49 protein-coding genes and 1 riboswitch (2 of these 50 running past the window's edge) are annotated in these 57,671 nt (G+C 55.8%); of the genes, 22 read left to right on the forward strand and 27 right to left on the reverse strand.

What is annotated here, in order from left to right:
- The 5 genes from BLR09_RS10090 to BLR09_RS10110 form a co-directional block, all read left to right on the forward strand.
- Positions 1-333, forward strand: the final stretch of a protein-coding gene (locus tag BLR09_RS10090; protein WP_093201170.1) for a FecR family protein. It extends 717 nt beyond the left edge of the window; only the last 333 of its 1,050 coding nucleotides appear in the window; its start codon lies off the left edge, out of view; the stop codon is at positions 331-333.
- A 223-nt stretch (positions 334-556) separates the two neighbouring features.
- Positions 557-4,120, forward strand: a complete 3,564-nt coding sequence (locus BLR09_RS10095) for a TonB-dependent receptor (RefSeq protein ID WP_176785509.1) — start codon at positions 557-559, stop codon at positions 4,118-4,120.
- Positions 4,121-4,144: 24 nt separating this feature from the next.
- Complete coding sequence (locus tag BLR09_RS10100; RefSeq protein WP_093201175.1) at positions 4,145-5,887, forward strand: RagB/SusD family nutrient uptake outer membrane protein; 1,743 nt, start codon at positions 4,145-4,147, stop codon at positions 5,885-5,887.
- A gap of 113 nt (positions 5,888-6,000) precedes the next feature.
- Positions 6,001-9,621 (forward strand): alginate lyase family protein, encoded by a 3,621-nt coding sequence (locus tag BLR09_RS10105; protein ID WP_093201177.1) that lies wholly within the window; start codon positions 6,001-6,003, stop codon positions 9,619-9,621.
- A gap of 74 nt (positions 9,622-9,695) precedes the next feature.
- The gene (locus BLR09_RS10110; protein WP_093201180.1) at positions 9,696-11,582 is read left to right on the forward strand and encodes a glycoside hydrolase family 97 protein; all 1,887 of its coding nucleotides are present in this window, start codon (positions 9,696-9,698) and stop codon (positions 11,580-11,582) included.
- A gap of 95 nt (positions 11,583-11,677) precedes the next feature.
- Here the strand turns inward: BLR09_RS10110 and BLR09_RS10115 are convergent, their stop codons facing one another.
- The gene (locus BLR09_RS10115; RefSeq protein WP_093201182.1) at positions 11,678-14,353 is read right to left on the reverse strand and encodes an MGH1-like glycoside hydrolase domain-containing protein; all 2,676 of its coding nucleotides are present in this window, start codon (positions 14,351-14,353) and stop codon (positions 11,678-11,680) included.
- A gap of 182 nt (positions 14,354-14,535) precedes the next feature.
- Here BLR09_RS10115 and BLR09_RS10120 point away from each other — a divergent pair, with 182 nt between their 5' ends.
- The 6 genes from BLR09_RS10120 to BLR09_RS10145 all read left to right on the forward strand — a co-directional run bounded on the left by BLR09_RS10120 (position 14,536) and on the right by BLR09_RS10145 (position 23,429).
- Positions 14,536-14,907 carry a DUF423 domain-containing protein gene (locus BLR09_RS10120; protein ID WP_093201185.1) on the forward strand — a complete coding sequence of 124 codons (372 nt, stop codon included), beginning with the start codon at positions 14,536-14,538 and terminating at the stop codon, positions 14,905-14,907.
- 198 nt (positions 14,908-15,105) lie between these two features.
- The gene (locus BLR09_RS10125) at positions 15,106-16,371 is read left to right on the forward strand and encodes an SGNH/GDSL hydrolase family protein (RefSeq protein ID WP_093201187.1); all 1,266 of its coding nucleotides are present in this window, start codon (positions 15,106-15,108) and stop codon (positions 16,369-16,371) included.
- 115 nt (positions 16,372-16,486) lie between these two features.
- Complete coding sequence (locus BLR09_RS10130; RefSeq protein WP_093201190.1) at positions 16,487-17,062, forward strand: RNA polymerase sigma-70 factor; 576 nt, start codon at positions 16,487-16,489, stop codon at positions 17,060-17,062.
- An 87-nt stretch (positions 17,063-17,149) separates the two neighbouring features.
- Positions 17,150-18,118 (forward strand): FecR family protein, encoded by a 969-nt coding sequence (locus tag BLR09_RS10135; protein ID WP_093201193.1) that lies wholly within the window; start codon positions 17,150-17,152, stop codon positions 18,116-18,118.
- Between the two features lie 154 nt (positions 18,119-18,272).
- Positions 18,273-21,671: a SusC/RagA family TonB-linked outer membrane protein gene (locus BLR09_RS10140; RefSeq protein ID WP_093201195.1), complete on the forward strand. Its 3,399-nt coding sequence runs from the start codon at positions 18,273-18,275 to the stop codon at positions 21,669-21,671.
- A gap of 6 nt (positions 21,672-21,677) precedes the next feature.
- A complete protein-coding gene (locus BLR09_RS10145; RefSeq protein ID WP_093201198.1) occupies positions 21,678-23,429 on the forward strand; it encodes a RagB/SusD family nutrient uptake outer membrane protein in 1,752 nt (583 codons plus the stop codon).
- 167 nt (positions 23,430-23,596) lie between these two features.
- Here BLR09_RS10145 and BLR09_RS10150 read toward each other — a convergent pair whose 3' ends face one another.
- Positions 23,597-24,871: a replication-associated recombination protein A gene (locus tag BLR09_RS10150; protein ID WP_093201201.1), complete on the reverse strand. Its 1,275-nt coding sequence runs from the start codon at positions 24,869-24,871 to the stop codon at positions 23,597-23,599.
- Positions 24,872-25,265: 394 nt separating this feature from the next.
- Here BLR09_RS10150 and BLR09_RS10155 point away from each other — a divergent pair, with 394 nt between their 5' ends.
- From BLR09_RS10155 to BLR09_RS10165, 4 genes are read left to right on the forward strand one after another with little or no spacing between them, the layout of a single operon-like run.
- Entirely contained in the window at positions 25,266-25,922 is a 657-nt protein-coding gene (locus BLR09_RS10155) for a hypothetical protein (protein WP_143011072.1), read from the forward strand.
- Positions 25,919-26,083 (forward strand): hypothetical protein, encoded by a 165-nt coding sequence (locus BLR09_RS25495; RefSeq protein WP_176785510.1) that lies wholly within the window; start codon positions 25,919-25,921, stop codon positions 26,081-26,083. Before BLR09_RS10155 ends, BLR09_RS25495 begins: the two co-directional genes overlap by 4 nt.
- The gene (locus BLR09_RS10160; protein ID WP_093201206.1) at positions 26,073-26,894 is read left to right on the forward strand and encodes a sensor histidine kinase; all 822 of its coding nucleotides are present in this window, start codon (positions 26,073-26,075) and stop codon (positions 26,892-26,894) included. Before BLR09_RS25495 ends, BLR09_RS10160 begins: the two co-directional genes overlap by 11 nt.
- Before the next feature lie 6 nt (positions 26,895-26,900).
- Positions 26,901-27,554, forward strand: a complete 654-nt coding sequence (locus tag BLR09_RS10165; RefSeq protein WP_093201209.1) for a response regulator transcription factor — start codon at positions 26,901-26,903, stop codon at positions 27,552-27,554.
- Here the strand turns inward: BLR09_RS10165 and BLR09_RS10170 are convergent.
- From BLR09_RS10170 to queA, 13 genes are all read right to left on the reverse strand, one after another.
- The gene (locus tag BLR09_RS10170; RefSeq protein WP_093201211.1) at positions 27,551-27,943 is read right to left on the reverse strand and encodes a gamma-glutamylcyclotransferase family protein; all 393 of its coding nucleotides are present in this window, start codon (positions 27,941-27,943) and stop codon (positions 27,551-27,553) included. The two genes, BLR09_RS10165 and BLR09_RS10170, sit on opposite strands and share 4 nt — an antisense overlap.
- Positions 27,944-28,037: 94 nt before the next feature.
- Positions 28,038-28,382, reverse strand: coding sequence for a hypothetical protein (locus tag BLR09_RS10175; RefSeq protein ID WP_093201214.1), 345 nt, complete (start codon positions 28,380-28,382; stop codon positions 28,038-28,040).
- A gap of 341 nt (positions 28,383-28,723) precedes the next feature.
- On the reverse strand, positions 28,724-29,032 hold the full coding sequence (locus BLR09_RS10180; protein ID WP_093201216.1) for an isoamylase early set domain-containing protein: 309 nt from the start codon (positions 29,030-29,032) through the stop codon (positions 28,724-28,726).
- Between the two features lie 185 nt (positions 29,033-29,217).
- Positions 29,218-30,030, reverse strand: coding sequence for an energy transducer TonB (locus BLR09_RS10185; protein WP_093201219.1), 813 nt, complete (start codon positions 30,028-30,030; stop codon positions 29,218-29,220).
- 77 nt (positions 30,031-30,107) lie between these two features.
- On the reverse strand, positions 30,108-31,364 hold the full coding sequence (locus tag BLR09_RS10190) for a tetratricopeptide repeat protein (RefSeq protein ID WP_093201221.1): 1,257 nt from the start codon (positions 31,362-31,364) through the stop codon (positions 30,108-30,110).
- Positions 31,364-31,741, reverse strand: a complete 378-nt coding sequence (locus BLR09_RS10195; RefSeq protein WP_093201224.1) for an energy transducer TonB — start codon at positions 31,739-31,741, stop codon at positions 31,364-31,366. Before BLR09_RS10195 ends, BLR09_RS10190 begins: the two co-directional genes overlap by 1 nt.
- An 83-nt stretch (positions 31,742-31,824) precedes the next feature.
- Complete coding sequence (locus BLR09_RS10200; RefSeq protein ID WP_093201226.1) at positions 31,825-33,051, reverse strand: TonB family protein; 1,227 nt, start codon at positions 33,049-33,051, stop codon at positions 31,825-31,827.
- 33 nt (positions 33,052-33,084) lie between these two features.
- The gene (locus BLR09_RS10205) at positions 33,085-33,456 is read right to left on the reverse strand and encodes a BlaI/MecI/CopY family transcriptional regulator (protein ID WP_093201470.1); all 372 of its coding nucleotides are present in this window, start codon (positions 33,454-33,456) and stop codon (positions 33,085-33,087) included.
- 155 nt (positions 33,457-33,611) lie between these two features.
- Positions 33,612-34,124, reverse strand: a complete 513-nt coding sequence (locus BLR09_RS10210; RefSeq protein ID WP_176785511.1) for a tyrosine-protein phosphatase — start codon at positions 34,122-34,124, stop codon at positions 33,612-33,614.
- Between the two features lie 99 nt (positions 34,125-34,223).
- Positions 34,224-35,180 carry a YitT family protein gene (locus BLR09_RS10215; RefSeq protein WP_093201232.1) on the reverse strand — a complete coding sequence of 319 codons (957 nt, stop codon included), beginning with the start codon at positions 35,178-35,180 and terminating at the stop codon, positions 34,224-34,226.
- 79 nt (positions 35,181-35,259) lie between these two features.
- Positions 35,260-36,240, reverse strand: a complete 981-nt coding sequence (gene meaB, locus BLR09_RS10220; RefSeq protein ID WP_093201234.1) for a methylmalonyl Co-A mutase-associated GTPase MeaB — start codon at positions 36,238-36,240, stop codon at positions 35,260-35,262.
- Positions 36,241-36,243: 3 nt separating this feature from the next.
- Positions 36,244-36,927: a 2-C-methyl-D-erythritol 4-phosphate cytidylyltransferase gene (locus BLR09_RS10225; RefSeq protein ID WP_093201237.1), complete on the reverse strand. Its 684-nt coding sequence runs from the start codon at positions 36,925-36,927 to the stop codon at positions 36,244-36,246.
- Positions 36,928-36,951: 24 nt separating this feature from the next.
- A complete protein-coding gene (queA, locus tag BLR09_RS10230; protein WP_093201239.1) occupies positions 36,952-38,007 on the reverse strand; it encodes a tRNA preQ1(34) S-adenosylmethionine ribosyltransferase-isomerase QueA in 1,056 nt (351 codons plus the stop codon).
- A 210-nt stretch (positions 38,008-38,217) separates the two neighbouring features.
- On the opposite strand from queA, the gene BLR09_RS10235 reads away from it, so the two are divergent.
- The 4 genes from BLR09_RS10235 (at position 38,218) to coaD (ending at position 41,262) form a co-directional block, all read left to right on the forward strand.
- Complete coding sequence (locus tag BLR09_RS10235; protein ID WP_093201473.1) at positions 38,218-39,462, forward strand: ABC transporter permease; 1,245 nt, start codon at positions 38,218-38,220, stop codon at positions 39,460-39,462.
- A gap of 113 nt (positions 39,463-39,575) precedes the next feature.
- Entirely contained in the window at positions 39,576-39,956 is a 381-nt protein-coding gene (locus BLR09_RS10240; RefSeq protein ID WP_093201242.1) for a hypothetical protein, read from the forward strand.
- A 13-nt stretch (positions 39,957-39,969) separates the two neighbouring features.
- Positions 39,970-40,791, forward strand: a complete 822-nt coding sequence (locus tag BLR09_RS10245; RefSeq protein ID WP_176785512.1) for a DUF3822 family protein — start codon at positions 39,970-39,972, stop codon at positions 40,789-40,791.
- Positions 40,792-40,803: 12 nt separating this feature from the next.
- Positions 40,804-41,262 carry a pantetheine-phosphate adenylyltransferase gene (gene coaD, locus BLR09_RS10250; protein ID WP_093201247.1) on the forward strand — a complete coding sequence of 153 codons (459 nt, stop codon included), beginning with the start codon at positions 40,804-40,806 and terminating at the stop codon, positions 41,260-41,262.
- On the opposite strand, the gene BLR09_RS10255 is transcribed toward coaD, so the two are convergent.
- From BLR09_RS10255 to BLR09_RS10300, 10 genes are all read right to left on the reverse strand, one after another.
- Positions 41,259-42,413, reverse strand: a complete 1,155-nt coding sequence (locus BLR09_RS10255) for a cysteine desulfurase family protein (protein ID WP_093201249.1) — start codon at positions 42,411-42,413, stop codon at positions 41,259-41,261. The genes coaD and BLR09_RS10255 overlap by 4 nt on opposite strands.
- 29 nt (positions 42,414-42,442) lie before the next feature.
- Entirely contained in the window at positions 42,443-43,189 is a 747-nt protein-coding gene (locus BLR09_RS10260; RefSeq protein WP_093201252.1) for a DUF4397 domain-containing protein, read from the reverse strand.
- Between the two features lie 35 nt (positions 43,190-43,224).
- Positions 43,225-45,963 carry a TonB-dependent receptor gene (locus tag BLR09_RS10265; protein ID WP_093201255.1) on the reverse strand — a complete coding sequence of 913 codons (2,739 nt, stop codon included), beginning with the start codon at positions 45,961-45,963 and terminating at the stop codon, positions 43,225-43,227.
- A 61-nt stretch (positions 45,964-46,024) separates the two neighbouring features.
- Positions 46,025-46,960: a cytochrome-c peroxidase gene (locus BLR09_RS10270; RefSeq protein ID WP_093201257.1), complete on the reverse strand. Its 936-nt coding sequence runs from the start codon at positions 46,958-46,960 to the stop codon at positions 46,025-46,027.
- Positions 46,957-47,430 (reverse strand): protein-disulfide reductase DsbD domain-containing protein, encoded by a 474-nt coding sequence (locus BLR09_RS10275; RefSeq protein ID WP_093201260.1) that lies wholly within the window; start codon positions 47,428-47,430, stop codon positions 46,957-46,959. Before BLR09_RS10275 ends, BLR09_RS10270 begins: the two co-directional genes overlap by 4 nt.
- A complete protein-coding gene (locus tag BLR09_RS10280; RefSeq protein ID WP_093201262.1) occupies positions 47,427-48,041 on the reverse strand; it encodes a YceI family protein in 615 nt (204 codons plus the stop codon). The genes BLR09_RS10275 and BLR09_RS10280 overlap by 4 nt, the downstream gene beginning before the upstream one ends.
- 79 nt (positions 48,042-48,120) lie before the next feature.
- On the reverse strand, positions 48,121-49,548 hold the full coding sequence (locus BLR09_RS10285) for a peroxiredoxin family protein (RefSeq protein WP_245689901.1): 1,428 nt from the start codon (positions 49,546-49,548) through the stop codon (positions 48,121-48,123).
- 22 nt (positions 49,549-49,570) lie between these two features.
- Positions 49,571-49,674: riboswitch (SAM riboswitch) on the reverse strand.
- Positions 49,675-49,848: 174 nt separating this feature from the next.
- Positions 49,849-51,012: a S41 family peptidase gene (locus BLR09_RS10290; protein WP_093201268.1), complete on the reverse strand. Its 1,164-nt coding sequence runs from the start codon at positions 51,010-51,012 to the stop codon at positions 49,849-49,851.
- Positions 51,012-51,740, reverse strand: coding sequence for an outer membrane beta-barrel protein (locus BLR09_RS10295; protein WP_093201272.1), 729 nt, complete (start codon positions 51,738-51,740; stop codon positions 51,012-51,014). Before BLR09_RS10295 ends, BLR09_RS10290 begins: the two co-directional genes overlap by 1 nt.
- A gap of 196 nt (positions 51,741-51,936) precedes the next feature.
- The gene (locus BLR09_RS10300) at positions 51,937-52,626 is read right to left on the reverse strand and encodes an NUDIX hydrolase (protein ID WP_093201275.1); all 690 of its coding nucleotides are present in this window, start codon (positions 52,624-52,626) and stop codon (positions 51,937-51,939) included.
- A gap of 134 nt (positions 52,627-52,760) precedes the next feature.
- Between BLR09_RS10300 and pyrE the strand changes: the two genes are divergently transcribed.
- Positions 52,761-53,402, forward strand: a complete 642-nt coding sequence (gene pyrE, locus BLR09_RS10305) for an orotate phosphoribosyltransferase (RefSeq protein WP_093201277.1) — start codon at positions 52,761-52,763, stop codon at positions 53,400-53,402.
- A gap of 25 nt (positions 53,403-53,427) precedes the next feature.
- Here pyrE and BLR09_RS10310 read toward each other — a convergent pair whose 3' ends face one another.
- Positions 53,428-54,237 (reverse strand): J domain-containing protein, encoded by an 810-nt coding sequence (locus BLR09_RS10310; protein WP_093201280.1) that lies wholly within the window; start codon positions 54,235-54,237, stop codon positions 53,428-53,430.
- A 44-nt stretch (positions 54,238-54,281) separates the two neighbouring features.
- A complete protein-coding gene (dprA, locus tag BLR09_RS10315) occupies positions 54,282-55,373 on the reverse strand; it encodes a DNA-processing protein DprA (protein ID WP_093201282.1) in 1,092 nt (363 codons plus the stop codon).
- A gap of 205 nt (positions 55,374-55,578) precedes the next feature.
- Here dprA and BLR09_RS10320 point away from each other — a divergent pair, with 205 nt between their 5' ends.
- Together BLR09_RS10320 and BLR09_RS10325 are read left to right on the forward strand one after the other, a co-directional pair.
- Positions 55,579-57,324: a cytochrome c peroxidase gene (locus BLR09_RS10320; protein ID WP_093201285.1), complete on the forward strand. Its 1,746-nt coding sequence runs from the start codon at positions 55,579-55,581 to the stop codon at positions 57,322-57,324.
- A gap of 4 nt (positions 57,325-57,328) precedes the next feature.
- On the forward strand, positions 57,329-57,671 hold the 5' end (the start) of the coding sequence (locus tag BLR09_RS10325; RefSeq protein ID WP_093201475.1) for a radical SAM/SPASM domain-containing protein. It continues 680 nt past the right edge of the window; the window shows 343 of its 1,023 coding nt (coding positions 1-343); it begins with the start codon at positions 57,329-57,331; the stop codon falls past the right edge of the window.

Consider the following 57,671-nt stretch of genomic DNA (forward strand, 5'->3'; position numbering starts at 1 on the left):
ACCCTGTTCCTGACACCGAACCAGCAGGCGACGTTCGACCGGGAAGACGGCGCGCTCGCATCCACGCTCGTAAGCCGTCCGGAGCCGGTAGTTGCGCCGTCCGTACATGCCTTTACGTTCGACCATACGCCTGTAGCGGAAGCGCTCGGAACGCTCGGGAAAGTATACGGCGTAGAGATCGACTATGATGCCCGCGCACTGGAACGTTGCGAGATCAACGCCGAAATGGACCGGGAAAGCCTGTTTGAAAAACTGGACCTGATCTGCAAGGCAATCGATGCGCGGTATGAAGTAACCGGCACCAAAATCATCATCCATGCGAAGGGCTGCTGACCCCCAAACGGACTGCTTATGAAATAACCTTTTTACCTCTTTTCAACAAAAAGCCGGAAACGCGGCCACGTTTCCGGCAGGTTCCATCCCCTTGACAGCTTCAGAACTGAGTCTTCCGGCAAAAGTCGGAGAGCGGGGATTTTTTGTACCAATTGTACATCATGTAAACCTCTCCAAATGTATGATAAGTATTACAAAAACGGGTGAGATATTCCTGAGAATCATGCGTATATCGTTTTACCAGCTGGTTCTGGCGATACTTTGCACAACGCTGGTTTCGGCGCACGAGGGCTCCGGACAGGACTTGCTCGACCGGCGCATCAGCATGACAGCCGACAATGAGCGGGTAGAGAGCGTCGTGCGGCGGATCGGCAAGCTGGCGGATGTCCGTTTTGTGTATAGTCCGCAACTGATTCAGTCGGACCGCAAGGTGACCCTTTCGGTTCAGAACGAAGTCCTGGCGAATGTACTGACCAGCCTGCTGCGCCCGCTTCAACTGACGTACGAAGTAGCCGGATCGCAGATTATCCTTCGCAGCGGCCTGATCCACAGTACGCTGGCGCCGGCTGCCCTGCCTGTTATCCAGTGGTCCATGCCGCAGGATATCACGATCACGGGCGTTGTTACCGATGAACGGAACAACGGCATGCCCGGCGTGAATATTCTCGTCAAAAACACGACCCGCGGCGTTACAACAGACGTCAACGGACGCTATACCATTTCCATTCCGGACCGCAATACCGTGCTGGTTTTTTCCTATGTAGGATTCGAAAAGAAGGAAGTTGCCGTCGGAAACCAGACAACCCTCAACGTTCAGCTCAAACCCGATACCAGAAGCCTCAACGAAGTGGTGGTAGTCGGCTACGGTACCCAGGCAAAAGCAACGCTCACCGGGTCGGTTGCCACGATTCCTTCGAAAACGTTTGAGGACAGAGGCGTAGTAGAAAACCCGCTTTCAGCCTTGCAGGGGCAGGTTCCCGGGGTGATTGTCACCCGCTCGTCGGCCGCACCGGGCCGGGCCAGCTGGAACTTCCAGATCCGCGGGGCTACGTCCACAAATGGTACGCAACCGCTCGTGATCGTCGACGGTACTCCCCTGAGCGACAATGCCGCCCTGAACTCCATCAATCCGAACGACATCGACAATATGTCGTTTCTGAAAGACGCTTCAGCCGCCATCTACGGCGCGCGTGCCGCAGGGGGCGTTGTACTCATTACTACGAAAAGGGCGAAATCCGGAAAGGCGATCATTCAGTACGATGCATCGGTATCGCAAAAGATCGTCGGGTTGCAACCGCACCTCCTGAATGTCAATCAGTTCGGGACGTACATGGATCAGGGGTTGGTGAATGACTTTTACGGCACGCCGCCGACGTCCAACCTCTGGTACCGCCTGGCGCAGCTCATGAAAAACCCGCCGGCCAGTGGGTACATCGACCTGACGACGTACAACGGTCAGCCCGTGCCGCCGGCCTCCAACCCGTTGAATCCCGGTTTCGGCGATGTGAAAGACCTGACCTTTTTCGACAACAGCTGGATCGATATTCTCTGGGGAAAGGCTACTTCGACGCAGCATAACCTCAGCGTATCAGGCCGGGGAGAGAAGTCGGGCTACCGCCTGTCGTTCGGCTACCTCAACGACGGCTCCCTGCTCAAATGGGGCAATAACTCCAACAGCCGGTACAACGTACGCCTCTCGCACGACTATGCTGTGACGGACAAGCTGCAACTGGAGACCAACGTATCCCTCGAAAAAAACGACATCATTCAGCCGACGCTCATCGGCAATGTCATGGGTCAGTACATGCAGCCGGGATTCCCGACGGCGACGGTCGACGGCAGGCCCTATTCCTGGGGAACACAGTTCAGCCCGCAGTGGCAGGCGGCCCTCGGCGGGGACGACAAGGAGTACAATACGCGGGTATTCACCAACCTCCGGGCGACCTATTCCTTCAGCAAAAACCTGAAGCTTGTTGCGCAGGGCGGCTATAACTGGACCGCCACCGATATCAAAACCCAGCAGAAAGCCATCAGCTGGTACAACTACCTCGGCACGATTCAGGCGCCCGATAACCCGACGCGCCAGAACTCCTACTACCAGCGCCGCCTCAACAAAGACGCCTACTTCAACCTCAACGCATACCTCGAGTACAAGAAAAATCTCGCCGAACGACACGATATCGGCGTGACAGTAGGTACCCAGTACGAACGCGACGAATACAACTACTACCTCGCCAAGACGACCTACCTCGCCAACGACAACGTCCCGTCCCTCAACCTGGGTATTGGCGATAACACGACGAAAAGCGTCAACGAAGGACAAAACCATTACGCCATCGGCTCGTATTTCGGGCGGTTTAACTACGCCTATGATCAGAAGTACCTCTTTGAAGTAAATGCCCGGTACGATGGTTCGTCGAAGTTTAACCAGGCAAACCGCTGGAGACTGTTCTACGGTGCTTCCGGAGGCTGGCGGATTTCGCAGGAAGCTTTCATGCAAAATATCCCCTTTATCAACGAACTGAAGCTCCGGGCTTCGTGGGGAGCGGTAGGCAACCAGAGCGGCATCGGGCTGTATGACTACATTCAGTTGCTCAATGTTTCGGCGACGGGTGGTCCGACCAGCTCCGGCTTCCCGATCATCGGTTCCAGCCCGGTTGTATTTGTCGGGCCGACGGGCTCGCTCGTAAGCCTCGACCGTACCTGGGAGCGCGTCGAAACCTCCAACCTCGGTCTGGATTTCGGTATCCTTGACCGTCGCCTGAGCGGAACCGTGGAGTACTTCGTGAAGCACAACCGGAACATGCTCCTCGGGCAGACCAACCCGGCGGTACTCGGCGCGACGGCCCCGTCTTCCAACATCGGCCACCTCAAAACCTGGGGCTGGGAGCTGTCGCTCAACTGGCAGGATAAAATCGGCGGGCTTACTTACCGCATCGGCGGTAGCCTGACCGACAACCAGAACCGCCTGATCGATTACGGCGGCGCCAACGTCATCAATGCCGGCTACAACGGCGCTGTGCAGGGATATGCACTTGGTTCTTACTTCGGATTGAAATATGGCGGGCGGCTTCAGACCGACGAGCAGGTGGCGGCTTACCGCAACCTCGCTAACGGCAATAACATCAGCATGCCGGTTACCACCTACAATGCCGACGGCACGATCAAAGTACCCGGCGTCCGGAAGGGGGATAATAAGTATGTAGATGTGAATGGCGACGGCAAGCTGACGGCTCCGGGCGACCTCGTTTACCTCGGTCGTGATGATCCGCGCTACTCCTTCGCGATGAACTTCGGCCTGGAATGGAAAGGCTTTGATTTCACCGCCATCTTCCAGGGCGTGGGCGAGCGGACTATTTTCCGGGAAGGAAACTGGCGCGTGCCGTTCGGATCCATTTACCAGGCCCAGTCGGACTACTGGGTAGGCAAAACGTGGACGCCCGACAACACCGGCGCGCGCTACCCCATCCTTTCTGCCGGAGGAAACGCAACGACCTACAATAACTACAACTACCAGATTTCAGACTGGTCGGTGGAAAACGGCGCATACGTGCGGCTCAAGAACCTTGTCGTAGGCTATACCCTCCCGGCAACGGTCACGCCGAAGATCGGTATGCAGAAGCTGCGGGTGTATTTCTCCGGAAACGACCTCTGGGAGCTGTCTCATATCCGCGACGGCTGGGACCCGGAAGCGACCCGCAACATCGGTCGCGCCAACGGCGAATCGACCCTGACCCGCTACCCGTTCTACCGCTATGTTTCGTTCGGGATCAACGCCACGTTCTAACCAGTCGTACCAAACTCTTTGAAGATGAAACGGAATCGCATTCTATATACGCTGCTGATGACGGGCGCCCTGCTGGTATCGGGCTGCAACAAGGTGCTGAACCTCGATCCGCTCGACCAGCTGTCAGACGCCTCCTACTGGAAAAACGCGAACGATTACATGCTCGCCGCCAACCAGTATTATACCTACCTCCGGACCTTTGCCGACGTACTGTACGACGTCAGCGGTTCGAACCCCAACTACCATTCGGATTTCAAGGCTGACATTGCTGCCGTTCAGAACGCGTACAGCCGGGGGCTGAATACCGTTCCCACGACCGACAACGCCTATTCCACCGCCTATACCCGTATCCGCATCGTCAACTACCTCCTGACAAAAGCCGCTGCCTACAGCAAGCCGGATGAAATCTCGAAGTATGTCGGGGAGGCGCGGTTTTTCCGCGCGTATCTCTACTTCGATCTGTTGCAGACCTATGGCGGCGTGCCGATCATCAGCAAACTCCTGGACCCGGCTTCGCCCGAACTCAAGGCGCCGCGGAATACCCGGGACGAAGTGGCCGACTTTATCATCGCCGATCTCAACGATGCCATCGCCAAACTGCCGTCCAAAAGTGCACAGGCGGCTACCGAGCTGGGCCGCGTGAACAGGGAAGCCGCGCAGGCCTTCCTCGGGCGGGTGGCTTTGTACGAAGGTACCTGGCAGAAATTCCGCAACAACGCGGCCCGCGCCAATGCCCTGCTGGATATCGCCGTTTCCGCAAACAACGCTGTTATTACTTCCAATCAGTTCAGCCTGTTTGCGCCGGTGGCCCTCGGCGACTCCGCTCAGAAGTACATGTTTATCCTCGAAAACCAGAAGTCCAACCCGGCGAATATTCAGAAGTCGGCAAACAACGAATATGTCCTCGCCAACCGGTATGACCAGACCCTCCGGCAGACCCGCCAGAATATATCCCATACGATGGGCGGGAGCGACCTGACGCAGAATTTTGTCAATCTCTACCTGTGCGCAGACGGCCTGCCGATTGAAAAATCGAAGCTCTTTAAGGGATATGCGACGATGACGTCCGAGTTTGACAACCGGGATAACCGCCTGCGGTACAACATGATGATTGCGGGGAAATACTACTGGAAGGGAAATGCCAACTTCCGCATCGACTGGACCGGCAGCCCGGCCGAACTGGCCAACGCATTTCAGTCGCCCTTCAAACCCTATTCCAACGGCCTGAGCGGCTACCACAGCCAGAAATGGATGGCCGAACGCCAGGTGCCGGATTACGAGGAAGGGTACGATTACCCCGTCATCCGCTATGCCGAAGTGCTCCTCAACTACGCCGAGGCAGTTTTTGAGCGAACCGGCTCAATCTCCGATGCAGACTTGGACAAGTCGCTCAATCTCGTCCGGAAGCGTGTGAATAAGGGGATGCCGGCGCTCAGCAATGCCCTCGTCAGTACCAACGGCCTGGATATGCAAACCGAAATCCGCCGGGAACGCACTATCGAACTGTACCACGAAGGTTTTCGCCTCGACGACCTGAAGCGCTGGCACAACGCTGTCGAAGTACTCGGAAAACCCCTCATCGGTATCCGGTGGACCGGCACCGAATTCCAGACCGCCTGGCCTTCGCAAAGTACAGTCGCCAAGGATGAAAAAGGCAACATCGTCGTCGACGCCAACCGGAATTTCTCCGAGAAAAACTACCTGCTGCCGATACCGACGCAGCAGATCCAGCTGAACCCGGCGCTGGAGCAAAACCCGGGCTGGTAACTACCTGCATCTTCTCTTGACGGTTGGGGGCATTCGGAACGAAAAAGTATCTGAATGCCCCTTTTTCATGGGTTCTACGCCCCTGACCGGGCTCTCTTTTCCTTATCCTCTCGATGAAAAACGCAACCTCCCTGAAACAGACAGCCCTGTGGCTGTCGCGCGGCCTCTGTGCCGTGCTGCTGCTGGCCGGCCTGCCGGCTCGCGGCCAGTCGTTTACCCACCCGGGCCTGCTCCACACGCAGAGCGATTTTGACCGGATGAAAACCAAAGTCACTGCCAATGCCGAGCCGTGGAAATCAGGCTGGGATGTGCTGACGGCCAACTCCCATTCCTCCCTGACGCGGGCTTTTACGAATCCGGTGCCTTCGATTGTTTACCGGGGATACGACGGCGTCCATTCCGAAAACTACGCCTCACTTTTCCGGGATGCGGCGTCGGCGTATGCGACGGCTTTGCGGTGGAAAATTTCCGGAGACGATGCCTACGCCGAAAAATCCATCGCCATTCTGAATGCCTGGTCGGCCGGCATGACCGAAATATCCGGCACCTCCGACAAGTTTCTGCTCGCCGGTATCCAGGGCTATCAGCTTGCCAACGCCGCCGAAATCATGCGCAGCTACAGCGGCTGGGCGTCTGCGGATTTTACCCGCTTTCAAAACTGGATGCTGACGGTATTCTATTCCATGAATCACGACTTTCTGGTCAATCACAACGGGGCCTGTATCAGCCATTACTGGGCCAACTGGGACCTGTGCAACACGGCGTCCATGCTGGCCATCGGGGTTTTGTGTGACAGAAGGGATATCTACAACGAAGCGGTCAGCTATTTCAAGACGGGTGCCGGCGCCGGCTCGATCCAGAACGTTGTTCCCTTTCTGCATGATAGTCTCGGACAATGGCAGGAAAGCGGCCGGGATCAGGGGCATACCGTCCTCGGGGTTGCGCTCGCCGGATCCTTTTGTGAAATGGCCTGGAATCAGGGAGATGATCTGTACGGATACGACGACAACCGCCTCCTGAAAGGCTTCGAATACATCGCTAAATACAACCTCGGCTACGAAGTGCCGTATTCGACCTACAGCAATTGCATCGGAGTCGTACAGACCATTGTTTCGGCAGACGGACGCGGGAATCTTCGCCCGGTCTGGGAAATGGTATACAATCACTACGCCCGCCGGAAAGGCCTTTCCGTTCCACATATCGAGCGGTTTGCCCAGATCGTCAGGCCGGAAGGTGGCGGCGGCAATTTCGGGCCCAACAGCGGCGGATATGATCAGCTGGGCTATGGAACGCTGACCTTTACCCTGGATGCGCCGCCCCGCCCGAACGACCAGACGATTACCTTCCCGGCTATCGCTTCGAAAGACTACAACGCGCCGGATTTCAACCCGGGTGCGACGGCTACTTCCGGACTCGACATCGTCTATTCCGTCGTTGATCCAGCTATTGCTACGGTGAATACCGATGGAACCATTCATGTGCTGAAACCCGGTACGACGACCATCCTGGCGCAGCAAATGGGCGACGCTGCCTATAATCCGGCGCCGATTGTGTCGCAATCCCTGACAGTAAACCCCATTCCGGGTGTTGTTGACGGTACGTGGAGCAATGCAACAGGTACTACAACGAGCACGATTTCTTCGACTGCCGGCAGCGCTGACCTCACCTGGCCGGGGCAGACGTTTGTGGTGGGAGACCTCGTCCGCCTGACCGGTACCGTTCCGGGTGGGTTCACGACGGGAACGGCGTACCACGTCGTCGCCGCAAGCGGCAATACCCTTCAGCTTTCCAACCGCCCGAATGGAACTCCTTTTGTCGCCACAACGACCATCGCCAACGGCACGGGTATCCGGTTCCAGAAATGGTCGGTCGCGGCTAACTGGAGCGGAGGAACGGTACCCGGTGGCGCGCAATCCACCGCGACCTTCGGCGCCACCAACTTCAGCAACATCGGAGGGGTGACGATGGACGGCAACATCACCATCGGCTCCCTTGTTTATGCCTCCAACGGTACTTCGGAACTGCACCTTGCCAGCGGACTGAATGGCGGAACCCTCACCTTTTCCACGCTCAGCGGCGTTCCGTCGATTACCATGATCAACTCCGGTACCCGGAAGCTGTTTCTCGGAAATGCCATTAACAATGCCCGTGTACCCCTGAAAATCGTCGGAACGCAGGGCCTGCGGGTGTATACGCCCGTGTATGGCGGCGGCAACCCGGCCGGGCTGCGTATTCAGGCGGCGATGGACTGGAGCGGACTCAGCGGAGGTTTCACCCTGGCGCAGGGTACGATCGAGCTGCATAATACGACGCCCAATGCCACCGACGCCGACAATGTACTGCTGCCGCTTCAGCGGTTTTCCGTTGGAACAGAAGGGCCGGCCTTCGTCGCCTTTACGGGTACCAACGCCAGCCGCCAGACCATTGGCGCGCTCGACGGCACGGAAGACGCTTACATCGTCGCCAAAACATCGATCAACAACGGCACTGCGACGCTCGTTATCGGCGCGGATAATCAGAACGGTAACTACGAAGGGAAACTGGGTATCGGGCCCGCCTCGCAGGCCGGAGACATGGGGCGGCTCGACATCGAGAAAACGGGTACCGGTACGCAAACCCTCGCCGGGATTATCTACAACGGCAATACCTCCGCCGGCGCCTCCAACCCGAGCCGGGTAACGGTCAACGCCGGCAAGCTCATTCTCAGCGGGAATAACCAGTACCTGGGCGCTACCACGGTCAACGGCGGCGTTTTGGCCATCAATGGCACCGGCGTCAGCCCGGTAACCGTCAGCGCCGGTACCCTCGGTGGCTCCGGTTCGATCGGTGCTGCGCTGAGCATCGGAACGGGGAGCGGAACAGGCGCTTTTATCGCTCCCGGAAATTCTGTCGGCACGCTCACGACGACATCGCCGACTACCCTGAACGCCGACGCCACCTATGCTGTCGAGTACAACAGCGCCTCCGCGGTATTTGACAAGCTGGTTACCAACGGCCTGACCCTTCAAAATGCCAAACTCACGCTGACCAATCTCGGCGGCGACACGGTACTGACTTCCGGAAGCTGGACGATTGTGGATAATACCTCGGCAGATCCCGTTGCCGGTACCTTCCTCGGTCTGGCCGAAGGAAGTACGGTTTCAGACGGTGTTAATACTTTTAAAATCAGCTATATCGGTGGAACAGGTAACGATGTGACACTGAGTATTGCCGGCGGTCCGCTGCCCGTTACCTGGCTGGATTTTCGTGCTTCGGTGACGGGAGACGGGGAGGTACTCCTCTCGTGGGCTACTGCCGACGAACGGAATAACCACCATTTCGAAATCCAGCGCAGCGCCGATGCCCGGCAATTCGAAGCCATCGGTACTGTACCGCAAAGCGCTGCCCGCCGGTATGCGTTCACGGACGTCAGACCGCTGAGCGGTATCAGTTATTACCGCCTCAAACAGGTCGACAACGACGGCGCCTATGAAACCGGGCGGGTTGTTTCGGTAGATACGCGGGGTACGTTTCAGGTAGGCCCGAATCCCTCGTCCGATATGGTTCGCCTGCGCCTACCCGAAGGCAGTGCGCTTGAGCGGGTACAGGTGACCGACCTGTCCGGACGGGTAGTACTGACCGACCACCGCCTGACGCTGTCGCTGCGGGGACTGGCCGCCGGAATGTACCTCCTGAAGGCGGAGCTGGATAACGGGCGCGTCTTTACCCGCCGGATCCTGCACCAGGAGCAATAGTCGTTGCCCCACCTAAATGGAGAGTATGGCGCTGCGGCGCCATACTCTTTCTTCCTACTGAACCGATTCAAGCTATGCGCGTTACTTTTTGGGCGCTGTTTCTGTGCTCTTTTTCTGCTTTTTCACAGGATTTCCGGCTGATATCACCCGACGGGCGCATCGCGCTCGACGTACATCACCGCCAGGTATCGCCGGGCAAGCGGCAGCTTTCGTATGAAATGCGCTACCGGGACCGGCCCGTTGTCCGGCAGTCGGACCTTTCCATTGCCATTGATAATCACGTGTTTGAAGAAGCAATGGCGCATAAGGTAACGTCGCCTCCCGGTACAAAAGGAAAATTCTGGTGCGACAACCTCCTGGTAACCGGGCAGGAGACCCTGTCAAAAGACACGACCTGGAAGCCGGTGTACGGGGAGCGGAGCCTCGTCCGGGACCAGTACAACCAGCTGACCGTCCACCTGAAAAAAGAAGACGACCCGAACTACCGCCTGGAAGTCGTTTTCCGGGCATACAACGCGGGCGTCGCCTTTCACTATTTCTTCCCCGAACATCCGCAGGGTATGTACTACCGCGTGATGGCCGAGAACTCCGAATTTGCCCTTCCCGAAGGAACCAACGCCTGGTTTACCGGCTGGGCCCAGGGAAAATATGCGCGGCTTCCGCTGAAAGACTGGCCCGACGAAAGCGAACGGCCGCTGACGCTCGAACTGCCCGGTGGTTTCTATGCTGCCCTGGGCGAGGCAGGTTTGGCCGATTACGCCATGACCAAATTCCGCCTCCATCCCGAAAAACCGAACACCCTTGTTACATCAATGTATGAAAGCGCCGACCTGACGTCACCCGTCGGCACGCCCTGGCGGGTAGTTATGGTGGGGGAAAGGCCCGGTACGCTCCTTGAAAACAATGATATCTTCCTGAATCTCAACCGGCCGTCGGTTGTATCGGAAACCGGCTGGATCAAACCCGGCAAGATCATCCGGGAGGTAACCCTGACGACCGAAGGCGCCCGTGCCTGCATCGATTTCGCAGCGGCGCATGGGTTGCAGTACATTTTGTTTGACTGGAAATGGTACGGGCCGGCGTTTACGTTTGACTCAGATGCCAGGAAGGTCGTCGCGCCGATGGATCTCCCGGCCATCATCGAATACGGCAACCGGAAAGGTATCGGAGTATGGTTGTATGTCAACCAGCAGGCGCTGCAGGCGCAACTGGATGATATCTTACCGCTTTATAAAAAATGGGGCGTGAAGGGACTCAAGTTCGGATTTGTGCAGGTGGGATCACACCGATGGACGACCTGGCTCGCCGACGCCATGCGAAAAGCCGCTGAAAACGGGCTGATGGTCAATGTCCACGACGAGTACCGGCCCACCGGCCTCAGCCGTACCTATCCCAATGTCCTGACCCAGGAAGGTATCCGCGGAAACGAAGAGTTCCCGGATGCTGCCCACAATACCGTGCTGCCGTTTACGCGGTACCTGTGCGGAGCAGGGGATTACACGATTTGCTACTACGACCGTCGTCTTAAAACCACACACGCCCACCAGCTGGCGATGAACGTGATTTCCTACAGCCCGCTGCAATCGGTATTCTGGTACGACAAACCGGCGCAATATGCCGGCGAGCCGGAAATAGAGTTTTTTGAGAAAGTACCCACGGTCTGGGACGATACCCGGGTCATACACGACCGCATCGGCGAGTACGTCACCCTGGCGCGGAGAAGCGGAGAAGAGTGGTTCGTCGGATCCATCAGCGGAAACGGGGCAAGTACCTTCCGCTTGCCGCTGTCGTTTTTGCCCGACGGAAAAAAATACATACTGACCACGTATGCAGACGATGCCACCGTTTCCACCCGGACAAAAGTAAAAGTGGAAAGACGATCCGTTACTTCCCGTACTGTCCTGGACGTTAGCTTGTTACCTTCCGGCGGGCAGGCGTGGTGGCTGGCTCCCGAAAAATAAACCGGCCCCCCAAAAAATGTCTGTGTCGTCTGTGAAGTCTGTGAGAAAAATCAGCACACAGACTTCACAGACATTAAGCTGTTCAGGGAGAGATATCAGGATACATCCTCTTTCACACGTGCCCGTTGCAGCGTATAACTGTAATCGATGAGTTCGGCGATGAGGCCCGTCCAGCCCGTCTGGTGCGACGCGCCGAGGCCGGAGCCGTCGTTTCCGTTGAAGTACTCAAAAAACTGCAGGTGATTCCGGAAGTTCGGATCGGTGTTGAACTTGTCGTACTGCCGCTGATAGGGGCGGAGGCCCGTCGTTTCATCCGGTACGAAAATGCGGATGAGGCGCCCGGCGACGGATAGGGCCGCTTCCCGGATGGTGACCATTTGTCCGGAGTTGGTTGGGTACTCAATCTCGAAATCGTCTCCGTAGTACTGGTGAAATTTCAGCAGCGAGTCGACAATGAGGAAGTTCATCGGGAACCAGACCGGCCCGCGCCAGTTGGAGTTGCCGCCAAACATGGCGCCGGTACTTTCGGCGGGGGTATAGGCGACGCGGAGTACTTCGTTGCCGACGCGGAATTCGTAGGGGTTCGTTTCGTAGTATTTCGACAGCGACCGTACGCCGAAATCGGACAGAAACTCCGATTCATCGAACATACGCTTCAAAATCATCTTCATCCGGTGTCCGCGAATGATCGACAGCAAGCGCGTTTCTCCTTTACCCGGTTCATACCATCGGGAGATCAGCGAGGCCAGATCGGGACGGTTGGTGAGTACCCATTCCACACGCCGCTTGAAATCCGGGAGTTTTTCGAGCATGTCCGGGTCGATGACTTCGACGGCAAACAGCGGAATCAACCCAACCATCGAGCGGAGTTTGAGCAGCATGCTCGGCCCGTTCGGAATGTGGAGAAGATCGTAGTAAAACTGGTCGTCTTCGTCCCACAGGCTGATTTCTTCACGGCCGAGGGACTTCATCGCACCGGCAATGTGCAGGAAGTGTTCGAAGAATTTCGACGCCATATCCTGATATGCCCGGCGTTCGAGGGAGATTTCGCAGGCGATCCGGAGCATGTTGAGCGTGTACATCGCCATCCAGCCGGTACCGTCAGCCTGCTCGAGGTGGCCGCCGAGGGGCAATTGCGCCGACCGGTCGAATACCCCGATGTTGTCCATGCCGAGGAAGCCGCCGCCGAAGATGTTGTTGCCCTGTTCGTCCTTGATGTTCACCCACCAGGTGAAATTGAGAAGGAGTTTGTGGAAAACCCGTTCGAGAAAGCCGATATCGCCGACTCCCCCGTTCATTTCCTTATCAATTTCGTAAACTTTCCATGTTGCCCACGCGTGAACCGGTGGGTTTACGTCAGAAAACGTCCACTCATATGCCGGAATCTGTCCGTTCGGGTGCATGTAGTATTCGCGGAGGACGACGGCGAGCTGCCGCTTCGCAAAATCCGGGTCCAGCCGGGCGAGGGGTACGCAGTGAAAGGCCAGGTCCCACGCCGCAAACCACGGATACTCCCATTTATCCGGCATGGAAAGGATATTGGCGGTGTACATGTGCCGCCAGGTCCGGTTCCGGCCGAATTTCCGCTCAGGGGCCGGTTTCGGCATGGCCGGGTCTCCGTTGAGCCACTCGTTGACGTTGTAGTAATAGAATTGTTTCGACCAGAGCATACCGGCATACGCCTGGCGCTGTACGCGGCGGAGCTCGGCATCCAAAACGCTTTTCTGAAGATCGTCGTAAAACTCGTCGGCCTCCTTAATCCGTTGCGCGAATACGTCCTCGAAATCTGCAAAAGGCTCGTGGTTCGAATAGTTGGAAAACCGCAGCCGCAGCGTAAAACTGCCGCCTGCGGCGATCTTTCGGGTGTATTTTGCCGCTGCTTTAGTCCCGATGTGGTTGGGATTGACGGTCTGTTTTTTGCCGTTCGAAACGACATAGTCATTGATTCCGTCTTTCGGATACGGCGAGAAATTCGGGCTGCCGTAGAGGCGCTCATAGTTGGTCTCGTTTTCGCAGAAAAGAAGGGAATCGGCGTCTTCGACGTAGAGTTTATACTTACCGAGAATCTTGTGGTTGACTTCGATAAGGGACTTGGAATAGCCCGTCAGCATCGGCCGGACGCTGTAGTTTTCATACCCCCAGATCCAGGTATTCCGGAACCAGATCGTGGGAAGCATGGTAAGCGGCGCCGCCTTGCTGCTCCGGTTATGGGCCGTCAGCTTGATGAGGATATCGTTTTCATCCGCTTTGGCATATTCCATTTCGATATCGAAGTACTCGTCCTTATCGAAAATACCCGTATCCATCAGTTCATATTCCGGCTGGGTCCGGTTGCGGCGGCGGTTTTCGTCGAGCAACTTCGAGTACGGAAATGCCTGCTGCGGATACTTGTACAGCATCTTCATGTAGGAGTGCGTCGGCGTAGAGTCGACGTAGTAATACAACTCCTTGACGTCTTCGCCGTGGTTCGACTCGGGGTTGGTCAACCCGAAGAGCCGTTCCTTCAGAATGCCGTCTTTGTGATTCCAGAACGCAAACGCCAGGCAGATATGCCCTTTGTTATCGGAAATCCCGCCGATACCGTCTTCTCCCCAGCGGTAGGCACGGCTGCGGGCCATATCATGCGTGAAAAAGTTCCAGGCATCTCCGTTGGAGGAGTAATCTTCCCGGACGGTACCCCACTGACGCTCAGCTAGATACGGTCCCCACTTTTTCCATCCCTTGTTATCGGCTCGTTGTTTCAGTCGTACTTTTTCTGCTCCGTCGGTCATAGGTTTCGTTAGGTGATGGTTTTGCCATGGGAACGATATAGAATCCCTCTTCTCTAAAATCTTTTTCGAAGAGCCCGTGATTTTAAAAGACAATGTAACAATCGTGCCCGAAATTTACGGCATCCCGGCGGCTTGTTTGTGCCGGGGCGATTTTTCTCGTCACTCATTTTCCGCAATTTCCCATGACTGCCAGATTTGCCTTACTTGCCGGTTCCCTGCTTGGCGCCCTCGGGGTGGGGCTGGGGGCGTTCGGAGCCCACGCCCTGCGGTCGATGCTCCTCGCGACCAACCGTATCGATACCTTCGAAACCGCTGTCAAATACCAGTTTTACCATGCCCTGGCGCTGGTTGCCGTCGGGATTCTCATGCAGCAGTTTCCGGAGAAAAACTGGTCTGCCGCCGGCTGGAGTTTTCTTGTCGGTACCCTGATTTTCAGCGGGTCCCTGTACCTGATCTGTTTTACGGGAATCAAGGTTTTCGGAGCCATTACGCCGATCGGCGGCGTGGCGCTGATCGCCGGCTGGCTGCTCCTGGCCTGGCAGGTATCCCGCTGATTCCCGCAGACAGCAGATGCGCGGAAAACGCTCGTTTTACTGAAAAAGCAATGTCTGTGTAGTCTGTGGAGTCTGTGAGCCATTTAATTTTCTCACAGACTCCACAGACTACACAGACATTACTTTTCCACAAAGGAAGAGACAGAAAAGGGTAGGAAGGGTGCGGCTGCGTCTCTCTTCCGAAAGAACCTCTGAACCATGATCCGATTCTGTCTTTTCCTGTTTTTGGGACTGGGAATCTGCACCACCCTGACGGCACAGTCGGATTCCCTCGCATATGCCCGCTATTTCCGCGTACGGCAGGGGCTGCCGCATTTTTTCAGCCGGTTGAAAGCCGGACAACCCGTCCGGATCGCCTACCTCGGCGGCAGTATTACCGAAGCGGGCGGCGGCTGGAGGGATCAGTCGGTCGACTGGTTCCGGCAGCAGTACCCCAAAGCCACGGTTTCCCAGATTGCGGCGGGTATTGGCGGGACGGGCTCTGATCTGGGTGTTTTTCGCCTGCAAAGTCAGGTGCTCGACCAGCATCCCGACCTCGTATTCGTCGAATTTGCCGTCAACGACAACGGTAAGAAACCGGAGCAGATTCACCGGGCGATGGAAGGGATCGTCCGCAAAATCCGGAAAAACAATTCCCACACCGATATCTGTTTTGTGTATACCCTCACGGGAGACATGGCGCCGATCCTCCGGGAAGGAAGGTTACCTGTTTCTGCCGCGTCGATGGAGCAGATCGCCGAACACTACGGCATCCCGACGGTGCACCTGGGCCTGCGGGTTGTCGCGCTCGCCGGAGAAGGAAAGTTGATTTTCAAGGGGAAAAAGGAAGACTATCCGGACAAGATTGTTTTCTCTCCCGATAACGTCCACCCCTACGCCGAAACCGGTCATAAATTCTATACCGAAGCCCTGGCCGACGCCATGAAGGTACTGGCGCAGAAAGACGCCGGAAAATCCCGCCGGCTTCCCAAACCTTACCGAAAGGACAATTGGGAAAATGCCCGGATGATTCCGGCGACGGAGCTGGTACGGGAAGGAAACTGGCAGGTACTCACGCCTGAAACCGATCCGGTTGCGAAGCAGTTACGCTCCCGCTTTCCTGTGGTACTGAAGGCGTCGGAACCCGGAGCGGCGCTCGTGATCCGGTACAAAGGGGCCGTTTGCGGCCTCTATGACGTCATCGGGCCGGGCTGCGGGCAGTACACTGTGACGGCGGAGGGCTCACCGGATACCCTGATTCCCCGGTTCGACGGGTTTGCGACCTACTACCGTTCGCACTATTTCTTTTTTCCTGAATCTTCCGGAAAAGGCACCCGTACCCTGCGGTTGCAGGTAGCGGCGCAGGGGCCGGATAAGACCGCTATTCTTTCCACGCGCGGTGCGAAAATGGATGACCCGGCCCGTTTCCGCGAAAACGCCTGTTATGCCGGATACCTGCTGGTAGTAGGGAAGCTGGTGAAATAGTGCATTATTTCAGATACTATCCGAAAATTTGCTAGTAGAAAATAGAAGTATTTGTATTCTTTTTATGATTTTTGGCTGGAATATAAACCATCGCTCCAAAACCTGAAACTGATCTATGAGGCCTTTGCAGCATGAACCGGAAACCCTGCTGATGGAACGGGTCCGCCTGGGGGACGTTCAGGCCTTTGAAGAAATCTACCGCCGGTACTGGTCGGTGCTCTATGCACAGGCCTATCGTCGTCTCCAGAACCGGGAAAGTACGGAAGAGCTGATTCAGGACTTTTTCACGGATCTCTGGGCCCGGCGGGAGAAGATAGCCATCGAATCCTCGGTGCAGGCTTATTTCCGCAGTGCGGTCAAGTACCTGGTTCTGCATTTCCTGCAGCGGGAAGAGGTGCGGCGAAACTACCTGCTGGCCGCTGTGCCTGAGCCGAGTACCTCGGATACGGAAGATCAGGTCGCGCTGCGCGAACTGGAAACCTGGCTTCACCGGCATGTGGAAAATCTCTCCCCGCAGAGCCGGAAAGTATTTGAGCTGAGCCGGGACCAGCACCTGACGATTCCGGAGATTGCCAGTATGCTCGGTATCTCCGAAAAAACAGCCGAAAACCACCTGGGCAGGGCATTGAAGACCTTGCGGATACAGATGAAAGACTTTGCCGTTCTGGCACTTTTTCTTCTCTTTGAATAGGCGGCTGAAAGGCCGCTTATTTTTTTTCATTTTCCATTGGGGGTAACGGGGGGCTTTCCGCACTTAGTCTATGTAACTGCTCTTCGTATGAAACATCTGCTTCCGAAAGATTTATTATTCAGGTATACATCCGGGCATGCGACACCGGAGGAAAGGGAGCAGGTAGAGCGGTGGTATGCGTCCTTCGAGGAAGGTGAAACGCCTCTCGACACCATGGATGCGTCCGAAAAAGAGGAACTGGAAGAAACGTTGCTGCGCCGCATCCGCGGAACGGAGGAGCAGCCTGTAAAGCGGTCTTTTTTCCGCCGGAACTGGTTCCGGGCGGTAGCGGCCCTCGCGCTGCTGGGCACCGTAGCGGGTACGTGGTTCGCCCTGACCCGGGAGCCTGTACAGGAGCGGGTACTGGCCTTCGCCAATACGCAGAAAATCCCGGTACGTGCCGTGCTGGAAGACAGTTCGGTCGTCTGGCTGCACCCCGGAGCAGAACTGAACCTCGACCCGGCTTTCGGCGGGAATACCCGGCTGGTACGCCTGAAAGGAATGGCGTTTTTCGAGGTGAAGCGGGATGAGAAACGCCCGTTTGTGATCCTCGCCCGCGGACTGAGAACCCAGGTACTCGGCACGAGCTTTACGGTAGACGCCACGCCAACCCACCGGGAGGTATCGGTGACGGTACTCACCGGAAAGGTAAAGGTACAGGACGAGCAGTCTCACGAATACATGATCCTGCTACCGAAGCAGAAAGCCCGGTTCAAGCGGGAAGAGCACGTGTTCCAGGTAACGGAAACGCCGAAAAATGACTTGTCAAACGTCTGGAAATCAGAAAGTGTTGATTTTGAAGATGCCTCCGTCCGGGAGATCTGCCGGGTGCTGGGCAAACGATACGGCGTTAAGTTTGAAGCCGAAAATGATCAGGTATTTAATTGTCAGCTGACCGCCAACTTTTCCGACCACAACCTGCCGACCATGCTCGAAATGCTGAGCCGGTCGCTTCCGCTAACCTACGAAATGCATGAAAAAACCATTCTGCTGAAGGGGAAAGGATGTACTCCCTGATTTCACCCAAACAATGCCTATGAAGATCCGCTAACCACCCTGATTACAAAAAAAAGAAGAAGAGTGCGGCTACACCCTTCTTCCGGATTATCCGGCGCTCCGGCTAGAGCGCGCAGGATCGTTTTGTCTCATCCTTAATGAAACTTCTAAAACTATGAAAGAAAGTTTACTCAAGTCAATTGAGTGGGGAAAAATTATGCGCATTGGTGTTACGCAATTGATGTTGTTGCTCCTGCTGGTCGGAATCGGCCGCGCGGAGCACTCCAGCGCCCAGTCGGAGCTGGAACAACTGGTTTCGGTACGCCTGACGGATGTGTCTCTGAAACAGGCCATCAAAACCCTGGAAACCAAAACCTCGGTAAAGTTTGTCTACAGCCGGAATGTCATCGAACTGGACCGGAAAGTGAGCGTTGTGGCGAGCCAGGAAAAGCTCTCCGCGTTGCTGACAAGACTGTTCAATCCGTTGCAGATCCGGTATGAATTCCTGAGCGGAAACATCATCCTGAGTAAGGTGATATCTTCCGGAAAAAGTGCTCAGCGGCCCGTGATGCTGTTTATGGCGTCACTGCCGGTCGCTTTTGAGTCGATGCCGGAACGGACCGTTCACGGAACCGTCACGTCTGAATCGGGCGAAGTCCTCCCCGGCGTCAACATTCTCCTCAAAGGCACCAACCGGGGCGTCAATACCAACAACGAAGGGAAGTACCAGATTTCGGTACCCGACAACAACGCCGTTCTGATCTTCAGCTTCATCGGGTATGAATCGCAGGAACTGGCCGTTGGCTCGTTTTCTACGCTCGATGTCAAACTGAAATCCAATGAAAAAGCCCTGAACGAAGTTGTAGTAGTAGGGTATGGCGAACAAAAGAAAGTAAGCTTCACCGGCGCTGAATCGGTCATTACTCCCAAGGAATTGCGGCAGACGCCGACGGCGCTGCTCGGGAATGCCCTTGGTGGACGTATGTCTGGTATCGTTACTGTTCAGCGGTCCGGAGAACCCGGTTACGACAACGCCAATATCTGGATCCGGGGCATCGGAACGTTTGGTTCCAACCAGGCCCCGCTGTTTATGGTCGACGGCGTAGAGCGGGATTTCAACAACATCGATCCCCATGAAGTAGAGAGCTTTACGATCCTGAAAGACGCGTCGGCTACCGCGGTTTTCGGGGTACGCGGCGCCAACGGGGTTGTACTCGTCAATACCCGCCGCGGCGCTTCGGGCAAAGCGAAAGTATCCGTTACGATGGAGAAGGGGGTACTGAGCCCGACACGTCTGCCGAAGTATGTCGACGGCTTTACCTACGCCGGTCTGTACAACGAAGCGAACCAGAATGCCGGACTTCCGCTCCCGTATACCGATGAAGTATTGCAGAAAATCAAGGACCAGAGCGACCCGATCCGGTACCCGGATGTCGACTGGATGAAGCTGATGAAGCCGTCGTCTACCCAGGACCACGTCAACGTCAATATCTCCGGCGGAAATCCGACGGTCCGCTACTTCGTGTCGGCTTCGTATTTCCACGACCGCGGTTTGTTTGTGGAAGATCCGCGCAATGCCTACAAGACCAATATCGACCGGAAGCGGTATAACCTCCGGACCAATATCGACATCAACCTCAGCAAGGACATCGAACTGAATATCGGGATCACGGGTATCATGGAAAACCGGAACTTCCCCGGCACCGGTACTCAGACGATTTTCGACCTGATGAACAAAGCGACGCCTATTCTCTACCCGATGCAGTATCCCGACGGCCGTATTCCGGGAACAGTAGCTTCCCCGCGTGAAAATCCGTTCGGCCGCCTGACCCAGACGGGATTTGCGACTGAATTCCTCGGAACAACACAGGGTACTTTCGGTCTGAAGTATGACCTCGGAAAACTCGTCAAAGGACTCTCCGCCCGCGGCCGTTTCGCCTTCGACAGCTACTCTAACAACAACATCGGGCGGCGGAAGAACTTCGAGACCTGGCTGGCGTCGGCAGATAACGATGCGGACGGAAATCCGATCTATTCGCTGACGGCAGAAGGAGACAAGTTTCTCGGGTACTCGGTTTCGTCGTCCGGCGAGCGCCGCCTGTACCTCGAAGGAAGCCTGAATTATTCCCGTTCCTTCGGCAAGCATGACGTCGGTGGAATGCTGTTGTACAACCAGGGCGATCGCCAGCTGACTGCCAGCGATGCGATCGGCTCGCTTCCGTACCGCCGCGTCGGGCTGGTAGGCCGTGTGACTTATGGCTGGTCGGACAAGTACTTTGCCGAAGTCAACTTCGGGTATAACGGTTCGGAAAACTTCCCCCGTGGAAAACGCTTCGGCTTCTTCCCGGCCTTTTCTGCCGGTTGGGTTGCGTCTGAAGAACCGTTCTTCAAAAACAATATCCGCTTTATCAACCTCCTGAAATTCAAAGGTTCATACGGAATTGTAGGGAACGACCAGATCAATTCCCAGCGCTTCCTGTACCTGACGACGCTCACCACGGGCAGCGGGTATACCTTCGGAACGGAGTTCAACAACGGGCAGAGCGGTATCTTCGAAAGCTCCATCGGAAATCCGAATATTACCTGGGAAACGTCGCACAAAACCAACGTCGGCGTTGAATTACACGCCCTTAAGGACCGCCTGACGATGTTCGTGGATTTCTTCAAGGAACACCGGACGAATATCCTTACCCAGCGCGGGACGGTACCTGACCTGCTCGGGATTCAGTCGCTGCCCTATGCCAATATCGGGATTGTGGATAACCACGGAATCGACGGAACCATCAGCTACCGCACACGCATCGGCGGGGTAGGGCTGGAGCTGAAGGGGAACTACACCTTTGCCCGGAACAACATCGTCTTCACGGATGAGCCCCAGCGGAAGTTTGACTACCTCCGCCGAACCGGCCAGCGGGTGAATCAGCCGTTCGGCTTGCAGGCGATCGGTCTGTTTAAAGACGAGGAAGATGTGAAGAGCAGCCCGAAACAGACGTTCAATTCGAATGTTTTCCCGGGAGATGTGAAGTACAAGGATATCAACAACGACGGGGTCATCGACGTATACGACGAAACGCCGATCGGCTTCTCGAACGTGCCGGAAATGATCTATGGTCTCAGTACGACGCTGACCTACAAAGGTTTTGACCTGTCCCTGCTTTTCCAGGGCGTAGGAAATGTCACCGTCTTCCGGAACTACCTCGGGTATATTCCTTTCTTCCAGGGACAATTCGGCAACGTGCTGGAGGCAGCGCTGGACCGCTGGTCGACCACCAACCCGAATCCCAACGCCACCTTCCCGCGGTTGTACCCCGGCAGCAACGACAACAACTACCGGAACAGCACCTACTGGCAGATTGACGGCAGCTATGTCCGCCTCAAGAACGCCCAGATCGGGTATACCTTCCCGAAGAGTATTGCCGGCAAGATCGGGGCCGAAACGGTCCGGATTTATGCGAACGGGCTCAACCTGTTCCTGTGGGACAAAGTCAAGCACTATGACCCCGAAAGCGGTGACGGAGCAGGTAAATACCCTCCCTCGCGTGTGTTCAACTTCGGTATCAACATTAACTTCTGATCGGGGATGAAAAAGACAGTTCTGCAACTCCTCCTGGTCGCCGTGACCACCGTCATTACCTCGTGCGAGAAATACCTCGACAAACAGCCTGACGAGCTTCTTTCGCTTCAGGTAACCTTCTCGAACCGCCAGTACACGGAAAACTTCCTGTACGGGATCTACAACTATATACCTTCCTACAATTTCTGGACGGGAGAGCCTTTCAATGGGATTGCCGATGACATCGACATCACGTGGAACCGGGGAAACTATCCAACCTATGCAATGAACCTCGGGAACTGGGGGCCGACGTACTTCGTCGTGAACGACAACTGGAAGAATTTCTACAAAGCCTTCCGGCAGGTGTCGATCTTCCTGGCGAATGTCGACAAGGCCCCCATCCCCGCGGCGAACAAGACGCTCTACAAGGCCGAGGCCAAGTACCTGCGGGCGTACTTCTACCTGTGGCTGTTCCGCGCGTACGGGCCTGTTCCGCTGGTGAAAGACGTGATTTCGTTTGATGATCCGACGTTCAATATTCCCCGCAATACGTTTGACGAATGCGTGGACTACATCCTGAAAGACCTGGACGAAGCCTACAAGGACCTGCCCGTCAAACACGAGAATATCTGGGCCGGCAAACCGACCAAAGGGGCCTGCCTCGCGATGAAAGCACGCCTGCTGCTCTGGGCCGCGAGTCCGCTGGTCAACGGCAACCCCGACCTGAAAGACCTGAAGAACAAGGACGGAAAGGCGCTGTTTCCCCAAACCTATGATGCCAACCGCTGGAAGCTCGCCGCCGACGCTGCGAAGGCCGTTATCGACATGGGTGTCTACAACATCTACACGGTGAAGGACAGCAAGGGAGATATTGATCCGTTTGCGTCGTACAAGGGTATTTACACCAGTCAGTACAACAACGACGAAGTCATCTGGGGGCGGAACCTCGACGGCGGCAGTTCCCTCGATATTGACCGCCACTGCATGCTCCGCAGCAAAGGCGGCTGGAACGGGATCGCCGTCACACAGAAGATCGTGGACGAATTTGAAATGGCCAACGGCAAGTCGATCAAAGACGCCGAATCAGGCTATGTCGAAAACGGATTTTCTGCTGCTGATACAAAGTACACGACGAAAGGTACGTGGAATATGTACGTCGGTCGTGAACCGCGTTTCTACGTGACAGTGAATTACTCCGGCGCTTCCTGGTGGGATGGACAAAAAGCGGAATTTTTCTACAAAGGCAAAGACGGTAAGGAAATCGGCCGGGACGATCACTCCCGCACCGGATACCTCCTCCGGAAGTTCATTGATCCCGTCAGCGACCCGATCGCAAACCGGAACCGGGCAAAGTTGTTTCCATACATCCGCATCTCCGACATCTACCTGATGTATGCGGAGGCGATGAATGAAGTATCGGGGCCATCGGCTGAAATTCTCACGTATGTCAACAAAGTCCGCGAACGCGCCGGCGTACCCGCGCTGAAGGCAGGTTTGTCGAAAGAAGAACTCCGCAACCGCATTATCCACGAGCGCGCAGTGGAGCTGGCCGGCGAACAGACCCGGTACTTCGACCTTCGCCGCTGGAAGATGGGCGACGAAATGGGCGGTTCGTTTTACGGGATGGCCGTCGACCTCGGCGCCAATGCGACCGACGAGAAGTTCTTCAAGCGTACCGAGTTTGAAAAGCGCGTTTTCGAAAAGAAACATTATTTCTGGCCGGTACCGCAAGGTGAAATTGATAAGAATCAGGAGTTGATTCAGAACCCTGGCTGGTAGGGCATGGGGCATAGAGCATGGGGCAGAGGGTAGAACCCCCTGCCCCATGCCCTACGCCCTCTGCTTAAATAAGTTGAATAGGTAGTGTATTGGAAAGGCGGCGCCGGTTGGCGGCGCCTTTTTTGCATGGGGCAGAGGGTAGAACCCCATACCCTCTGCCCATGCCCCTAATACCCGTAACGATCCTTCCACAACCCCCGTAACCTTTCCCGTATTTTTTCCTCGGCGGGGTTTTGCTGCGGATCGAAAAAACGGGTACCGCTCAGCTTTTCGGGAAGGAACTCCTGTTCGACGAAGTTGCCTTCATAGGCGTGGGCGTAGCGGTAGTTTTTGCCGTAGTCGAGCTGTTTCAGCAGCTTGGTCGGCGCGTTGCGGAGGTGCAGCGGCACTGGTTCGGATCCGGTTTTCCGGACGAAATCCAGGGCGGCGTCGATCGCCAGGTAGGCGGAGTTGCTCTTGGGAGACGTTGCCAGGTAGATGGTGGCCTCTGCCAGCGGAATGCGGCCTTCGGGCATACCCAGCATCCGGACGGCCTGAAAGCAGCTTTCAGCGAGAAGCAGCGCGTTGGGATTGGCCAGACCGATGTCTTCGGCGGCGGAGATGAGCAGCCGCCGGGCGATAAACTCAACATCCTCGCCGCCCTCCAGCATCCGGGCCAGGTAATAAATAGCCGCGTTGGGGTCCGAACCCCGGATCGACTTGATGAGGGCGGAGGCCATGTCGTAATGTGCCTCGCCGCCTTTGTCGTACAGGGCGATGTTTTGCTGGACTTTCTCCATCACCAGTTCATTGGTAATGGACAGCGGTTCGCCGGCCCGCTGGTAGTTGGTGATGAGTTCGAGGATGTTGTAGAGTTTGCGTCCGTCGCCGCCGGAGAGCTGGAGCATGGCGTCGTATTCGTCTACCCGGATATCCCGGTCTTTGAGGTACTCGTCGGACGCCAGCGCCCGGTTCGCCATTTCAATCAGTTCCTCCTGTTCGAGGGAACGGAGAACATAGACCTGGCAGCGGGACAAAAGCGCCGGAATGACTTCGAAGGAAGGGTTTTCGGTCGTCGCCCCGATTAATGTGACGATACCCCGTTCGACGGCACTGAGAAGTGAGTCCTGCTGGGATTTGGAAAACCGGTGGATTTCGTCGATAAAGAGAATCGGGCTGGCTGACTGAAAGAAGCGCTGTTTCTGTGCAGCGTCGATGGTTTCCCGGATGTCTTTTACACCGGAATTGATTGCCGAAAGGCTGAAAAACGGAACCTTGAGGGATTGGGCGAGGAGCGTCGCCAGGGTGGTTTTTCCCACGCCGGGTGGCCCCCAGAGGATCATCGAAGGGATCCGCTGGCTATCAATGGCCTGACGGAGCACCGCCCGCGGACCGAGGAGGTGCTTCTGGCCAATGTATTCGTCGAGCGTCTTCGGACGCATTCGTTCTGCTAAGGGTTGCATGGCTTCGTGATTCAGACTTCTAAGTTAACAGATCAGGCGTAACCCGCCGAGGTCAACCGTTTTCAACAGAATAGGCTATACAAATATCAGGACTGTCCCATTCCACAGGAGGAATGAAAAGCAGGTATTTATACTTAAGTGTTTTCCCCTGTTTTTGTCCGGGTTTTTCCGTGTTTTGATCGGTTCGGGTTGGTTATCTGTTAAGGGAGGGTGAAAATTTACATTCTGTTATTCCATTTCGGGATAGCAGCGATCCGGCCCGTTTGAACACGAATCTTTTGGTTGTCCAGTTATCCGCTGCCAATGAAAGCTAGTTGTGTACGGGCCGGCGCCGCGCTGCCGGATGGTTTTCCCCTGATCGGGGTATTATGGTTTCACTCGTGTTGTGGATGGAATGAGTGCTGAAGAGTGGCTGAGGCATTTGTCGGCCGGGAGCGTATTGGTTCCCTTCGGAATCAGTTTGTATCGTTTCCGGGCGAAAGGATATGGCTGGCTGACCGCTTACCTGCTGGTGGCCGTGCTGGCAGAGGCGGCCGGCACCTATACCTACTTCTCCGGTTATGCAGATAACCTGTTCGTGTACAACCTGTTTACGATCGGAGAGCTGACCTGTCTGGGGTTGTTTCTCCGGACGCTGGTGAGGACGTCGTGGATGCGGAAAGGAATGCTCGGCGCCATCCTTGCTTTTGACCTGGCGGCGGCTGTCCGGTATGTCCGGGACCCGTACGGGTACGATAACGTCACCTGGGGTTTGTCAAATGCCCTGCTGATCGTGTTTGTATTGCTGTTTTTTGTGGATTTGCTGCGGAGATCCGACGAGGTAGAACGATTGGGGCAATATCCCCCTTTCTGGATCGCCTCGGGTATGCTGCTCTTTTTTTCGGGCACTATGCTGACGTATTTCTTTGGCACCTATGTCATTCAGAATTACCGGTTACTCGGAGATTTGTGGCGACTGGGCCGCTGGCTGAACATCCTGTTTCACCTGCTGGTTTCCATCGGACTGCTGAAAATCTCCCTGCCGGACACCGCCCGACCCGTTCGCCGATGACTGCTTCCTTGTATACTATCCTGCTTGTCGGATCGGTCGCGCTCGTAAGCCTGTCGCTGATCATCATCTGCCTTGTTTTCTACCTTCACCGGCAGATGACCCGGCCGGGTGGAAGCGGCTTCACTACTATTTTTTACGCTCGTCGAACGTATGGACAATAGCCCGAACGAAGCTTTCCGGCTGGCTATCGCTGCCGGAGTCGCCATGATCATTCTCATGGCAGGCTTCATCGTGCTCTTTCTCATCGTCTACAAGCGGAAACAGGATAAACAGCGGAGCCTTGTCCGCGAGCTTGAGGAGCAGCACCAGAAGGAGCTGCTCGAAGCCAGCCTGCGCTCTCAGGAGGTTGAGGCGCAGCGTATTGCCGCTGACCTGCATGACGACATCGGGACGCTGCTGTCGGCGACACGCATGAGCTTTTCCCTCGTCACCCGCCACGTCGACGATACCCAGGAGTCCCGCGAGAGCGTCGAACAAACCAAAAAACTACTGGAAGAGGCCGTGGAGAACGTCCGGAAACTGACGAAAGATCTCCAGCCTCCAGCCCTGGAAAAACTCGGACTTGCCATTGCCCTGCAGGAGCTGGTCCGGAAGCTCCAGCAGGCCAACCCTGCTCTTGCCATTGAGTTTGAACAGGAAGGGATGCAGGGCGACCGCCTGGAAAAAGCCATCGAACTGACTCTGTACCGCGTTGCGCAGGAATTGCTGCACAACAGCCTCAAGCATGCGCGGGCGGATCGCATCGATCTGCACCTCATCCGTCAGAAACAACGTCTTCTCTTTACCCTTGCCGACGACGGGGTAGGGTATGATCCCCAGGAAGTACAACTGCGGGGAGCCAATGCCGGCCTCGGGCTCAAGAATATAGAAAGCCGGTTGAACGTTGTCGGCGGACATGTTATTTTTGAAACCTCGCCGGGTAAAGGGACGCTCGCCATTGTCGATATTCCGCTCCCTCCGGAACAACGCTGACTCGTTATGAATGAAGAAATCCGTCTGGCCATTGCCGATGACCACGCCCTTTTCCGGCGCGGACTCGCCAATATCCTGCGAACCTATCCCGGTATTCAGGTTATCATCGAAGCCCAGGATGGCCAGGACCTCCTCAACCAGATGGCTCTTTCTGTGCCGGATGTCGTCCTGCTCGACCTGCAGATGCCTGTCCTCGATGGTATCAAGACGACCGAGCAGCTGAAGCAGCACCATCCTTCCGTCAAAATCATCATTATTTCGATGCACGATGAGGACGGCTTCGTGACCCATCTCATGGAGCTGGGTGCAAACGGCTACCTCGTCAAAGACAGCGATCCGGACGAAGTAGCGCTTGCGGTACAGACCGTCGTCCGGGAAGACTATTACTACGGCGCATTTCTCACAAAAGTGATGCATCGCCGCATGGTAGAGCGTACGCGTCCGAAAAAGCCGTCATTCAGCCACCTGACACAGCTCAGTGACCGGGAAGTGGAAGTACTTCAGCTTATTTGTGAAGGGCTGACCAATGCCCAGATTGCCGGAAAGCTGTTTCTGAGCGATCGCACGGTTGAAGGGCACCGTACCCGGATCATGGAGAAAATCGGCGCGAAAAATACCGCCGCCATGGTCGTCTACGCCGTGAAAAACGGCATCTTCTAACGCTGAAAGAAATCCCCGCTCGGAATCCGGGTAAGGCCCAGCACCGGCAGGTTGTATAAATACACCCAGGACCGCAGGGGCGTCCCGTCAGCCAGCCGTACCGGCTCTATCCGCCGGAGGTAATCCGAATGATCTTCGTCATGGGGATAGTACCCCTCGTACGGGTCCAGTTCGGCAAAAATCCGCTCCGGCTGATGCAGGCGGTACACTTCTCCCTTTACCTGCTCCATGGAATGATCCGAACGGATCAGTGCGGGATACCAGTCAATCAGATAGAGTTTGCCCTGCAGGGTGGCTTCCCCCAGCCATTCGGCGTGTTGCTCCAGCACGCGGTTCATGCTGTGGCCCGCCGTCTTCCGGAGCGTTCCGTAAACAAACAGGTGTTCCATATGACATTGGAGAATATACGTCGTTCAAAGGCAAAGCCGCCCAAGCGAGCGGCTTTGTCCCAACTAACCCTTAACCAAAACTATAATATCGGAATCATACCCGGCACGGGTAGAGTGAAGCATGTGATTGTTTGGGCGTTGCGGCCATTTCCTCATTCGACGTAAACAGGTGCACTGCCCATCCCAGCAAGAGGGATACCAGAGAATGCGTCACGGTCTGATAAGAACCGGAAGCGGCTGATTTGCTGTCGCTTTCGTTGCGGCTCTGTTGTTTGGGGTGAACCAACCGGCTGGTTTTCTGTGCCAGTTTGCTCACAATACCCCGACCACTATACAACCGGTGAGGCGTGCCCATGCTGTATCCTTGTACGGATGTAACCAGCAGAAGGGCTACCATCAGGAATGAAATCTTGCGGAATGCGGAACGAAAGAACTTCATGGCTGTGAATAAGTTTAAAGTCGGACAGTGAAAATAGCCGGCAACTCACGGTTCTCTTCTCGGTTCGGGACGATTGGTTATCCCTTCTCGTGACTGCCTTTAGCTGAATGAACGATACAAATATAGGGTGTCGTTAGGTACTTTGCAATACATGGTACCTTCTTTTTTCGACTTCCGTTTACAAACGGTTTTTTTTCGGGTTGAAAGGTTCCGTCTCCGGAGGAAATCATTGACTTTCTAAGCAATAGATGCGATAAAAGAGAGCCGCGTTGCACGAAGGGCAAAAAAAAATCCCTCGGACCACAGGGCGAAGGGATTTTTAAGCAGAAAGAGCAGAATTCTTACAGAACCAGCACAGAGTTTTGGTCGGTAGAGATGCCGCTGGCGACAAATTTGTCGGCCTGCACATCGTTCAGCCAGGTCTCTCCGTCTACCAGGTAACGGAATTGAAATTCCTTTCCGGCATCCAGTTCCACCGTTCCCTTGAACGATCCATCCTTTTGCTTCTTCAGCGGGGTTGCTGAGGAATCCCAGTCGTTGAATTCACCTAATACCGCTACTGTCTTGGCTCCGTTTGCGTTTTCAGCTTCCAGTGAAAACGTCACCTTGCAGACAGGCTTGCTTTTGAGAAATTGCTTCGACAGACTCATGGATTAATTAGCCAGGTTTGGTTATCGAAGGCAAATATGCAATACAGATTAATACGAAACAACTGATAATCAGAAATTTAAAGACATTCAAACATGGAAATATACTATTTTAAATAAATTCTTCGGAAAGTTCAACTTCCCGGGCCGGTTAGCATTTGTCAGCCAGCCGACCCGAAAACCGGCCTCTATTCGAGCTGAAAGGCAATCGGAAGGTTGAACCGGCATTTGACAGCCATATTCTGCTGCCGGCCGGGCTTCCACCGGGGCATTTTCCGAAGTACCCGCATCGCCTCTTCGTCGCACCCGAATCCGATACCTTTCTGTATTTCTACAGATGAAATACTACCGTCTTTGTCGACCACAAATGACAGGTATACCTTCCCCGCGATACCCGCCTGCTGGGCCTGCGGCGGATAGCGCAGGTTATCCCGGAGAAATTTGGCCATCGCATCGGCGCCGCCGGGGTACTCAGGGTGTATTTCGACGTTGACGATCGGCAGATCATCCTTTTCCGTCGGCTTGACTTCGACAATATCCTCTTTTTTCGGTCCCTTTCCATCCGAAAGCTCAATCGCCGTCGGCAGGTCTACCCCGTCCAGGATCGTTTGCTGCCCGGCCTGGTGTTGTTTCAGCTGGTCCTGTGTGGCGATAAACACATCCTCCGGTACGTCTTCATTCGGGACAATCTCCGGAGGCAGGGTCTGATACGTATTCAGGACAGGTGCTTCCTGCTGCGGCGGCGGTTCGGGCAGGGGGATGTCTTTCGCTTCTTCCGGCGCTTCGATCGGCGTCGGTTTGGGTAGTACCGTCAGCTTGTAACTCTTCTCGGCAGGCTTGATCATGCCCATCAGCACCGGTGTAAACAGCCCGGCCGAAAACAGGCTGACGCCGATGATCGTCGCCCGGAAAGCAAACTTCCCATAACTGTGCCGCAGGTCGTACGCCCCGTACGCGCGGTTGCGGTTCTCAAACAGGTAATCATCCAGCGTCATAGCCATGATTGAAACTAATTTTTTAGTTGATAGAGATGAAAAGAAAGGCCCGTTTTACCGGGCCCGGTGGTCAGGTGTGTGTATTATTTTCGGGTGGTATCGGGCTGGATGGGGATGGTATCCTGGGCTACGGCCGTCGGTGCTTCTTTGCCGGCAGGTGTCCCGTTCTGAAGTACGGCAACCCGCTGCAAAACTTTCGGAACACAGCTGCAATCACTTACATCTGCAGGCCTGGCGACGGCCGGGTTGGCTTTCACCTTCCTGCATTCGTCCAATACCTCCTGATAATAAACAAGCGACATCCGCTTGTCCCGCGTCTCCAGCAGCTGGCCGAGCCGGTAGGCGGCCTTGGGTCTTTTGTATCGGGTATACACATCCTGGAGCGTCCGGATCGCCGCCTGAATACCTGACGGCTGCAGAATCATCGCTTCTACCTGGCCCATACGGTAATCCGGTACCCGTACGGAGGCAATATCGATGGCTGCCTCCCAATGTGAAAAGGCACTTTCTCCCGGCTGGGGCAGATCTTTCCGTTCCAGCAGCAGGAGAGCCGTTGCCATACCGGCGTGATCCGTTTCGGTTTCTTCGAGATCAAGCAATCGCTGAAACGTACGCACAGACGCATGTAAACTATCAATATGGTAGTACGCAACACCGAGCAGCCGCTGAAAATAGGACGACGTATCGCCGAGGGCCATGGTTCTGCGAACCGTCTCAACCAGGCCCGCATGCGCATCCTGCCGGTACTGAAGCCGGGCCTGAAGCTGAAGCATCCGGATGGAATTGCTGTCGAGCTCCATTCCCCGCCGGATATAGGGGATAGCTTCTTTGTGCCTGCCGGTTTCCAGCAGAATCCGGGCGCTTTCTGCCAGTGCTTCCTGATCGTCCGGGTTTCGTTGCAGGGCCTTTTGGTAGTATGGCAACGCTTTTTCGCGGGCACCCATCCGGACGGTCTGATACCCTGCCTGCCGGTAATAGAAACCGTTTGTCGAATCAAGGTGGATCAGGTGCTGGTAGTACCCGAAGGCTTTTACATACTGGAAGTCTTTTTCGGCGATAAGTGCGAGTTGGTTCAACGCGTCAGGCTGGTCCGGGGTGCTTTGGAGAATGGTTTCATAGACGCCTTTCGCCGCCGACCACTGCCCCAACCGCTGCCGTACGCTTCCCAGTTGGAGCCAGACAGCCTTGCTGGTATCTTTTTCGGCCAGTTTCTGAAGGATAGTCGCCGAGCGGGTGTAGTCGCCCCGGCGGATCAGTTCCTGGGCTTCTGTCCAGGGATCTGTTTGTGCGGCGGCTGGTACGGCCAGCCCCAGCAACAAAAACAGGCAGCGGATTCTCATCAGAAACGAACGATCAGGTTGAACAAACTGGCTACTTCATTGCCTTTGTTGCGGGCGGGTTGCCACACTGGCATCTCCCGGATAACCCGGACGGCTTCTTCGTCGCACCCGAACCCGATGCCTTTGACAACGCTGACAGTGGAAACAGAACCGTCTTTTTCGATCACCATTTTCACGTATACATTCCCGTGGACATGGGCCCGTCGCGCGGGTACCGGACGTTTGGTGTTGGCTTCGAGGTAATCTTTCAGCGCCAGCGTACCGCCTGGGAAGGTCGCTACCTGCTGGACCACGGTATACACGGAATCGATAGGAGCGCGGGGTACTTCAGGGGTTCCGGAAAGCGTCGCAGCGAGGCAAAAAGCAAGAAAAGTCATGGTCGATAGGTTTAGCAGGAGACATGGTTTTTCATGGCCCTTCCGGGAAAGAAGGGAAAACGTGGGTGGAACAAACAGCAGAATTATTTTTTAGAATCGAGAACGAACGAAATGGGAAGGTTAAAACGACTGCTCACTACCCGGCCCCTATGCATGGCCGGCTGCCATTTCGGGAATGACCGGATTACCTGCAAAGCCGCCGCATCGCATCCGAAGCCGATGCCTTTTATGACTTCCGGAGACGTAATCCGTCCGTCTTTTTCGATCGTGAACCGGAGAAATACCTTGCCTTCCACATGTGCCCGGATAGCGGCGTCCGGGTACTTCAGGTGCCGGCCCAGGAAGGTATAGAGCGCCTGGTCGCCGCCGGGGAACACCGCCTGCTTTTCGACAAGGGTATAAACCGTTTCCGGAACAGTATTCGCCACAATCCTGGGCGGAGTAAAGACCGTCTCTACTTTCCGTTCCATACTCGCGCTCGACAGAAACAGCATCGCGCCGAACAGCGGCAATACCATCAGGTACCGGTATTGTACGGCGGCGGCCGACGGCCGTCGTTTCAGCATCGCGACCCGCTGTTTCAGCACTGAATGGTTGAAAAACCGGTGTGCCAGCTCTGATTGTACCACGCCGAAATGCTGGGTAAAGAGCAGCATGGCATAATCGGCGCGGGAAGCTTCTTCCCGGCTCGCGACTTCGTCGGCCAGGTATTCGTGCAGCAGCCGGACGTCCCGCTTGAGGAAGTACACCACCGGATTGAACCAGTTGAACACGGCCACCAGCTCAAAGAAAATAACATCCGCCGAGTGCAGCTGCCGTACGTGAACCCGCTCGTGCGCCTCGATGGTATGCCGGTTGGGCAGGTTCTTGCCGACAAAAAAGTGACTGAAGAACGCGTAGGCCTCGTTCGACCGTTTCAGGTGCCGGTAGTGAAACAACTGCCCCAGCTGCCGGAGCTGAAACGCGAACTTGCCGAGAAAAAAGAGAATACCGAACAGGTAAAAGACCGCCAGCAGGTGGCCCCACATGACCGGATTTTCCGTTGCCTCGTTCCGGAAAGTATCCGGACGGATGAAGACCAGCTTCGGATTGTAAAATTGATAAAGCGTTTCGTTGAACTGCCGCGTTACGAGCCAGCTGCCTACCCAGTCCGACTGCATCACCGGAATGAAGAACGACAGGGCCGTTCCCGCCAGCAAAAAACTGCGGTTCTGCTGGTGAAAGGTCTCGTTCCGGAGAAGGAGCCGGTAAAAGGCGTAAAATCCGGCCAGGTACAGGTTGACCTGAAGAAGATAATGCAGCCAGTTCATACGAAATCCTCTTTTTGGGTGGATAGGAAAGGACTACTCCTTTTTCATCTGCTCGATCATCTTCAGGATGTCGTCTGCCTCATTCAGTTCCACTTTCTTCTTCTTCATGAAAAAGGAAAAGAGGCTGCCGACGGAATTCCCGAAATAACCCTCCATTAGTTTCTCCGTCGCAAACGTACGGTACTGCTCCTTCGTAATCAGCGGATGATACTGGTGCGACTTGCCATAGGCAGTATGCCCGACAAAGCCCTTCTGCTCCAGAATACGGATGATCGTGGAAACGGTATTATACGCAGGCTTCGGTTCCGGCAGCCGGTCCAGGACGTCTTTCACAAAGCCCTTTTCCAGCCCCCAGAGTACGTGCATAATCTGCTCTTCAGCCCGGGTAAGTTCTTTTTCAACCATGGTCGTTTTGGTTTGGGACGGATACTTTCCCCGGGGACCAACCCGGTTCGGCAACCGTCACCGTCAGATATCTGTTTCAAAGATTAAACTAATATTTTAGTTTACAAACTATTCCCTTCGTTTTTTTCGGGAAAAAAGAAAAAGAGAAACAGGTCTTATCCCGGTTGACTGAATACCCGGGAGCGGAGCCGTTCGACGTCTACACTACGCAGGTAGCGGGGGATATTCCGGAAGCGTTTATGAAAACCATAGCCGCCGTGTGTCATTTCATCAACGGCCTGATCTGCCGTCCATCCCTGAAATACCATGCGGTAGAGGGCCGAGACAACGCCCGTCCGGTCGGAGCCCTTCCAGCAGTGAATCAGGACGGGCCCCTGGCGACGGGCAATCAGCTGAAGGACCGCTACCAGGTCGTCTTCCTGCAAATGCCCCGCCCGCATCGACACCTGGTGCAGGATCAGACCGGTACCCTGTGCCCGGGGTTTGTCGCGCTCGCCGTCCCGCCGCAGGCTGATGACCTCGCGGATACCGGCTTTCTTCAGGACAGCAAAATCCGCCCGTCGCGGCTGTGCCGAGCGGTATACACTACTGTCAAGCTGATGGAAATTGGGTGTTTGGGAAAATGCCGCCAGCGGCAGCAGCAAAAGAGCCAGCAAAAACGGTTTCATCGCCATGCAAACGTGGTACGGAAGGGTAACACGAAACCGGCGGAGGCGGTTCAGGCATGGGGCATGGGGCATACGGCCCTCTGCCCCATGCCCTCTGCATCAATGAAAAGCCCTCTTCTTAATCATGCCCCCCTTCGTATCCTGAATACTATGCTGGACGATGAAGGCCTGTTCGTCGATTTTCTCGACTTCGTTTTTGAGGCGGGTGATTTCAAGGCGGGTGATGACCGTATAGACGATGTCAATATCCCCGTTACGCTCGCCACGCTTGCCGAAGCCCCGCTGGCCTTTGAACATCGTGACGCCGCGGCCCATCTCATTGACGATCATCCGGCGGATGGAATCGCTCTTTTCGGAGACAATGGTAATGGCCGTGTACTCCTCCAGACCGGTAAGGATGAATTCGATGGTACGCGAGGCCGAAAAGTAGGTAAGCATGGCATACAGCGCCGTTTCGACGTTGACGAGCAAAGCCGATACCGCGAAGATCGTGACGTTGATAGCCATGATGATATCCCCGACCGTGAACCCTGTTTTCCGGCTGAGGTAAAGGGCCAGGATTTCGGTGCCATCGAGCACACAGCCGCCCCGGATGGAGAGACCGATGCCTGCGCCGAGGAAAAATCCTCCGAAAACCGCGATTAGCAGCTTATCCCGCGTGAAAACCGGTAGTTCGAGAAAGGACAGGGACAAGGCGAGTACAATAATTGCAGCCAGTGTCCGCAGGGCAAATCCCAGGGAAATCTGCCGGAAGCCCAATACTATGAAAGGAATATTGATAGCTACCAGAAGAATGGACAGATCCCAGCCCGTGAGTGTCCGGACGAGGAGGGAAATACCGGTTACCCCGCCGTCGAGAAAATGGCTTGGCAGAAGGAATCCGCGCAGGCCGACAGCCGCGCAGGAAATACCCATCAGAATGAGCAGGTTGTCTTTGATTACCTGCTTCGGACTGATGTGACGAAGCAGTCGGAGCTGGTGGAAAAAGAACCGGCGGAGCGGTCCCCGACCGGCGGCGTGCGATGTGTAAAGATGTGACGGAGAAGTATGCTGCATAAGGCGATCTGAAGCGAGGGTGTACAAAAGCAACGAGCTGCTTTGCCGGAATAGTATTCCTGAAAATAGGCTTTTTGCCTCAGATTTCCGCTGAAAATAACCTTTTTGCTGCTGTTAAGGGGGGAATGGTACCTTTCCGGACCTGCTCTTCGAGGTCCTGCAACCGGCGTTGAATGAGGGGGTTAGCGTAGAATTGCGCTTCCAGTTGCTGCCGGATAAACGCATGCATCCAGCTCAGGTTCTGTCGCTCCCGCTGAGCCGAAAAAAAACCGTTTTTTTGGATGAAGGACAGGTATTCCTCCGTCTGTTTCCAGATATTCTCTATGCTTTCGTCCTGAAAAATGGAGCAGGGCAGAACAGGTACCGTCCACCCGGAAGCCGGCGGGGCAAGGAAGTGAAGGGCGTGTGCATAATCGCGCCGGGCGGTTTCTACCCGCGTGCGGTTGTCTCCGTCGTCTTTGGTAATCAGGAGAAAATCGGCCAGCTCCATAATTCCTCGTTTGACACCCTGCAGTTCGTCGCCGGCACCTGCCAGTAACAGCAGGAAGAAACAGTCAGTCATGTTCCGCACCTCCGTTTCCGACTGTCCGACGCCGACGGTTTCGATCAGAATAATGTCAAAACCGGCCGCTTCGCACAGGAGTAATGTTTCCCGCGTTTGGCGGGCTACGCCGCCGAGGGTCAATCCGCTGGGTGTCGGGCGGATGTAGGCGCTCGGATTCCGGGCAAGTGTTTCCATGCGGGTTTTGTCGCCGAGGATACTCCCGCCCGACTGCCGGCTGCTGGGATCGATGGCAAGTACCGCAACCCGGTAATCCTGCGCGGTCAGGTAGTTGCCGAATGCTTCGATGAAGGAGCTTTTGCCGACACCCGGGGCGCCGGTAATACCGATGCGCACGGCGTTACCGGTATGCGGTAGTATGGCTTCGAGGAGTCGGTCGGCCAGCTCCCGGTCGTCTGCCCGGCTGCTTTCCGTGAGCGTGATGGCCTGACTGAGTACGACGCGGTCGCCGCTCAGAATGCCTTCAAGATACGCCGATAGGGAAAGTCGCTTGCGCATGGCTCAGGAATTCCGGAGCAGGGCTTCGGCCAGAAGCAGGTCTTCCGGAGTAGTAATCTTGATGTTTTCGTAGGATCCGTCGACCAGAAAAACCGGAAATCCGGCCGCTTCCGCCACGGAGGCATCGTCGGTAAAGAGCGGGCTTTCCGACTGCCGGAAAGCGTCCTTCAATAACCCGACCCGAAACGTCTGCGGCGTTTGTACCAGGCGCAGGCTCGCGCGGTCGAGTGCCCTGTTTTCCGTTTCGGAGACGATTTGCCGAATGGAATCTTTCGCGGGTACAGCGACAACCGCGGTTCCGTCAGTTTCTGCCTGACGAAACCCGGCAGCAATGACCTCTACCGGAACCAGCGGACGGACGCCATCGTGAACAGCGACCAGGCCCTCGCCTTCGATAAGCGCCAGACCATTCCGCACCGATTGAAAGCGCGTAGCGCCGCCCGGTGTTTCCAGAATCGGAGAAGCAAAAGCTTCCAGCGAGGAATGCGCTTTGCGGATTTCCCGCCAGGCTGGCAATTGATCGGCAGGCAGGCAGAGAATAATCTGAACGGCGGGTGAGTAAGTCAGAAATCGCTCCAGGGTATGGACGAGCACGGGCTTTCCGGCCAGCGGCAGAAACTGCTTCGGGACCGAACTGCCCATGCGGCTGCCGCTTCCGCCGGCCACGATGATGGCGTATTGCTTCATACGGGAAAGTCTCTTACCCGCCGACTACAGGATCAGCATGGCGTCTCCGTAGCTGAAGAACTTGTATTTTTCCTTAATGGCCTGTTCGTATGCCGTCATGACGAGGTCGTATCCGCCGAAGGCGCATACACTCATCAACAGAACAGACTCCGGAAGGTGCAGGTTTGTCAGCAGGGAATTGCTGATTTTGAAGTCGTAAGGAGGAAAGATGAACCGATCGGTCCAGCCTTCACTGGCTTTCAGCCGGCTGTTGGCCGATACCGAGGATTCCAGGGTTTTCAGAACAGTGGTTCCGATGGAGCAGACGCGCTTGTTGTGATCGAGCGAATCGTTGACAATATCAGCCGTGCCACCCGGAATGAAATACGGTTCAGAATCCGTCTTGTGCTTGGTGAGGTCTTCCACATCTACCTGGCGGAAGGTGCCGAGGCCAACGTGCAGAGTAATGGGCGTGAAGCGGGTTCCGTTGATTTCCATGCGCTTCACGATGTTTTTGGTGAAGTGCAGGCCGGCCGTAGGCGCGGCAACGGCGCCGACTTTGTTGTCGTCCGCGAAAATCGTCTGGTAGCGTTCCCGGTCTTCTTCCGTCGCTTTCCGGCGGTTTTTGATTTCCTCGGGCAGCGGGGTTTCGCCCAGTTCATGGATGGCCTTCATGAGGGCACTGTGGTCGCCGTCATACAAAAACCGGATCGTACGACCGCGCGACGTAGTATTGTCGATGACTTCCGCGACGAGGTCGCTGTCGCCGAAATACAGCTTGTTGCCTACACGGATTTTCCGGGCGGGGTCAACCAGCACGTCCCAGAGGCGGTGCTCGCGGTTGAGCTCGCGCAGGAGGAATACTTCGATTTTGGCGCCGGTTTTTTCTTTACTGCCATAGAGACGGGCCGGAAACACTTTCGTGTCGTTGACTACCATGGTATCTCCGTCTCCGAAGTAACTGGCAATGTCCCCGAATTGGCGATGTTCGATTTGCCGGGTCTGACGGTTGACGACCATCAGCCGTGATTCGCCGCGTTCGGCAGGGTAGAGAGCGATCAGGTTTTGCGGCAGATCGAATTTGAATTCGGATAACTTCATGGGTTTCAGTTAGATACCAGATAGTTTTGGCTAAATATGCACTTTACGGGCTGCGAATGTCAAGCATTTTTTGGAAATTTTCCCGAAATCTTTTAAAAGCTGCTCTCCGTTCAACCCGTCAAAATGCGGGGTTGGTCCTAATTTCGGTTGCGTTTTGCCCCGAATGCTCCCTACTTTCGGTCTGAATAAAATCCGTTCGCACTCCGCATGATGAAATTCATCCGTCAGGTTCTGGAAAGCATCCGTTTCGCCTGGCAGGCGCTCCGCTCCAACCTGCTTCGTACGGTCCTGTCCCTGCTCGGCGTTACCGTCGGGATTTTTTCGATCATTGCCGTATTCACCATGGTCGACTCCCTGGAGGCGAGCATCCGCGAAAGCCTGAACTTCACCGGCAGCAATACCGTATTTGTATCGAAATGGTCCTGGAATTTCAGTGATCAGGAATACGCCTGGTGGAAGTACTTCCGCCGGCCGGCGCCCAGCTTTGCCGAGTTCCGTTTCCTGGAAAAGAACCTCGAAAACGCGGAGTTTATTGCAATTTCAGACGGCCGCGGCGGTCAGACGATCAAAAACGGGAACAATTCCATGACTGCCGGCGTCCGCGGCATCAGCTACCAGTACAACCAGATCACCGATATGCCGATCGAAAAGGGCCGGTACTTCAGCCCGATGGAGATCGAATCGGCCCGGAATGTAGTCGTCGTCGGATCCGATATCGCCTCCAACCTCTTTCCGTTTCAGGAGCCGGTAGGGCAGTACATCCGGATCAAGGGCCTGCGCTTTCAGGTCATCGGCGTCATGGAGCGGGTCGGAACCGGGATGTTTGACATCGGCGGAAAGCCTGATATCCGCTGTTACATTCCCTATATCTCTTTTTCCAAGCTCTTTCACACCCGCTATTCCGAACCGAATATCTCCGTCAAGGGCTTTGACCGCGACGAACACCAGCAGGAGCTCGAAGGCGAGCTCATCGGACTGATGCGTACCAAGCGCGGCCTCAAGCCGTACCAGGAAGATAACTTTTCGATCAACCGGCCGGAAGCTATTCAGAACCTGGTGGCCGGTATTTTCTCTACCCTGCGCGGCGCCGGGCTTATCATCGCATTGTTCTCCCTGCTGATCGGCGGTTTTGGTATCGCCAACATCATGTTTGTATCGGTGAAGGAGCGGACCAACCTCATCGGTATTCAGAAATCCCTCGGCGCCAAGACCTATTTCATTCTCTGCCAGTTTCTGTTCGAAGCCGTATTCCTCAGCCTGATAGGTGGTTTGGTAGGCATTCTCCTGGTGTGGCTGCTGACCTTCTATCCGCAGGAAACCCTCGACATCCAGCTGACCTTCCGGAACGTCCTCATCGGCCTCGGCGTATCGAGTACGATCGGGTTACTGTCGGGCATTATTCCAGCGTGGATTGCCGCCCGGATGGATCCCGTGATGGCGATTCGTTCGAAATAGCCTGTTCTTTTTTGGCGATTTTGAGGAGAATCCGACGATTTTTCGGCAAACCTCTCTTTCTTTGAGTCGTTCAAACCTCCGGAACTGACCGGATCTTTAACCTTCGAGCGGTAATGAAAACCTTTGTCAAAATACTGGTGGTTCTGCTGATCCTGGGGATTGGTATTTTCTGGGTACTGACCCTGGTCAACTATTCAGAAGGAGAAAGAGCGGGGACCATCACCCGGTTCAGCAAGCGGGGCTATGTGTTCAAAACCTGGGAAGGCGAACTGCTTCTCGGCGGTTTTTCACAGGGTACCGGGCAGCTGAACGCCGAAAAATGGAATTTCACCGTCGAATCCTCCCGGGATTCCACGATCAATACCATCAACGAAGGCCTCCGTACCGGACGCCGTATTACCTTGTTCTACGAAGAGAAACTATTTCAGTTTGACTGGAACGGTGAAACTAAATTTTTTGTGACGCGAGCAGAATTTGCCGATGGAGGACACTGAGCTGAAGGATACTATGAACCGGACATTTCTGATTCGGGAAGAGGGGTTTCCGCTGACATCCGTCGCGGACTATGTACTGACCATCAGCCTCGGGCCGGAATACCTCCGCCTGAGTGTGGTAAATCCCATAACCAACCGCTGCGGCTGGCTGGAAGAATTTGCCCTGACCACCGCCGGTTCCGAAGAGGAGTACCTCTCGGCAGTACAGCAGCTGGTGGGCACACATGAAATACTGACTAAAAATTTCTGGAAGCTGGTACGCGTTGTTGTGAGCAACCAGTCCTTTACCCTGGTACCTGCCTCCCTGTTCCGGAAGGAATATGCGGCGCGGTGCCTTTCGCTGGCGAAGGGAGCTATTGCCGACCACGAATTCGTGCACCATACTGTTCACGCGCAGTGGGAAGCGGTCAATGTGTTCTCTCTGGGCACACAGCTGGCCGAATGGTTTTTTGAGAACTATCCTTTTGAAACCATTCACGTGCACCATCAGGTAGATTTGTTGCTGGAGATGGCGACACGTTTTCCGGAAGACGGGCTGCTTCTGTACCTCGAAAAGCATGCCGCAACCCTGCTTTTCATCCGTGGCGGAAAACTGCATTACTGCAACCGGTTTCTGTTCCGGACGGGCGCGGATTTGCTCTACTACCTCCTGTTTGCCATCAGCGAACTGAAAATAGACGCCGAGCATATCCCCGCCTGGGCTTTCGGCGAAATCACCGAAGACGACGAGCTTTACAAAGGCCTGTACAAGTACCTGGGCGAGCTGAAACCGGGCCTGCCCGATTCGCTCAACCTGCCCGCCGTCTCCGGAGACGTACCGCTTTACGTTTACTGATCCCTTCTGACTATGCCGCGCATTGCCTTTTTCCCCGGTTCGTTCGACCCTTTCACCAAAGGCCACGAGGACATCGTGCGGAGAGGCCTGAAGCTGTTCGATGAGATCATCATCGGTATCGGCCACAATGCCAATAAACACCGGTATTTCTCCATCGATCAGATGACGAAAGCGATCGGAAAAACGTTCGAAGGGGAGCCGGTGCGTATAGTACCCTACCAGGACCTCACCGCCCGGGTAGCGGAGGAAAACGGCGCCCGGTTTTTGCTGCGCGGCCTGCGGAATACGACTGATTTCGAGTACGAAAACAGCATCGCACAGGTAAACCGAGACCTCTACGAAGGTGTGGAAACCGTTTTCCTGATCTGCTCTCCCGAGCTCGCGCCGATTTCCAGTACCATCATCCGGGACCTGCACCGGTACGGCGCCAGCGTGGACGCCTATCTTCCCTACAACCTCAACGATCTCTAGCGAAAGGCCTCCTGCCGGAGTATCCGGCGGGAAGGGACCGCATAGATTTCCTGCAGCGACCGGATAATCGTGTCGATGTCTTCTATCGTATTGTCTTTTCCGAACGAAAACCGGATCGTCTGCCCGTTTCCCGCCTCCGGAAGCTCCTGAAGTACGTGAGACCCGCCGGCCAGGTTTGAGCAGGCACTGCCGCCCGATACGGCGATGCCGCGCTCGTCGAGCAATTCGGCCAACGGCCTGTCCGTCTCCGGAAAACGGACGCTTACCAACCCGGGCAGGCACCCCGGAATGGACCGGCTCTGCCCGTTGAAGGCTACCGGTTTTCCGATACCTGACAGTCGCTGGACAAACAAAGACTTGAGTTTTTCGAGGTGGAATGCCGCCGCCGGCTGCCCGGCAAGGGCCAATTCCAGTGCGGAAGCCAGACCCACAATTCCGGCGACGTTTTCCGTACCGCCGCGCAGCCCGTTTTCCTGACCACCTCCCGCCAGAATAGCCGGCAGGGTTTTGCCACCCCGGTTGTACAGAAACCCGATGCCCTTCGGTCCGTAGAACTTATGCGCCGACGCTGCGGCGAAATCCACATCTTTTCCCGGAAAAGCCAGCTTACCGACGGTCTGTACCGTATCCGAATGAAACAGCGCACCATACCGCCGGCATAATGCCGCAATCGCCTCGGTATCCAGTACGTTCCCGATCTCGTTGTTGGCGTGCATGAGGCTGACCAGCGCGCCGGGATATTGTTGCAGCAGACGGATGAAGTCGGGAAGGAGGATACGGCCCTGCCCGTCGAGGGCGATGAAATGCAGGTCGATCCGTCCCCGCTGCGCCAGCTGAAGCAACGGCGCCAGCACGGCCTTGTGCTCGATTCGTGTCGTCAGGACGTGCCGGATGTTGAACTGCCGGACGCTGGCCCGCAGCGCGAAGTTGTCAGCCTCTGTACCTCCGGAAGTGAAGGTTATTTCGCCGGGACGGACGCCGAGCAGATCGGCTATTTTCCGGCGCTGCGTATCGACTACCCGTCGCGCCTCCCGCCCATACGCATGGGCAGAAGACGCATTGCCGAAGTGCGCGGTCAGGTACGGCAGCATTTCGTGGAGTACTTCGGGATGAAGCGGGGTAGTGGCAGAATAATCGCAATAAACAGGCATGTTGATGAAGTGTTTTAAAAAGGGCTGGATCAGTTATGAGGCAGGATAACCAGGCGAACCGTCGCCGTACCCTGCGTAAAGACCGTATACGCTTTGCCTTCCTGGAAGGCTGCTGCCGCGGTTGCGAGGACCTGCCCCGCGGCGGTAGTGACCTGTAAGCTCCGGCTTCCGGCCGCGACTTCTTCAAAAGGACCGAGGCTGTAGGCGCTCAGCTTCTCCCCGGAAATCGCGGAGTTGGCTGCCCGGCCGTAAGCTACATCCCGGAACGATACGCCATCACCGCTGAGGTTCAGCGCGCCGGTATCGGGCGAGAGGTTCACAAACCGGAGCTTGGCTTTACCGGCCGCCGGTGCGGCGAGGTTGTCGTAAAACAGAATCAGGGAGTCGGCGGCCGACTTGTTTTTCCGAACGGCAAAGACCGTGTGGAAAAAGTCTGGAATAGGGCCATTCGGACCACCGGATGCCGAGAACGTCGCGCTGTTGCCAAACTGCTGGGAGACTTTATAGCTCGAACCGGAGCCTTCCGTCAGGTTGATCTGAACATTTCCATACTGTGTGGATAAGTAGGTGGAAAACTGCCCTGGCGCCAGTGGAGAACTTGTGACTTGTGTGGTAAAAGTCCAGAAGTTGACGGGTGTGGAAACCGTCCGGGCATTGACAAAACGGACGTTCGCCGCGAGGGGAGGACGTTGTGATGCATTGACATCCAGGTAGTTGGCTTTATTGCAGCCGCTGAGTAAGCCCAGAGCGGCAGGTAAGATCAGTAGCTTTTTCATAGAGATGGGGAAAAGCAGTCGACAATGTGGATAACTCAGAAGATAGCGCTGATCCGGGCGAAGGGCTGGATGCCTGCACTGCCGTTCTGGATACCGACGACCGTCGGATTTCGAAGGCTCGCTACCTGGGTATAGTCGCCTAACTCATTGAAAATGTTGTTGATACCGGCGGTAACCTGAATAGCCGGCGATACCCGGTAGCCGACCGATACATCCGCTACCCAGATCGGGCGGAGTTGCTGGAAGAAATAGTCGGGTTGTGGAAAATTCGCGTTCAGTGCCGAAGCCGTCGTCACCGACCCGAAGTACACCGCGCGGAGGAGGTAGTTGAAGCGGCCTTCGTTGAAAATCGCCTGCGCCGTGATCTTTTTCCCGGGAATATTTGAGGTTACCCGCGCCTTTTCTCCCTCGTTGAAGATGATGTACCGGTACGCTTCCAGGCCTTTGGGGGTATTGACTCCTGTGACTTCGTTTTTCACAAAATTACCGCCAAGGAGGAATGAGAGCTGACCCCTGCGCAGCGGCGTGCGGTAGCTTCCGGTGAATTCCAGGCCTTTGGTCGAGGTACTGAATGAATTATAGAAAAACTTCGCCTGCGTGGTACCGGTCTGCACAAAAAGGTTGCGGACTTCGATCGGCAGGTTGGTATCGGTTGCGGAGAAGTTGCCGGTATTGCCGACGCGGTTATCCACATCCACCCAATAGGCATCGGCGGATAGCTCCAGGTTGTTCAGCGGGCGGGAAGTAAGCCCGAACGCATATCCCTTCGATTTTTCGGGCGTGAGCGCCGGGAAACCAAGCGCCCGCGTTGCCGCGCTCTTGTTCGACGCCGTTACCTGGTCAATCGCCCGGCCCTGCTGAAAGCTCGTCGACGTTTCGGTGTAGTAAAACTGCGCAAGGTCCGGCGCCCGGAAACCGGTATTGTAGGATCCGCGAATGCCCAGCCAGTCGGCAATTTTATACCGTGTCGCGACTTTGTAAGTCGTTACATTACCAAAATCGGAGAAGTTTTCCACACGTACTGCGCCGGAGATCAGCCAGTTGGCAGTTGGGTTGATTTCTACGTCGGCATAGCCTGCCGAAATTGCCCGGCTGACATTGACTTCGTTGGCCGGGCGGAAGCCGGCGTGGATTTGAGAGCCGGGCGAGAGGCCGTTGAGCGCGACGCTCCCCGCATTCCGCAGGTACGGAACGCCGGCGGCTGTGGTATCCAGGTCGTAAACGGGCTGAAGATCCGCCTTGCTGTATGAAGCCTCTTCCCCGGCAATAATCTGATAGGTCTCCACCCGGTACTGCGCGCCAAAGGCCAGGTTGAGCCCGTGAAGTACTTTCGGGAAATACCGGCTGATGTCGAGGCTGGCCGTATTCTGACTGGCATTGTACTTGCCGGCGTCGAAACTGGTCGGGCTTTTCAGGCCAAGGCTGGCATTCAGGGAGTTCGAGATGACGTTTCCGAAATCATTTTTTCCGTAGACATTCGAGAAATCCACATTCCAGTCGTGCACTTTTCCCTTGATACCCACAGCCAGGGATTTATCCGTGATACTGTTGTCCATCGCGGGCAGGAAACCGTCCGGATACAGAAAGGTATTGTTCCGCTCCGTCCAGCCCGGAAGCCGGTAGACAGCCGTGAACTGGGAATTGCGGTGGCTGATTCCTCCGAAAGCATAAATCTCGGCTTCCTCGCGCAGCGGAATGGCCGCGTTAAAGAACAGGAGGGCGTCTTTTGCCTTGTTGGAGCCGCCGCCGCGCTGATCGAAGTAGTGCCGGTCGATACCCCGTTTGGCGAGGATGGCCTCGTCAATTTCTTTCGTGTAGATCGCATCGTAGCCACGGGTATTGGCGCCGCCGCCGTAAATCGGGCCGTTGTAGAGCCCGGCGTCGTCCCGGCCTGGCGTCAGCGAAATAGCCTGGGTGGCAAACTCGGCGGTAGCATTCAGAAAACCGCCTTTCTGCCCGAGTGCGAAGCCATAGTTGGCGCTGGTACGGCTGGTGGTACCGTCTCCCCGGCGACGGGTACTAACGGTCGACGTCACGCCCAATTCTTCCGTACTTTTCCGAAGCACGATGTTGATTACTCCCGCAATGGCATCGGAGCCGTATTGTGCGGCAGCACCGTCGCGGAGTATTTCCACGCGTTCGATCGCGCCGGTCGGGATGGAGTTGAGGTCATACCCCGTCGCGCCGTTACCCAGGCCGCCCCAGTTGACGTTGGAGCTTTTGTGCCGGCGCTTGCCGTTGACGAGTACCAGGACCTGATCGACCCCCAATCCGCGTAGTTGGGACAGGTTCAGCGCTGAGCCGGCATCCCCGGCATTGCTGCCGTTGACCGAGTGAAAGGAAGGCGATACATATTGCAGTAACTGCGTGATACTGACCTGAGGAGCCGACTCTTTCAGCGGCTTGAGATCGATGACGTCGACCGGTACCGGCGAATCCGTACGGGTACGGCTGGCGTTCCGCGATCCGACAATTTCGACCTCGCCCAGCAGGTACTGTGAGGTTTCGAGGACAACGTCGTATACGGTGGCCGTTCCGACGGCTATTTCGCGGGGCGCGTAGCCAACTGCCGAGACAATCAGGACCGACCCTTTCGAAAAAGGAAGGCGGTAGGTGCCGTCGGCCTGGGTCAGGGTACCGGCGTTGGTACCCTTGATCCGGACCGTAGCGCCGGGAAGGGGCGCTTCACCGGCGGAGACCTTTCCGGTGAGAATCCGCTGCTGTGCAGCCAGTTCCACAGAAAAGAGGAAAAACAGGTAAAACCATTTGTTCATTGCGGCGTTATTTAAATATTTAATCTATAGGATTAATAGATTAAAATGTCAAACAGAAAGATTACTGTTTCCGGAAGCGATCGTCGGTCAGCGCATGGAGAAAGGCCTCCAGATCGGCGACTTCGGCGTCGGAGAGGTTCAGGGGCGCATCGAGCGATAGATCCCGGTTGACCGGATTTTTCACGAACCGGTCGGGATGGTTGTAATACTGAATCACGTCCCGCAGGGTTTTGAACATACCGTTGTGCATATACGGCGGCGTCACAGCGACGTTCCGGAGACCCGGTACCTTAAAGTGACCGAGGTAGCTGCTGTCCCGGACAATACCGAAACGTCCGGGATCGGTCAGCGTTTTGCCGTCGTACAGCCCGATGTTCTTGTAGCGGTCGGCCGTAAAATCCTCCCCCGAGTGGCAGTTGGCGCAATTGGCCTTGCCAATGAAGAGATTCCGGCCCCGGACAGCGGCCGGCGTCATCGCCGAATCGTCTCCGTTGATGTACCGGTCGTACGGCGTCTGGCTGGTTTCAAGCGTCCGCTCGTAGGCAGCCAGTACTTCGGCCAGTTGTTTTTCGGTGACGTCCGACCGGTACAGCTTCCGGAAGGCTTTGGAATAGTACGCGTCGCCACGGAGGCGGGATACGGCCTCGGCGATGGGCAGGTTCATTTCAGTCGGGGAGGCAATCGGCCCGAGAGCCTGCATTTCCAGGGAAGACGCCCTCCCGTCCCAAAAGAGTTGCAACCTACCTGCCAGATTCATCGCCGAAGGCGTATTGCGTTCAGTCGGGATGCCGTGCACGCCCAGGCTGAAGGACAGCGTATCTGCAAAAGCGAGTTCGGGTTTATGACAGGACGCACAGCTGATGGTCCGGTCTTCCGACAGGATCGTATCGAAGAAGAGCTTTTTGCCGAGTTCTTCTTTCGTCGGATTTTCCTGCGTGAAGCCGAAGTTCAGCCAGAGCAATCCTGCCGTCACGGCGGTGACGACAAGTCCTTTCATGGCGTCAGAGTAGGATCAAATTGGAAGGCCTGCCGGAAGGGAATACACACTCCGTTCTTTTCGTTGCACAGCTGGCCGTGGATGAAACCGGTGAAGAAGTAGTCAAGCTTGTCGATGCGTACTTTCTGGCGAAACTCCGCCTGGCGGGTGAAAAAGGAGACGTCTATCTCCCAGGTTTTGTCCTTTTTGTGGAGGGGGGAAACCGGCGTGACGTCTCCCAAAACCTCAAAAGTACCATTGGAAACAAACTCAAACCGGGTGGGTTGCGGCCCGATATCGGCTTTGAAATCCGTCGAATACAGTTGCCAGCCTTTTTCCAGCTTCGCTGTGAAGATCAGCTCGGCCTCGTCGCCGGGTTGCAGCGCGGTCCGGGAAAGGCGGTAGCTCCACTGGGCTTCTTTCCGGTCCTGGGCGAATCCTGCGCCGGCCCAGAGCAGGGCCGGCAGCAGGAAGAAAAGGACGTTCCTCATTTCCGCGCCTGGGCACCGGACGCGGCGGGAGCCACGAGGGTGACGTCAAGTTCGAAATCGTTGGAGATGGCCTTGTCGCCCAGGTTTTCAAAGAAGTTCGCCGACCGGTACTTGATGTCGAACTGGGTACGGTCCACCGGGATTTTCGCCGAGGCTGTCAGCTTGCCGGCATCGGCTTTCACCGTCGCCGGGAAGCTGATGTCTTTCGTGATGCCCTTGATGGTCAGTTTACCGGCTACAGTTACCTGATCTCCCGAAAGCGGCGTCACACGGGTGATGACGAATTTGGAAACGGGATGCTTTTCGACGGCAAAGAAATCGTCGCCTTTCAGGTGGCCGACGAGCTTGGCGTTGTAGTCCTTGTCGGTCAGGTCTGTGACGGTAAGCGTCCGGAGGTCCGTTTCAAACGAACCGCCTTTCAGTTTGCCGTCGGTAGCGGTCAGGGAGCCGCCGGAGAGCGATACGTTGCCGTAGTGTTCGCCGGTGACTTTTTTGCCTTTCCAGATGATTTTGCTCTGGTGGGTGTCGACCTGGTAGGTTACCGTAGCAGAAGGCCGTACGAATGCGAAGAAGGAAGCGGCCAGGAGGGTGAGTGCGAGTGTCTTTTTCATGTTGCAGGAATGTTTGGGGTTTCAAAAGGAGTACCGGATAAAGTACCCGGTACTCGAAACCATGGCAATCGACGGGTAATTAGCGCGAAGCGACGTCGGACGATGCCGGAGCCGGTTCGGCGATGTACTTGTCGAGGTCACGGTTCCATTTCTTGACGTAGTTCTTGTAGTATCTTCCGGTGACTTCGCCGGTATAGCCGGTGTGAATCTGGCGGACATTTCCGTCGCGACCGATGATAATGGTCGTCGGGAAAGCCATCATTTTGTTGAGAGCAGCAAACTTCTCGGAAGCCAGTTTTTTGTCTGCGAGTCCTCCGAAGAGAATGTCATACTCGATTCCGTATTTGTCTTTGAGTTTACCGAGAACATACTTCGCGTAGTTCAGGTCGTCTTTCTGTTCAAATCCGACGGCGATGGCTTCCACCCCGCGGTGTTTGTTGGCTTTGAACCAGGGAGACAGGAAGGCCGTCTGATCGGTGCAGTTGGGGCACCAGGTACCGATGATTTCGACGATGACGACTTTCCCCTTGTACTTGGCATCGCTGAGGGAAACCTGCTTTCCGTCCAGATCCGGGAAGGTGAAATCCAGGCGCTGCTGCCCTTCACGCAGGGTGGTCAGGGCGTAGGGGTCAGGAAGTTCGGCCTTTTTGTTGCGGGTCCATTCCAGTTTCTGACTGACGTAAAGACCGCGGTCGATTTCGGCCGTGAGGGTTTTGTCTTCGTTGATTTTCCCCTTGATCAGCACCGGATTCGGTCCCGTAAAACCGGAAAGAACGAAGTCATTTCCCTGAACGGTACCTTCCAGCTCGCGGGAATCACCGACGACGGTCATGATAACGCCCGTCAGTTTGTTCCCTTTTTGTTCGAGCAGGGCGACCTGGTTGGCGACGGGCTCTTTGCTGATCAGCTTGATTTCCCATTTGCCCGAGAGGTTCGCAGCCGGTTCGATGTCTTTGCCGGGTTCTACGAAACGGTACGTTTTGCCATGTTCGGCGACGAAGGGCAGGGAATTACCCCGGAAACTCGGAACCAGGCTTTTGTAAACACCGGTCAGCTGTCCGTTTTCGTGGATTTTGCCGACCAGCGCGGCGTCATAGGTATTCATTTTGATGAACACCGAGTCCGGGCCGATCTGCTTTACCTTGAAATGATCGCGACGGGTGCCGTTGATGAGGCTGAATGTTGCCTCTTCGGCGCTTTTGCCTTTGAGTTCGAAATTGAACGGAACTTTCTGTTCGTTGATCGTGAACTCACCCCGCCAGATACCTTCCTGGATGAAGCGGGTTTGCTGGGCCTGGGCGGTCAGGCAGCCAAGGAGAGAAAGGGCGGCTCCTTTCAGAAGCGGGCGGAAAAAGGTTGACATGGATGTGTTGAGTTTGCCATACCGGACAGACAGGTGGTTGGGCCGCAGGCAAGCACGTCCTTCGTCCGGTTTGGATCGGATGGATAAAGTAGGATTTTGGATAAGGGATAGTGTCAGCAGGCGCCCCGTTGGCAGGGCAGGCATGTAGTGCAGTTCATGTTGTTGTGCGTTATAGGTCCCAAAGTTGATTCAGGCAGGTTAGCACTGATTCCTCAACGGAAAGTTGCTAAGGGTTCACGGAGCCTGTCTCTCCCCCTTTCTGTATAAGCCACAACTACTTTTGCAGGGAAGTAATTGAAGACGATGCAAAGATATAGTCCCGGAAATCCTAAATGCAAGTTATCTCTATAGATTTTATAGACTTTTATTGAAAAAAGAAAGAAATAAAAAGTAAAGTATTGATAATGAAGAAGAAAGGGCGATCCGGCCGCCCTTCCCTCTTTATCATTGAAACAGCTGAATAGCTTTTTCCAGTTGGACATCGACGTTCTGCGCCAGCGCATTTCCGTCCTGCGGAACCGCCGCATCCGGCCCGATCCCTTTGCCTTCGTAACTGAGTTGCCGGGTATCCCGGAACTGGTGCGATGCCATATAAACGTAGCTGGCTGCCGTGAAAAAGGGACCGCTGTTAAACATCGTCCGGCTCCCGACGGGGCCTGTAGCGCCCCAGGTCGTCTCGCCAACCACCCGGCCCAACCCGCCCGGAAACGCCTTCACAGCAACGGCGGTAAGCTCCGACATACTGGCCGAATACTGATCCACCAGTACCACAACCGGTTTGGTAAACGCCTGTGATCCCTGCTGCGGAAATACCTGTGCCGGTATCCAGGCGGTATAATCAAGCCGTCCCGGACCCGATTTATAGCGGGTAGCGCCAAAAACATAAGGTTTTGTAATGAGCTGGCCGAGCAGGAAACTAAGGTCTTCCAGGTATCCGCCGCCATTACCCCGTAAATCCAGAATCAGTCCTTCGGCTTGCGGGTTTTTTATAGCATCGACGAAGTACTGCCAGACGAGCCGTTCGTCGTCTGTTCCGGTAAGAGCGGTTTCGCGGAGGTTGAAACGCGGTAAACGCAGGTAGAGAATGGCCCGGTCCCGGGCATAGCCGGCGACGAGGCTTGGATTTCCCGAAGCGTCTTTCGACCGGTAGGAATCATCTCCGAGATACTGCTGGAAAATGGAATCAAAAAAGAACGACTCCGGGAGAGGGGGATGCCAATCGGCGCGCCGGAGGTTTCGCTGACTGGCCGGCGACAGCGAGGTCGGTTCACCGGCCGGTACCACCTGGGTACTCAGCGTAAAATGCGCGTCAATCAGGTTCGCCGTCATATCCCGGTAGTAATAGTAGGCCTTTTCGTGATCTTCTTCCCGGTACAGGTTGAGTTCAGCAAATTTCGGCTTGTACTCGCGGTAAACGGCGTCCCAGTCGGTCGGATCCCGGTCCCAGAAAACATATTGGTTGTTCATCCCTTGCCAAAAAGTTTCAAATTCGGCGCTGAAGCTGCCAACGATATGGTTATCTGGATCTTCGAGTACGGGAAACTCTTTCCGGCAACCGGTGAGCAGCCCGAGGAGAAGCATCACTCCGAAACAACAGTATTTCATCATCAATGGGAAGCAGAAAGGTGGAAGAGTACGCCTGTCGTCAGCAGAATAGTCTGGTTGTAACGCGGAATCTGAAGAAGCATGTAGTTTTTCTGTTGATCCGTAAGCGAATACCGGTACTGTGCTTCCAGAAAAACCTGACAGGCCGGAAATGCATACCGGACACCGGCCGAGGTGGTCCAGCCGGCCTCGAAGCGCCGGTCTTTCCGCCGATCAAAAACATAGTTTTCCCGAAAGGCAGAAACGGGAGCGAGTTGTGAAATAGAGGTATACTGATCGCCGTCCGAAGGCTGGTCTTCCGGAGAGGCGAAAACCGACACGCCCCGGCCCTGTATTCGGCTATCTGTCCAGTAGGCTGCATATCCTCCGAAACCGCAGTATCCCTTCCATCGCTTCACGCCGAAGGAAAATTCCACACCGAGTGGCAATGTCAGGTACCGGTTACGGGTGTTTTGATACAGGCCGTCGAAGAATCCGGTACGCTCCTGTCGATAGTTTTTTTCAGTAAGCTCTGCACCGGTTCGGATTGCTGCCCAGTCAGCAATAGCATACCGCACCGGAACGCCGATGTGCAATCCGGTTTGCGGCAGGTACCGGGTATAGGTGAAGTAGGCTGTTTCGGTAGAAAGCTGATTGCGGGCCACACCGCCCTGCAGCCCGATCTGCCACTGCGAGTACCCCGGTGCGGCCGCCAGAACCACACACAGCAGGCTTAAGGCAAGTTTACTCATGTATCAGGTGAAAAAGATCACTCCGGAGTAACCGGATCAAGGCAAAACTAGCGGTCCTGACACAAAAAGAAGCTCATTTTTTAAGTATAAGTACTCTTTTACTTGTTAAATAAACCTGGTGTTATAGTATTGAATCTGTCATATATGAAAAAGGGACGGCCAACAGCCCGTCCCTGATAACTGATCGATGAGTACCTTAGTCCAGTTCCGGAACGCTGCTCCAGAGCTGCTCGAAGACGTAGCGGATGGAGGAGTAGGAATCGACCAGCGCGTTCTGTACTTCCTTACGGGTCATCCAGGAAATTTTCTCGATATCTTCCTCCCATTGCGGCTGCATATGGGATTCGTCGAGGAGGGTCATCCGGTACCACTTGGTACGTTTGAGTATACGGTTGCCGTTATGCGTGTAGGTATGCCAGGTAGTGCAGATTTTCTCTCCGAGTTCGACTTCGAGCCCGGTTTCTTCGTTCACTTCCCGGACAGAAGCTTCCTTCGATTTTTCACCCGGATCGAGTTTTCCCTTCGGCAGATCCCATCGCTTCAGCCGGTAAATAAGCAGGACCTGATCGTTTTTAAAGACCACGCCTCCTGCGGCTTTTACAACTTTGAAGTAGTTTTTCAGACGGGATTCCGCCCCTTTTTTGTCGGCTACCTGCACCAGAATACTCTGCAGTGCGGAGGGGTGTTCGTCGTGAAGAATATCCATCAATCGCTCCAGAGAAGCAAGCGAGGCATTGAGAATCAGCACATGACCGTGCAGGTTATCGGATTTGATTACTTCCAGACGGGTGTCAATGACCACGTCATAATCACTCTTTTCCCGGATTAGCTCTGCCCGCTGGGCATCGGTTAGTCGGACGGGCCGGTCGTTGATAAACAGGACCATGTAGGGGTTCTCAAATGGTTAGTTTGTGCAAAGGTACAGCTTCGGTAATTGAGTTGGGAATTTTGGAGGAAGGCAATTCGTCGAAAGTCGTCCAACAGCGTCCAAAAGCCAAAGAGTTGCTCTATTTTTGCGATATGGAACAATCGCAAACCGTAGCCGCCCGGGTAGCCCAGATGCTCCTGGAAGTCAAGGCCGTACGCTTGAGCCCGGACGCTCCTTTTACCTGGGCTTCCGGCTGGAAATCACCTATTTACTGCGACAACCGGGTGACGCTCTCGTCCCCGTCCGTCCGGACCTACATCAAAAATGTCCTCGCAGACCTGATCAAAAAGGAGCTGCCGGGCGTCGAAGCCATCGCCGGGGTAGCCACGGCAGGTATACCGCAGGGAGCGCTCGTTGCCGACGCTCTGAACCTGCCTTTTCTGTATGTCCGGCCGAAGCCGAAAGACCACGGAATGGGCAATCAGATCGAAGGCCGGCTCGAACCCGGACAGAAGGTCGTCGTAGTCGAAGACCTGATTTCCACAGGCGGAAGCTCGCTCAAAGCGGTTGACGCCCTGCGCCAGGCCGGCGCCGAAGTACTTGGCATGGCGGCCATCTTTACCTATGGATTTCCCGTTTCCGGACAGAATTTCCAGGCTGCCGGTTTGCCCTTGCATACGTTGAGCGATTACGAGGCCCTGCTGCATGCGGCAGTTCCGCTTGGATATGTCACCGCCGATCAGGTCGAGACCCTCGCCGAATGGCGGAGATCACCCGAAACCTGGAAACAATGATACAAGGCCCCGCAAGGGGCTTTTTTCATGGCTTGCAATACCGGGCGCGAAGATCGTCTCCGTCTTTCTGACCATACCGGCCGGCCAGCTGCCAGTCTTCGCAGGCCCGTGTGGAGTCGTTTTCCTGCCAGAAAGTGGTACCGCGCATCAGGTAGGCCTTACCGTTTTCGGGTTCCTGCCGGACAACCTTGTTGAGATGGGTTCTGGCCAGACCGTATTTTTTCAGGTGATACGCGCAGGTAGCCAGGTCGAATTCCAGGGCAGCTTCGCCCGGTATCGAGCGCGACACGGCTGTGAAGTCGCTGTATGCATCGGAAAAGTTCCGCATGCGGAGCAGGATCTGCCCCCGCAACAGGTAGGCTTCGGTCAGTGATTCGTCGTCGTTCAGCGCGGTGTTGAGCAGGGTGACTGCCCCGAGGGTGTCTTCATCCACCAGCCGGACGGTTGCTTCTGACAGGGCCTCCCGGGCGGCGGTCTTTCGCTGATTTCCCCATACAAATATGCCCGCCGCAATCAGCAGGCCGGTCAGCAGCAGCCCGGGCAGTACCCAGCGGTATGGAGAGGCGGGTTTCGCAGGCGCCGCCGGGCGGGGCGCCGGTCGCGGTTGCGGCGGTTGCGGAGGCGCTTGCAGCGACAGGTCGTAGCGCGTTCTGGTTGCAGGATCAGACAAGACGCGATAGGCCTCGCTGATAGCTTTGAACCGCTCTTCGGCATGGGTACTTCCGGGGTTCCGGTCCGGATGCCAGCGCAAAGCCAGCTGGCGGTAAGCGACCCGGAGTTCGTCGGGCGTTGCCTGACGGGAAACACCCAGTGTATCGTAATGTGTTGACTTCATCGGACATAAAACCGCTGGCAGCAGCTAATTATTTTTCTCCGTTTTCAGGAAAATGCGTAGACTTTTCCCGGAAGGCTCCGGACAATCCCCTGAAATTCGAGCGTAAGCAACAGGGATGCCAGACGAGCCATCGGCAACCCGGATCGCCAGGCAAGATCGTCAATGTGCAGCGGACCTATGGTGCGGAGCAGGGTAATAACCGCACTTTCATCCAGGGAAAACCGGGTCATATCTACCGGCGGAGCGGCCGACGGCGGAAGATCCCATCCCAAATTTTCGATCAGCGCCGGAACATCTGTAAACAGCGCTGCTTTGCTTTGCGCGACGAGCCAGTGGCAGCCTTCGGATACCGGCGACGTCAGCAGTCCCGGAACGGCATAGACGTCCCGCCCATAATTATTGGCATATTCGGCAGTAGTCATTGCGCCACCTTTGCGCGCGGATTCGACGACGATCACCACATCCGACATGCCGGCAATGATCCGGTTTCGGTTGAGGAAGAAATTGCGGTCCGGTGGCGTACCGGGAGGTTGCTCGGTGAGTAAGCCGCCCGTCGCGAGCAGTTGCCGGGCCGTCCGGGCATGCGGCGCGGGGTAAATACTGTCCGGGCCGTTTGCCAGTACGGCAAATGTTGGCAGCCCATAGCGCAGGGCTGCCTTATGCGCCACAATATCAATGCCGTATGCCAGACCGCTGACGACGGAGGCTCCCGTATCCTGCAGTTGCTCCACCAGCTCCTCCGTCATCCGCTTGCCATAGTCGGTTGGTTTCCGCGTGCCGACGATACCCACCATGCGCCGGCCGTTCACATTCCCTTCGCCCTGCCAGAAAAGTACCGCGGGCGCGTCGTACAGGGATTTCAGTCTCGACGGAAATCCCTCGTCGTTGAAAAAAAGAAAAGTATATGCAGCGTCTTCCGTTTGCCGGAGCAGCGCCTCGGCCTTCGCAAAGGCCTCTTTTGCGGCAATACCGCGGGACAGCGCGCTGCCGATGCCCCTGATTTTCTGAAGCTTACCGGGAGGAAGGCGGAATACATCCCGTGCGGTGCCGCAGTGAGAAATCAGCAGGCGGGTCAATACGTCGCCCACGCCTGGCGTCAGCCAGAGGGCCAATTGGTAAAATCGTTCCGAATACATGAGGATACCGTGGTTTGAGCGACTAATTGGGCACAATTCCGCGATTTTCCCATGACCGGACAGTGCCCTCCGGAAGCCAACTGATAAAGGAAAATTGCGCAAATGCCTGGGCAGCACGGGTACCGGCCGCAAGCGAATAGAAACGGGTTTTGTCGGAGTTTTTAGGAAGCGGTCGTTAGTTTTGCAGCGAACCCCTCCCTGCGTCATGTTACGGATACTGGTGCCTTTTGTGGTGTTGACGGTATTGTCGTCGGTCCGGTGGACTGATGACCCCGCTGCGCGTGTCAAGGCCCGCTTCGCGGCAGACGTTCAGGCATTCGAAGCGGCTGTCCAGGCGCTGGAAAGGAGTCAGGGAGATACCATTCAATTGAAAGCGGTGTTCCGGGACGCCCGCCTCGCCTATAAACGGATCGAATGGCTGGTGGAAGGCTACCACCCCTCGATGGCCCGGCAACTCAACGGACCGCCGGTCGACGAAGCCGAGCTCGAAGACCAGACCCTTATCCGGGCGGAGGGGTTTCAGGTAATCGAGGAAAAACTGTTTCCTGCAGTAGAAGAGGGGCCGGAACTGCGTGACGCCTGCCGGCAACTGGTGCAGAATACGGAAATGCTCCGGCGGCAGCCGTGGATGAATGATATCGGCGACATACACCTCTGGGACGCCCTGCGCCTGGAACTGCTGCGAATCGGTATGCTGGGTATCACGGGTTATGACTCGCCTGCTGCGGGGCTATCCCTCCCGGAAGCGATTGCCGCACTGGAAGGATGCCGGGAGATGAGCCGGGCGTATACTCCTGCTGCCGATACACTTTTTGAACAGGCTATTTCCGCTCTTCGGATGACGCCGTTTGACCGGCCGGCATTTTTGACGCGCTGCCTCCGTCCCCTATGCCGGTTGCTCGCGAACGAGCAAAAGCGCCTGGGAATACCGCCGCTCGCGGATACCGGCCGGCTTTTTAGTACGTCCTCCTGGTGGTTGTTTGACGAAGGAGTGTTCCGACCCCAGGTACTTAGTCCACGCCCAGACTGGACCGCTACGCCACAGCGGATTGCGCTCGGGCAGCGTCTTTTTTACGAAAAATCGCTTTCCGGAAACGGGAGCCGGAGCTGTGCCACCTGCCACCAGCGGGATAAGGCACTGACCGACGGGCGGGTACGCAGCCTGGCCTTGGACAACCGCAGCGCCATTGCCCGAAATGCGCCGACGTTGTGGAATACGGCTTTGCAATCGTCTTTTTTTTACGACGGAAGAGCTTTTTCCCTCGAAACCCAAATCGCCGACGTGTTGCAAAACCCGCTGGAAATGGCCGGTTCGCCGGATGCCGCAGTTGCCTCCCTCGCGAAGCAGAAATCCTACCGGCAGGCCTTCGCAGCGGCATATCCGGATGGCGGGTTGACCCGGCCCCATTTTCTCAACGCGCTGGCGGCGTACCTGCGGTCGCTGGTACGGTTGAATGCGCGGTGGGACCGGTACATGCGCGGGGAGGAAAATGCGTTAACACTAGCTGAAAAGCGGGGTTTTGACCTGTTCGCGGGAAAAGCGCGCTGTGCTACCTGCCATTTCATGCCGCTGACCAGCGGGATGCTCCCGCCCGCCTATGATCATTCCGATCTGGAGGTATTGGGCGTCCCCGGAAATGCTGATCCCGATCATCCCGTGCCGGATCCGGATCGGGGTGCAGGGCTGCTCGGGAACTTTGAGGTACTGCAAAACGCTTTCAAAACCGTGTCGCTCCGGAATGTGGAAAAGACAGCGCCCTATATGCACAACGGCGTCTTTGCTACGTTGGAAGAAGTGGTCGACTTTTATGACCGGGGAGGAGGAGCCGGAATCGGCCTTTCCGTTCCGAACCAAACGCTCCCGCCGGAGCGACTGAACCTGACAACCCGGGAAAAGGCAGATCTCGTTGCGTTTCTGAAAACATTGACAGACCTGCCCAAACATCCTTGATATGATCAACCGGAACCTGGCCGATGGCCTCAATTTCGCTTCCAAACTCACTCCGAAACGGGTGTGGAACGGGCTGAAGGTCGTTGGAAGTTACGTGCAGTCCAAAGTCACCAAGCGGCCGGTTCACCACGGCCTGCCGATCGCGTTGTCTTTTGAGCCGACAACATCCTGCAACCTGCGCTGCCCGGAATGCCCGAGCGGGCTTCGTTCGTTTACGCGGCCGACGGGGATGCTGGAGGACGATCTGTTCAAAAAGACCATGGATGAGATCGGAGACGAGCTGCTCTACCTCATTTTTTACTTTCAGGGAGAACCATACCTGCATCCGAAGTTTCTGGACATGGTTC

The organism is Siphonobacter aquaeclarae (assembly GCF_900103285.1).
Taxonomy (GTDB): Bacteria; Bacteroidota; Bacteroidia; order Cytophagales; family Spirosomataceae; genus Siphonobacter; species Siphonobacter aquaeclarae.

Bases quoted from the DNA above. Each gene is read 5' to 3' on its own strand.
- BLR09_RS10095 (WP_176785509.1), top strand. From the start codon at position 557: ATGCGTATATCGTTTTACCAGCTGGTTCTGGCGATACTTTGCACAACG.
- BLR09_RS10100 (WP_093201175.1), top strand. From the start codon at position 4,145: ATGAAACGGAATCGCATTCTATATACGCTGCTGATGACGGGCGCCCTG.
- BLR09_RS10105 (WP_093201177.1), top strand. From the start codon at position 6,001: ATGAAAAACGCAACCTCCCTGAAACAGACAGCCCTGTGGCTGTCGCGC.
- BLR09_RS10110 (WP_093201180.1), top strand. From the start codon at position 9,696: ATGCGCGTTACTTTTTGGGCGCTGTTTCTGTGCTCTTTTTCTGCTTTT.
- BLR09_RS10115 (WP_093201182.1), bottom strand. From the start codon at position 14,353: ATGACCGACGGAGCAGAAAAAGTACGACTGAAACAACGAGCCGATAAC.
- BLR09_RS10120 (WP_093201185.1), top strand. From the start codon at position 14,536: ATGACTGCCAGATTTGCCTTACTTGCCGGTTCCCTGCTTGGCGCCCTC.
- BLR09_RS10125 (WP_093201187.1), top strand. From the start codon at position 15,106: ATGATCCGATTCTGTCTTTTCCTGTTTTTGGGACTGGGAATCTGCACC.
- BLR09_RS10130 (WP_093201190.1), top strand. From the start codon at position 16,487: ATGAGGCCTTTGCAGCATGAACCGGAAACCCTGCTGATGGAACGGGTC.
- BLR09_RS10135 (WP_093201193.1), top strand. From the start codon at position 17,150: ATGAAACATCTGCTTCCGAAAGATTTATTATTCAGGTATACATCCGGG.
- BLR09_RS10140 (WP_093201195.1), top strand. From the start codon at position 18,273: ATGAAAGAAAGTTTACTCAAGTCAATTGAGTGGGGAAAAATTATGCGC.
- BLR09_RS10145 (WP_093201198.1), top strand. From the start codon at position 21,678: ATGAAAAAGACAGTTCTGCAACTCCTCCTGGTCGCCGTGACCACCGTC.
- BLR09_RS10150 (WP_093201201.1), bottom strand. From the start codon at position 24,871: ATGCAACCCTTAGCAGAACGAATGCGTCCGAAGACGCTCGACGAATAC.
- BLR09_RS10155 (WP_143011072.1), top strand. From the start codon at position 25,266: ATGAGTGCTGAAGAGTGGCTGAGGCATTTGTCGGCCGGGAGCGTATTG.
- BLR09_RS25495 (WP_176785510.1), top strand. From the start codon at position 25,919: ATGACTGCTTCCTTGTATACTATCCTGCTTGTCGGATCGGTCGCGCTC.
- BLR09_RS10160 (WP_093201206.1), top strand. From the start codon at position 26,073: ATGGACAATAGCCCGAACGAAGCTTTCCGGCTGGCTATCGCTGCCGGA.
- BLR09_RS10165 (WP_093201209.1), top strand. From the start codon at position 26,901: ATGAATGAAGAAATCCGTCTGGCCATTGCCGATGACCACGCCCTTTTC.
- BLR09_RS10170 (WP_093201211.1), bottom strand. From the start codon at position 27,943: ATGGAACACCTGTTTGTTTACGGAACGCTCCGGAAGACGGCGGGCCAC.
- BLR09_RS10175 (WP_093201214.1), bottom strand. From the start codon at position 28,382: ATGAAGTTCTTTCGTTCCGCATTCCGCAAGATTTCATTCCTGATGGTA.
- BLR09_RS10180 (WP_093201216.1), bottom strand. From the start codon at position 29,032: ATGAGTCTGTCGAAGCAATTTCTCAAAAGCAAGCCTGTCTGCAAGGTG.
- BLR09_RS10185 (WP_093201219.1), bottom strand. From the start codon at position 30,030: ATGGCTATGACGCTGGATGATTACCTGTTTGAGAACCGCAACCGCGCG.
- BLR09_RS10190 (WP_093201221.1), bottom strand. From the start codon at position 31,364: ATGAGAATCCGCTGCCTGTTTTTGTTGCTGGGGCTGGCCGTACCAGCC.
- BLR09_RS10195 (WP_093201224.1), bottom strand. From the start codon at position 31,741: ATGACTTTTCTTGCTTTTTGCCTCGCTGCGACGCTTTCCGGAACCCCT.
- BLR09_RS10200 (WP_093201226.1), bottom strand. From the start codon at position 33,051: ATGAACTGGCTGCATTATCTTCTTCAGGTCAACCTGTACCTGGCCGGA.
- BLR09_RS10205 (WP_093201470.1), bottom strand. From the start codon at position 33,456: ATGGTTGAAAAAGAACTTACCCGGGCTGAAGAGCAGATTATGCACGTA.
- BLR09_RS10210 (WP_176785511.1), bottom strand. From the start codon at position 34,124: ATGAAACCGTTTTTGCTGGCTCTTTTGCTGCTGCCGCTGGCGGCATTT.
- BLR09_RS10215 (WP_093201232.1), bottom strand. From the start codon at position 35,180: ATGCAGCATACTTCTCCGTCACATCTTTACACATCGCACGCCGCCGGT.
- meaB (WP_093201234.1), bottom strand. From the start codon at position 36,240: ATGCGCAAGCGACTTTCCCTATCGGCGTATCTTGAAGGCATTCTGAGC.
- BLR09_RS10225 (WP_093201237.1), bottom strand. From the start codon at position 36,927: ATGAAGCAATACGCCATCATCGTGGCCGGCGGAAGCGGCAGCCGCATG.
- queA (WP_093201239.1), bottom strand. From the start codon at position 38,007: ATGAAGTTATCCGAATTCAAATTCGATCTGCCGCAAAACCTGATCGCT.
- BLR09_RS10235 (WP_093201473.1), top strand. From the start codon at position 38,218: ATGAAATTCATCCGTCAGGTTCTGGAAAGCATCCGTTTCGCCTGGCAG.
- BLR09_RS10240 (WP_093201242.1), top strand. From the start codon at position 39,576: ATGAAAACCTTTGTCAAAATACTGGTGGTTCTGCTGATCCTGGGGATT.
- BLR09_RS10245 (WP_176785512.1), top strand. From the start codon at position 39,970: ATGAACCGGACATTTCTGATTCGGGAAGAGGGGTTTCCGCTGACATCC.
- coaD (WP_093201247.1), top strand. From the start codon at position 40,804: ATGCCGCGCATTGCCTTTTTCCCCGGTTCGTTCGACCCTTTCACCAAA.
- BLR09_RS10255 (WP_093201249.1), bottom strand. From the start codon at position 42,413: ATGCCTGTTTATTGCGATTATTCTGCCACTACCCCGCTTCATCCCGAA.
- BLR09_RS10260 (WP_093201252.1), bottom strand. From the start codon at position 43,189: ATGAAAAAGCTACTGATCTTACCTGCCGCTCTGGGCTTACTCAGCGGC.
- BLR09_RS10265 (WP_093201255.1), bottom strand. From the start codon at position 45,963: ATGAACAAATGGTTTTACCTGTTTTTCCTCTTTTCTGTGGAACTGGCT.
- BLR09_RS10270 (WP_093201257.1), bottom strand. From the start codon at position 46,960: ATGAAAGGACTTGTCGTCACCGCCGTGACGGCAGGATTGCTCTGGCTG.
- BLR09_RS10275 (WP_093201260.1), bottom strand. From the start codon at position 47,430: ATGAGGAACGTCCTTTTCTTCCTGCTGCCGGCCCTGCTCTGGGCCGGC.
- BLR09_RS10280 (WP_093201262.1), bottom strand. From the start codon at position 48,041: ATGAAAAAGACACTCGCACTCACCCTCCTGGCCGCTTCCTTCTTCGCA.
- BLR09_RS10285 (WP_245689901.1), bottom strand. From the start codon at position 49,548: ATGCCTGCCCTGCCAACGGGGCGCCTGCTGACACTATCCCTTATCCAA.
- BLR09_RS10290 (WP_093201268.1), bottom strand. From the start codon at position 51,012: ATGATGAAATACTGTTGTTTCGGAGTGATGCTTCTCCTCGGGCTGCTC.
- BLR09_RS10295 (WP_093201272.1), bottom strand. From the start codon at position 51,740: ATGAGTAAACTTGCCTTAAGCCTGCTGTGTGTGGTTCTGGCGGCCGCA.
- BLR09_RS10300 (WP_093201275.1), bottom strand. From the start codon at position 52,626: ATGGTCCTGTTTATCAACGACCGGCCCGTCCGACTAACCGATGCCCAG.
- pyrE (WP_093201277.1), top strand. From the start codon at position 52,761: ATGGAACAATCGCAAACCGTAGCCGCCCGGGTAGCCCAGATGCTCCTG.
- BLR09_RS10310 (WP_093201280.1), bottom strand. From the start codon at position 54,237: ATGAAGTCAACACATTACGATACACTGGGTGTTTCCCGTCAGGCAACG.
- dprA (WP_093201282.1), bottom strand. From the start codon at position 55,373: ATGTATTCGGAACGATTTTACCAATTGGCCCTCTGGCTGACGCCAGGC.
- BLR09_RS10320 (WP_093201285.1), top strand. From the start codon at position 55,579: ATGTTACGGATACTGGTGCCTTTTGTGGTGTTGACGGTATTGTCGTCG.